47 protein-coding genes, 1 tRNA gene and 1 pseudogene (1 of these 49 only partly in view) are annotated in these 54,749 nt (G+C 57.2%); 28 read left to right on the top strand and 21 right to left on the bottom strand.

Going from position 1 to position 54,749, the window contains the following annotated elements:
* On the top strand, positions 1–678 hold a 678-nt coding region (locus RUA4292_RS01800; RefSeq protein WP_058276059.1), incomplete at its 5' end, for an IS3 family transposase.
* Between the two features lie 205 nt (positions 679–883).
* Here the strand turns inward: RUA4292_RS01800 and RUA4292_RS01795 are convergent.
* Positions 884–958 (bottom strand) — tRNA-Gln (locus tag RUA4292_RS01795).
* A gap of 305 nt (positions 959–1,263) precedes the next feature.
* Between RUA4292_RS01795 and RUA4292_RS01790 the strand changes: the two genes are divergently transcribed.
* Positions 1,264–2,172 carry a haloalkane dehalogenase gene (locus RUA4292_RS01790; RefSeq protein WP_058276058.1) on the top strand — a complete coding sequence of 303 codons (909 nt, stop codon included), beginning with the start codon at positions 1,264–1,266 and terminating at the stop codon, positions 2,170–2,172.
* A gap of 10 nt (positions 2,173–2,182) precedes the next feature.
* On the opposite strand, the gene RUA4292_RS01785 is transcribed toward RUA4292_RS01790, so the two are convergent.
* Positions 2,183–2,695, bottom strand: coding sequence for an SH3 domain-containing protein (locus RUA4292_RS01785; protein ID WP_370737403.1), 513 nt, complete (start codon positions 2,693–2,695; stop codon positions 2,183–2,185).
* 147 nt (positions 2,696–2,842) lie between these two features.
* Between RUA4292_RS01785 and RUA4292_RS01780 the strand changes: the two genes are divergently transcribed.
* From RUA4292_RS01780 to RUA4292_RS01760, 5 genes are all read left to right on the top strand, one after another.
* Complete coding sequence (locus tag RUA4292_RS01780) at positions 2,843–3,829, top strand: 2-hydroxyacid dehydrogenase (protein ID WP_058275717.1); 987 nt, start codon at positions 2,843–2,845, stop codon at positions 3,827–3,829.
* A 66-nt stretch (positions 3,830–3,895) separates the two neighbouring features.
* Positions 3,896–5,689: a gamma-glutamyltransferase gene (gene ggt, locus RUA4292_RS01775; RefSeq protein ID WP_058276042.1), complete on the top strand. Its 1,794-nt coding sequence runs from the start codon at positions 3,896–3,898 to the stop codon at positions 5,687–5,689.
* A 24-nt stretch (positions 5,690–5,713) separates the two neighbouring features.
* Entirely contained in the window at positions 5,714–7,120 is a 1,407-nt protein-coding gene (locus tag RUA4292_RS01770) for an FAD-binding oxidoreductase (protein ID WP_058276041.1), read from the top strand.
* 100 nt (positions 7,121–7,220) lie between these two features.
* Entirely contained in the window at positions 7,221–8,468 is a 1,248-nt protein-coding gene (locus RUA4292_RS01765) for a hypothetical protein (RefSeq protein ID WP_058276040.1), read from the top strand.
* A 137-nt stretch (positions 8,469–8,605) separates the two neighbouring features.
* A complete protein-coding gene (locus RUA4292_RS01760; protein WP_058276039.1) occupies positions 8,606–11,113 on the top strand; it encodes a GcvT family protein in 2,508 nt (835 codons plus the stop codon).
* A gap of 36 nt (positions 11,114–11,149) precedes the next feature.
* On the opposite strand, the gene RUA4292_RS01755 is transcribed toward RUA4292_RS01760, so the two are convergent.
* The 3 genes from RUA4292_RS01755 to RUA4292_RS01745 all read right to left on the bottom strand — a co-directional run bounded on the left by RUA4292_RS01755 (position 11,150) and on the right by RUA4292_RS01745 (position 13,271).
* Positions 11,150–11,485, bottom strand: a complete 336-nt coding sequence (locus tag RUA4292_RS01755) for a carboxymuconolactone decarboxylase family protein (protein ID WP_058276038.1) — start codon at positions 11,483–11,485, stop codon at positions 11,150–11,152.
* Positions 11,486–11,553: 68 nt separating this feature from the next.
* A complete protein-coding gene (locus RUA4292_RS01750; protein WP_058276037.1) occupies positions 11,554–12,207 on the bottom strand; it encodes a DUF938 domain-containing protein in 654 nt (217 codons plus the stop codon).
* Positions 12,204–13,271 (bottom strand): NAD(P)/FAD-dependent oxidoreductase, encoded by a 1,068-nt coding sequence (locus RUA4292_RS01745; protein ID WP_058276036.1) that lies wholly within the window; start codon positions 13,269–13,271, stop codon positions 12,204–12,206. Before RUA4292_RS01745 ends, RUA4292_RS01750 begins: the two co-directional genes overlap by 4 nt.
* Positions 13,272–13,669: 398 nt before the next feature.
* Between RUA4292_RS01745 and RUA4292_RS25585 the strand changes: the two genes are divergently transcribed.
* From RUA4292_RS25585 to RUA4292_RS01725, 4 genes are all read left to right on the top strand, one after another.
* A complete protein-coding gene (locus tag RUA4292_RS25585; RefSeq protein ID WP_370737402.1) occupies positions 13,670–13,855 on the top strand; it encodes a hypothetical protein in 186 nt (61 codons plus the stop codon).
* Positions 13,856–13,858: 3 nt separating this feature from the next.
* Entirely contained in the window at positions 13,859–15,112 is a 1,254-nt protein-coding gene (locus RUA4292_RS01735) for an HlyD family secretion protein (protein WP_058276035.1), read from the top strand.
* Positions 15,113–15,302: 190 nt separating this feature from the next.
* Positions 15,303–16,247, top strand: coding sequence for an NAD(P)/FAD-dependent oxidoreductase (locus tag RUA4292_RS01730; RefSeq protein ID WP_145974810.1), 945 nt, complete (start codon positions 15,303–15,305; stop codon positions 16,245–16,247).
* A 5-nt stretch (positions 16,248–16,252) separates the two neighbouring features.
* Positions 16,253–16,630: a hypothetical protein gene (locus RUA4292_RS01725; protein ID WP_058276033.1), complete on the top strand. Its 378-nt coding sequence runs from the start codon at positions 16,253–16,255 to the stop codon at positions 16,628–16,630.
* Between the two features lie 211 nt (positions 16,631–16,841).
* On the opposite strand, the gene RUA4292_RS01720 is transcribed toward RUA4292_RS01725, so the two are convergent.
* The 9 genes from RUA4292_RS01720 to RUA4292_RS24680 form a co-directional block, all read right to left on the bottom strand.
* Positions 16,842–17,810, bottom strand: coding sequence for a M15 family metallopeptidase (locus RUA4292_RS01720; RefSeq protein ID WP_058276032.1), 969 nt, complete (start codon positions 17,808–17,810; stop codon positions 16,842–16,844).
* A gap of 345 nt (positions 17,811–18,155) precedes the next feature.
* A complete protein-coding gene (locus tag RUA4292_RS01715; protein ID WP_058276031.1) occupies positions 18,156–19,229 on the bottom strand; it encodes a BMP family ABC transporter substrate-binding protein in 1,074 nt (357 codons plus the stop codon).
* Positions 19,230–19,264: 35 nt separating this feature from the next.
* On the bottom strand, positions 19,265–20,185 hold the full coding sequence (locus RUA4292_RS01710) for an ABC transporter permease (RefSeq protein ID WP_058276030.1): 921 nt from the start codon (positions 20,183–20,185) through the stop codon (positions 19,265–19,267).
* A 3-nt stretch (positions 20,186–20,188) separates the two neighbouring features.
* Positions 20,189–21,271 (bottom strand): ABC transporter permease, encoded by a 1,083-nt coding sequence (locus RUA4292_RS01705; RefSeq protein ID WP_058276029.1) that lies wholly within the window; start codon positions 21,269–21,271, stop codon positions 20,189–20,191.
* A gap of 63 nt (positions 21,272–21,334) precedes the next feature.
* Positions 21,335–22,852 (bottom strand): ABC transporter ATP-binding protein, encoded by a 1,518-nt coding sequence (locus RUA4292_RS01700; RefSeq protein ID WP_058275481.1) that lies wholly within the window; start codon positions 22,850–22,852, stop codon positions 21,335–21,337.
* Positions 22,849–23,784 (bottom strand): xanthine dehydrogenase accessory protein XdhC, encoded by a 936-nt coding sequence (xdhC, locus tag RUA4292_RS01695; protein ID WP_058276028.1) that lies wholly within the window; start codon positions 23,782–23,784, stop codon positions 22,849–22,851. Before xdhC ends, RUA4292_RS01700 begins: the two co-directional genes overlap by 4 nt.
* The gene (gene xdhB, locus RUA4292_RS01690) at positions 23,784–26,186 is read right to left on the bottom strand and encodes a xanthine dehydrogenase molybdopterin binding subunit (RefSeq protein WP_058276027.1); all 2,403 of its coding nucleotides are present in this window, start codon (positions 26,184–26,186) and stop codon (positions 23,784–23,786) included. The genes xdhC and xdhB overlap by 1 nt, the downstream gene beginning before the upstream one ends.
* On the bottom strand, positions 26,183–27,544 hold the full coding sequence (gene xdhA / locus RUA4292_RS01685; RefSeq protein WP_058276026.1) for a xanthine dehydrogenase small subunit: 1,362 nt from the start codon (positions 27,542–27,544) through the stop codon (positions 26,183–26,185). Before xdhA ends, xdhB begins: the two co-directional genes overlap by 4 nt.
* A 202-nt stretch (positions 27,545–27,746) precedes the next feature.
* Positions 27,747–27,890, bottom strand: a complete 144-nt coding sequence (locus tag RUA4292_RS24680) for a hypothetical protein (protein WP_158506890.1) — start codon at positions 27,888–27,890, stop codon at positions 27,747–27,749.
* Between RUA4292_RS24680 and dnaE the strand changes: the two genes are divergently transcribed.
* From dnaE to RUA4292_RS01670, 3 genes are all read left to right on the top strand, one after another.
* Entirely contained in the window at positions 27,889–31,389 is a 3,501-nt protein-coding gene (dnaE, locus tag RUA4292_RS01680) for a DNA polymerase III subunit alpha (protein WP_058276025.1), read from the top strand. The genes RUA4292_RS24680 and dnaE overlap by 2 nt on opposite strands.
* An 85-nt stretch (positions 31,390–31,474) precedes the next feature.
* Positions 31,475–31,693, top strand: coding sequence for a YMGG-like glycine zipper-containing protein (locus RUA4292_RS01675; RefSeq protein WP_058275719.1), 219 nt, complete (start codon positions 31,475–31,477; stop codon positions 31,691–31,693).
* Between the two features lie 26 nt (positions 31,694–31,719).
* Positions 31,720–32,067 carry a hypothetical protein gene (locus tag RUA4292_RS01670; RefSeq protein ID WP_233493298.1) on the top strand — a complete coding sequence of 116 codons (348 nt, stop codon included), beginning with the start codon at positions 31,720–31,722 and terminating at the stop codon, positions 32,065–32,067.
* A gap of 4 nt (positions 32,068–32,071) precedes the next feature.
* Here the strand turns inward: RUA4292_RS01670 and RUA4292_RS01665 are convergent, their stop codons facing one another.
* Entirely contained in the window at positions 32,072–32,266 is a 195-nt protein-coding gene (locus tag RUA4292_RS01665) for a SlyX family protein (RefSeq protein ID WP_058275721.1), read from the bottom strand.
* A gap of 131 nt (positions 32,267–32,397) precedes the next feature.
* Here RUA4292_RS01665 and hisS point away from each other — a divergent pair, with 131 nt between their 5' ends.
* From hisS to hisG, 3 genes are read left to right on the top strand one after another with little or no spacing between them, the layout of a single operon-like run.
* On the top strand, positions 32,398–33,885 hold the full coding sequence (gene hisS / locus RUA4292_RS01660) for a histidine--tRNA ligase (protein ID WP_058276024.1): 1,488 nt from the start codon (positions 32,398–32,400) through the stop codon (positions 33,883–33,885).
* Between the two features lie 3 nt (positions 33,886–33,888).
* Entirely contained in the window at positions 33,889–34,977 is a 1,089-nt protein-coding gene (locus tag RUA4292_RS01655; RefSeq protein WP_058276023.1) for an ATP phosphoribosyltransferase regulatory subunit, read from the top strand.
* Entirely contained in the window at positions 34,974–35,663 is a 690-nt protein-coding gene (gene hisG, locus RUA4292_RS01650; RefSeq protein WP_058276022.1) for an ATP phosphoribosyltransferase, read from the top strand. The genes RUA4292_RS01655 and hisG overlap by 4 nt, the downstream gene beginning before the upstream one ends.
* Here the strand turns inward: hisG and RUA4292_RS01645 are convergent, their stop codons facing one another.
* Positions 35,664–36,095 carry a DUF1489 family protein gene (locus tag RUA4292_RS01645; protein ID WP_058276021.1) on the bottom strand — a complete coding sequence of 144 codons (432 nt, stop codon included), beginning with the start codon at positions 36,093–36,095 and terminating at the stop codon, positions 35,664–35,666.
* Positions 36,096–36,223: 128 nt separating this feature from the next.
* Here RUA4292_RS01645 and RUA4292_RS01640 point away from each other — a divergent pair, with 128 nt between their 5' ends.
* Positions 36,224–38,506 carry an adenosylcobalamin-dependent ribonucleoside-diphosphate reductase gene (locus RUA4292_RS01640; protein ID WP_058276020.1) on the top strand — a complete coding sequence of 761 codons (2,283 nt, stop codon included), beginning with the start codon at positions 36,224–36,226 and terminating at the stop codon, positions 38,504–38,506.
* 357 nt (positions 38,507–38,863) lie between these two features.
* Positions 38,864–39,760, top strand: a pseudogene (locus RUA4292_RS25060) (AAA family ATPase); the annotation flags it as partial.
* Positions 39,761–39,850: 90 nt separating this feature from the next.
* Here the strand turns inward: RUA4292_RS25060 and RUA4292_RS25580 are convergent.
* Entirely contained in the window at positions 39,851–41,140 is a 1,290-nt protein-coding gene (locus RUA4292_RS25580; RefSeq protein WP_058276019.1) for a DEAD/DEAH box helicase, read from the bottom strand.
* Between the two features lie 419 nt (positions 41,141–41,559).
* Between RUA4292_RS25580 and RUA4292_RS01630 the strand changes: the two genes are divergently transcribed.
* Positions 41,560–42,060 carry a hypothetical protein gene (locus RUA4292_RS01630; protein WP_058276018.1) on the top strand — a complete coding sequence of 167 codons (501 nt, stop codon included), beginning with the start codon at positions 41,560–41,562 and terminating at the stop codon, positions 42,058–42,060.
* A 200-nt stretch (positions 42,061–42,260) separates the two neighbouring features.
* Positions 42,261–42,881 (top strand): 30S ribosomal protein S4, encoded by a 621-nt coding sequence (gene rpsD, locus RUA4292_RS01625; protein ID WP_058275494.1) that lies wholly within the window; start codon positions 42,261–42,263, stop codon positions 42,879–42,881.
* A 279-nt stretch (positions 42,882–43,160) separates the two neighbouring features.
* Here rpsD and RUA4292_RS01620 read toward each other — a convergent pair whose 3' ends face one another.
* Complete coding sequence (locus RUA4292_RS01620) at positions 43,161–43,622, bottom strand: Lrp/AsnC family transcriptional regulator (RefSeq protein ID WP_058275495.1); 462 nt, start codon at positions 43,620–43,622, stop codon at positions 43,161–43,163.
* A gap of 103 nt (positions 43,623–43,725) precedes the next feature.
* On the opposite strand from RUA4292_RS01620, the gene RUA4292_RS01615 reads away from it, so the two are divergent.
* The 4 genes from RUA4292_RS01615 to RUA4292_RS01600 all read left to right on the top strand — a co-directional run bounded on the left by RUA4292_RS01615 (position 43,726) and on the right by RUA4292_RS01600 (position 48,040).
* Positions 43,726–45,141, top strand: coding sequence for an aminotransferase class V-fold PLP-dependent enzyme (locus tag RUA4292_RS01615; RefSeq protein ID WP_058276056.1), 1,416 nt, complete (start codon positions 43,726–43,728; stop codon positions 45,139–45,141).
* A gap of 64 nt (positions 45,142–45,205) precedes the next feature.
* On the top strand, positions 45,206–46,291 hold the full coding sequence (gene hisC / locus RUA4292_RS01610) for a histidinol-phosphate transaminase (protein WP_058276017.1): 1,086 nt from the start codon (positions 45,206–45,208) through the stop codon (positions 46,289–46,291).
* The gene (locus RUA4292_RS01605; RefSeq protein WP_058276016.1) at positions 46,288–47,199 is read left to right on the top strand and encodes a prephenate/arogenate dehydrogenase family protein; all 912 of its coding nucleotides are present in this window, start codon (positions 46,288–46,290) and stop codon (positions 47,197–47,199) included. Before hisC ends, RUA4292_RS01605 begins: the two co-directional genes overlap by 4 nt.
* 55 nt (positions 47,200–47,254) lie before the next feature.
* Entirely contained in the window at positions 47,255–48,040 is a 786-nt protein-coding gene (locus tag RUA4292_RS01600; RefSeq protein ID WP_233493296.1) for an extensin-like domain-containing protein, read from the top strand.
* On the opposite strand, the gene RUA4292_RS01595 is transcribed toward RUA4292_RS01600, so the two are convergent.
* The gene (locus RUA4292_RS01595) at positions 48,037–49,038 is read right to left on the bottom strand and encodes a DUF2125 domain-containing protein (RefSeq protein WP_058276014.1); all 1,002 of its coding nucleotides are present in this window, start codon (positions 49,036–49,038) and stop codon (positions 48,037–48,039) included. The two genes, RUA4292_RS01600 and RUA4292_RS01595, sit on opposite strands and share 4 nt — an antisense overlap.
* Before the next feature lie 67 nt (positions 49,039–49,105).
* On the opposite strand from RUA4292_RS01595, the gene RUA4292_RS01590 reads away from it, so the two are divergent.
* From RUA4292_RS01590 to RUA4292_RS01580, 3 genes are all read left to right on the top strand, one after another.
* Positions 49,106–49,636, top strand: a complete 531-nt coding sequence (locus tag RUA4292_RS01590; RefSeq protein ID WP_058276055.1) for a gamma-glutamylcyclotransferase — start codon at positions 49,106–49,108, stop codon at positions 49,634–49,636.
* A gap of 69 nt (positions 49,637–49,705) precedes the next feature.
* A complete protein-coding gene (locus tag RUA4292_RS01585; protein WP_058276013.1) occupies positions 49,706–50,884 on the top strand; it encodes a hypothetical protein in 1,179 nt (392 codons plus the stop codon).
* A gap of 3 nt (positions 50,885–50,887) precedes the next feature.
* The gene (locus RUA4292_RS01580) at positions 50,888–52,588 is read left to right on the top strand and encodes a peptidoglycan -binding protein (RefSeq protein ID WP_058276012.1); all 1,701 of its coding nucleotides are present in this window, start codon (positions 50,888–50,890) and stop codon (positions 52,586–52,588) included.
* 25 nt (positions 52,589–52,613) lie between these two features.
* Here RUA4292_RS01580 and RUA4292_RS01575 read toward each other — a convergent pair whose 3' ends face one another.
* Positions 52,614–53,501, bottom strand: a complete 888-nt coding sequence (locus tag RUA4292_RS01575; RefSeq protein ID WP_058276011.1) for a YHYH protein — start codon at positions 53,499–53,501, stop codon at positions 52,614–52,616.
* A gap of 138 nt (positions 53,502–53,639) precedes the next feature.
* Positions 53,640–54,749: the final stretch of an ATP-dependent Clp protease ATP-binding subunit ClpA gene (gene clpA, locus RUA4292_RS01570; protein WP_058276010.1), read on the bottom strand. The gene runs 1,215 nt beyond the window's last position; the window shows 1,110 of its 2,325 coding nt (coding positions 1,216–2,325); its start codon lies beyond the right edge, outside the window — the gene reads right to left on this strand; the stop codon is at positions 53,640–53,642.

The following is a 54,749-nucleotide window of genomic DNA, read 5'->3' as shown; positions in this document are numbered from 1 at the left end:
TATGGTCGGTATGGGTATCGCCGGGTTGCGGTGTTGCTGAGAGAGGCTGGATGGTCTGTCAGTGATGGGCGCATTGAACGGCTTTGGCGACGAGAGGGGCTGAAGGTGCCTGCAAAACAGCCCAAGAAGGGACGGCTTTGGCTAAACGATGGTTCATGTGTTCGACTCAGGCCGGAACATAGCAATCATGTCTGGAGCTATGACTTCGTGCATTGTCGCACCGATGATGGGAAACCTTTCCGGACGTTGAACATCATCGACGAGTTCAGCCGGGAGTGCTTGGCAATCAGGGTAAAGCGAAAACTAAACTCGGCGGATGTGATCGATGCTCTGACGGATTTGTTCATTCTGCGCGGCACACCGTCCTACATCCGTTCAGATAACGGTCCTGAGTTCGTTGCTCTGGCGGTTCGCGACTGGATTGCAGCTGTCGGAGCCAAAACGGCATACATCGAACCAGGCTCGCCTTGGGAGAACGGATTTTGTGAAAGCTTCAACGGTCGCATGAGGGACGAGCTGTTGAACGGGGAAATCTTCTACTCGCTCAGAGAAGCGCAGATCATCATCGAAGAATGGAGGAAGCACTACAACACCAAACGACCACACAGTGCACTGGGTTATCGCCCTCCGGCACCAGAAACCATCATCCCGATGGAACACAGGCCGATCATGCACTAACAATCACGTTGGACCCGTCAGATAGGGCTGCTCAGTGGCAGGCGTTTTCGGAAATAGAAAATACGGTCGCGGCGCATTAGTTAGGGGCCTGCATAGTCACCGGGTTTGCGCTACAGACCGCCGTATCGATTTCTGGCAGTCTGTGTTACATCGGATTTTTCGGGGGCTCTGTCGCCCCTTATTTTCCTGACTTTTCTTGAAAAGGTGGCTGGGGTGGTAGGATTCGAACCTACGGTACACTGTACCAAAAACAGTTGCCTTACCACTTGGCTACACCCCAACGGTGAGGCGCTGTCTACGATTGTTGATCGGTGGGTTCAAGACCTTTCAGACAAAAAAATGAGTGCGGATTGAAAAAAATCTAAAGGCGCTAACCGAAGATCTGAGAGTGGCTTGTTTTCCTGAGAAAGGTGTTCAATCCTGCTGTGATCTGGTCGTTTGCCAGGGCCGCGGAGTTTATGCGGAATGGGTCGCCCATAAAGCCTGATCTTGCGGTGCGGTTTTTGAAATCTAATGTTTCGCGATGGGCTGGATGCGCGCATTGGTGGCAGGGCGTTCGGGTTGGAAGCTCTGAAAGGGAAGAGAATGAAGTTTCTACGTACGCCAGATACCCGGTTTGACGGGCTCTCAGATTATCCGTTTGCACCGAATTACGCGCAGGTGGACGACACCGAAGGCGGCCAGTTGCGGATGCATTATGTGGATGAAGGGCCAGCCGAGACCGATCCGGTACTGATGATGCATGGCGAGCCAAGCTGGTCCTACCTTTACCGTCATATGATTGTAGGATTCGTCGCGCAGGGACATCGCGCGGTTGCACCAGACCTGATTGGGTTCGGGCGATCCGACAAGCCAACCGAACGAAGCGACTACACTTATGAGCGGCACGTGGCTTGGATGGGTGAGTGGCTGCGCAAGGTGGACCTGCGCAACATCACTCTGGTTTGCCAGGACTGGGGCGGGCTAATCGGGCTGCGGTTATGGGCAGAGATGCCGGAGAGGTTCGCGCGCATAGTGATTGCCAACACGGCGCTGCCAACTGGCGATCAGCCATTGGGCGCGGCGTTTGAGAACTGGCGCAGGTTCAGCCAGGAGGTTCCGGTATTTCCGGCCGGTGGAATTCTGAAAGGCGGAACTGTATCGCCCCTGTCAGAAGATGTTATCGCAGCTTATGACGCGCCTTTTCCAGATGAAAGTTACAAGGCCGGGGCGCGGCAGTTTCCCATGCTAGTGCCAGCGACGCCTGATGATCCGTCCTCGGGTCCGAACCGGCAGGCTTGGGAGGCGATCCGAGGGCTACGGACGCCCGTCCTCACTGCTTTCGGGGCCGATGATCAGGTCATGGCGGGGATCGATGCGGTGTTCCAGAAACTGTGCCCGGGGGCCGTAGGGCAGCCTCATGTTATCTTGCCGAATGCGGGGCATTTCTTGCAAGAGGACGTTGGTCCGGAACTGGTCAAGCTGACCTGCGATTTCATCGCGCGCACATCCTGATCCGAAAAGGTTATTCTCGGATTTCGGCTGGGTCGACGCCCCAAAGGTTTGTTTTCTGCGCCCAGCCGCGATACCCGCCCGCAGAAATCTGACACCAGTCCAACGAACAGTTGCCAAGGCGCGCCACGACGCCGGTTTCAAATTGGGCGCTGACCGGGGCCTTTGGGTCCGGACTGGTGTAAACGGGCAGTAGTTCGGCATCGACTAAGACCGTTCGAACACCGGACAACAGGGCATAGTGCACCCATCCCCCGGCGCCGTCGCGGTCCTGAACCCGGCGCCAGTTTCCGTATTCTGCCGTTATCTGCAGTGGCATGCCGCGCCGTTTGAAAACCCAATCGATTCGGTGAGTCAGTGATGGGCCTCGGCGCACATTGCCCTCGGCGGCTTTCATCGAGACAAACCGTGGAAGGGGCAGGTTGGTAACTTGGCCACGCTTGTCCTGCGCGCTGGCGGGCAGGGTGCCAAACACGGTTAGGAAAACAGCGAATGCCGCCGAAACAAGGCGTTTTACGGGTAGAATACCACTCACTTACTGTCTGCTCTTGTGCCTGTTGATCTTGCTTCGAAAAAAGGTCGACTCAATGCCTATGGGGTTCTTGTGCCCCGCCTTATCCTGCGCCACGATGACATGGCGCGCGAAGGTTTGCAAAGCAGTGGGAGTGCAGAGGTGTCAAGAGAACGTCTGAGTGTTGTCGTTACGCGACGGTTGCCCGAGGCGGTTGAAACCCGGTTAAGCGAATTGTTCGATGTGCAGTTGCGCGACGATGACAGCCCGATGACCCGCGAAGAACTGGTGAAGGCCGTGAAAACCGCCGATGTTCTGGTGCCAACCGTGACCGATACGATCGACGGTGGCCTTTTGGGGCAAGCGGGTGAAAACCTGCGCTTGATCGCGAATTACGGGGCAGGGGTCGACAATATCGATGTCTCGACCGCGCGTCAGAGGGGCATTCTGGTGTCGAACACCCCGGGGGTTCTGACCGACGATACCGCTGATATGACCATGGCGCTGATTCTCGCTGTGACCCGCCGAATTCCCGAGGGTCTGTCTGTCATGCAAAAAGGCGATTGGACCGGGTGGGCGCCGAATGCCTTGTTGGGCGGGCGTATCGGCGGGCGGCGTTTGGGCGTTCTCGGCATGGGGCGTATCGGCCAGGCCGTGGCCCGGCGTGCCAGCGCATTTGGAATGCAAGTACATTACCACAACCGTCGCAGGCTTCGCCCCGAGATCGAACAAGAGATGGAAGCGACCTACTGGGAAAGCCTCGATCAGATGGTGGCGCGAATGGATGTGATTTCGGTCCATTGCCCGTCGACACCGTCTACCTTCCATTTGATGAATGCACGGCGGCTGAAATTGATGAAGCCGACAGCCGTTATTGTGAATACCTCAAGGGGTGAGGTGATCGACGAAAACGCTCTGACGCGCCGGATACGCTCAGGCGAAATCGCCGGCGCGGGCCTGGATGTCTATGAGCATGGGACGGATGTGAACCCAAGATTGCGACAGTTACCAAACGTTGTTCTGCTGCCCCACATGGGGTCGGCCACGTTAGAGGGCCGGATCGAAATGGGCGAGAAAGTTATTATAAATATTAAAACTTTTGAAGACGGTCACCGCCCACCGGATCAGGTGGTCCCCGCAATGCTTTGATCAGGTGTTTCCCGTGTTTGATGCGGGCGGTGCCAATTTACACACGCATATTTTCAGGAGGATACGATGAAACGAAGTCTGATTTCGGGAGTGTTGCTGTCGGCGGTGGTGCTGGCAGGACCATTGACTGCTCAGGAGACGGCGGATGCCGTTGCGCCCGAAGGCGCGTCCGAGGGGCAGGTGCAAGGCCTGACCGAAGAGGTGATCGCTGCGCTTGAGGCCAAGATGGCAGGGCAGCCAGTCACATCTAAAAACTGGATGGTCGCTGCTGCGAATCCATTGGCGGTTGAAGCAGGCGCAAAGGTTTTGCGCGCTGGCGGGTCGGCGGCTGATGCAATGGTCGCCGTTCAGGTTGTGCTGGGGTTGGTCGAACCGCAATCGTCGGGCCTTGGTGGCGGTGCATTTCTGGTTTGGTTTGACGCCGCATCGGGCAAGCTGACCACACTGGACGGGCGTGAAACGGCCCCGCTTGAGGCGAACCACAGGCTGTTCCATGACGAAAACGGCGAACCGCTGAAGTTCTTTGATGCGGTTGTCGGCGGATTGTCGGTGGGCACACCCGGGACACCGGCCTTGCTGGAAGAGGCGCACCGGCGCTGGGGCCGCAGTCCCTGGCCAAGCCTGTTTGCCGATGGCATCGCGTTGGCGAACGACGGCTTCCTGGTATCTCCGCGCCTTGCTGGCCTGGTCGAAAAGGATGCCGAACGCCTGTCGCGCTTTCCTGCAACCGCAGAATATTTCCTACCCTACGGTAAGCCGCTTGAGCAGGGGCAACGCCTGACCAACCCGGCCTATGCCGAAACTCTGCATATTTTGGCCGAGGAAGGCTCGGCCGGTTTCTACGGTGGTGAGATTGCCGCTGGCATCGTCAGCACCGTACGCAACGCCGAAGGCAACCCGGGCGTTCTGTCGGGAATTGATCTGGCGCTGTATCAGGTGATTGAGCGTGAACCAGTGTGCGCAACCTATCGCGCCTATGAGGTCTGCGGCATGGGCCCGCCATCGTCAGGCGCGCTGACCGTTGGTCAGATTCTGGGCATGCTGGACGGCTATGATCTGGCTGCGATGGGCCCCGAAGACACCAATGCATGGCGCCTGATCGGTGATGCCTCGCGTCTGGCTTTTGCCGACCGCGGTCGCTACATGGCCGATCATGATTTTGTTCCCATGCCAACGCAGGGCTTGGTTGATCCATCTTATCTGTCCGACCGTGGCGCTCTGCTAGGCGGAGAAGCCGCCCTGACAGAGATCGCACCGGGTAACCCCGAGTTTGATCATGCGTCGAATTGGGCCGACGATGTCTCGATCGAGTTACCCTCAACCTCGCATATCTCGATCGTTGATCAGTACGGAAACGTTCTGTCAATGACGACGACGATTGAGAACGGATTCGGTTCACGGCTGATGACAAACGGGTTTTTGCTAAACAACGAATTGACGGACTTCTCGTTCAAAACGCACAGTGACGGTGTTCCAATTGCCAACCGGTTGGAGCCGGGCAAACGCCCACGTTCGTCGATGAGCCCGACAATTGTGATGCAGGACGGCGCGCCTGTTTTGGCCATCGGATCGCCGGGCGGTAGCCGTATTATCGGCTACGTTGCCAAGTCGATCATCGCCTGGGCGGATTGGGACATGGATGTGCAGCAAGCTCTTTCACTGCCGCATCTCGTCAATCGTTTTGGCACTTATGATGTCGAAGTGGGAACCGCCGCCGAAGGGTTCTCGGACCCGCTGATCGAGCTGGGTTTTGAAGTGAACCCGCGCGACCTGACATCGGGCCTGCATGCGATTGAGATCGGGGATGTGCTGGTCGGCGGGGCCGATCCACGTCGTGAAGGTATTGCGCTGGGCGAATAGCCCGGCGTTTCAAAGGGGAAGACCATGGTGCAGGCAGTTGCTTTGCCGCGAAACGAAGTGGGGATCGAGGCAGCTGTCGGCATCCTGAAGCAGAAATTTGGTGACCGGTTGCAAACCGGTCAGGCAATCCGCGAACAACATGGTCACACGACCACTTGGATCGAAAACCAATCCCCGGATGCTGTGGTTTTTCCGCATTCCACGGAAGAGGTCTCCGAGATCGTCAAAACCTGCGCCACGCACAAGGTACCGGTGATTGCATTTGGTACGGGTACATCGTTGGAGGGTCACGTGAACGCCCCTGCTGGTGGTATCTCGGTTGACCTGACCCAGATGAATAAGGTGCTGGCTGTGAACCCGGGTGATCTGGATTGCGTCGTACAGCCGGGTGTGACGCGCGAAGACCTGAATACCCATTTGCGGGATCAGGGCCTGTTCTTTCCGATTGATCCTGGCGCCAATGCCTCATTGGGCGGAATGGCGGCGACGCGGGCGTCCGGGACCAACGCGGTGCGCTATGGCACGATGAAGGACAATGTCCTTAGTCTTGAGGCGGTCATGCCGGATGGGCAGATCATCCGAACCGGGCACCGGGCCAAGAAATCCTCGGCGGGTTATGACCTGACCCGACTGCTGATCGGGGCCGAAGGGACGTTGGGCATCATCACCGAACTTACCTTGCGCCTGCAGGGCATCCCCGAGGCGATCACCTCGGCCCGTTGTTCATTTCCGTCGGTGGATGCGGCCTGTCAGGCTGTCATGATGACGATCCAGTACGGTGTTCCAGTGGCGCGGATTGAGCTGCTGGATGAGATGTCGGTCAAGGCCGCCAACGCCTATTCCGGGCTGAGCCTGCCGGAAACGCCATTGCTCTTGCTCGAGTTCCACGGGTCGGAAAACGGTGCGGTCGAGCAGTCCGAAACCTTCAACCAGATCGCGGAAGAGTTCGGTGGCACCGATTTCGCGGCGACCTCAACGACTGAGGAACGCAATAAACTCTGGCAGGCCCGGCATGATATGTACTGGGCTTCCCTACAGCTACGTCCGGGCGCGCGGGGAATTTCCACTGATGTCTGCGTCCCGATCTCGCGTTTGGCAGAGTGCGTCAAAGCGACTCAGGACAAAGCGCGTGAGCTAGGACTTATGGCCCCCGTGGTTGGGCATGTCGGGGATGGCAACTTTCATTCCTTGCTGCTGATCGACATGGAAAACGCGGACGAAGTCAGCAAAGCTGACGAATTCGTCGGTTGGCTGAATGATCTGGCTATTTCGATGGAAGGCACGTGCACGGGCGAACATGGGATCGGACAGGGCAAACAGCCCTACCTGGTCAAAGAGCTTGGACCAGCCGTCACGTATATGACTGCCATCAAAAAGGCACTGGACCCCGATAACATCATGAACCCCGGAAAGATCCTGTCGAACACGTAGAAACGGCGCATCCTTGGGAATTCCCCCTCAGAGCCACAAGGGTGCCTAATTCTGCGGCTATCAATTGCGAAAATGAGCAGCAATTGATTTTGAGGTCATAATGGGCGCGCTAAGGTTTATTGGGTTTGCGTTGATAGTTGGTCTGGTCGTTGCGGGGCTAGATTACTTCCAGCAAGACAAAAAAACGGACGATACGCTTTCGTTGAGCGGTTATGTTGAAACCATCTCAGCCCGGTTCGATCAAAGCCAAAAAGAGCGGGAAGTGAAACAAACGGCGAGAGAACGTCAAAAGCTATGGGATGCCGGTGCAAAAGCCTTTATTCCGAGCCCCCCAGAAGGGTGGGCGCGATATGCCCTGACCGAGCCCGACGCCAAGGCAGTCTCCAGAGTTCTTTCAGAATTTGGGCCAGTACCCCTTATCAGTTCGATCAGCGGGCCCGCCGAATTGCTTCAGCTCAACGCTGCCGGTAAAGACGGTGCGCTTCGAAAGCTCGATGAGACAGGCACTGTTTACGCAAAAGAAGATGAACTGATCTGGCTTGATATCACCCTCAAACCCCAAGCGGCACGAAACACTTTGGCCGGATTGGCGCTGAGTGCGCAAGACGCGTTTCTGGATGGGATGAAGGCCGAACAAGGGTATGCGGTGATTGACGGCGTCGCTTTCATCGAAACAACCGGAAATCTGCTGGATGATACCAAAAAGACCAACCATCGCGCGTTCACAGGGCGTATCGGTTTTGATCAAGAGGTTGTAATCCGCCTTCACGCAGATGCCAGCGATGCGACGATCCGAGAGTTTCTTGGCCTCGTCGATTACGCAGGCCTGAACGCATTGCTGCCGCATCCGGCCCTAGTTGTCGGCAACGGAATCGAAGTTCCCCTGATCCGGCAGCCCGAAATAGCGGATGAAATGCACGATCTCTATGAAACGATGCAAATCGCGCAGCTAAGGTTGGGTCAGGAAAAGCTGGAAAATCTGGATGCGGCCGCTTTGGTAGCGAACACGCTAAGCAGTTCGGGCTTTAATTCCGAGGGCGTCATGGACATCACCAACGGCGAAGTCTTCGAAAATCAGGAACTGTCGCAGCTATCTTACATTCGCACACAGAACCTGCTGCTTGCCTCCGCGTTGAGCGAGGTGGAAACCGAAGTGGCCAGCACAGGTGGTATTGGCGGGTTCGTTAAGGGATTGATGGGCAAAGTGGCCCACGCCAACGCGAACGCGGATGAGCCCGAACCTCAGGTTGCCCCATCGGCTGAGGTCAAGGTCAGGAAGGGCGGTTTGGGTAAGTCATCCTGTGCCACGTTGGGCAGCAGCAAACGGTGCTCTGTCGGGGGCAACTGAAACCCTTCGCACGAAAAATCGACGCTCTGCGCCGTGCACGGGTCGTTTTCTTTATATCACTGGTCGGATGAATGTCGCGCCGGGGCATTCAAATGCGCCATATGGTGTCAACTGAATTCAAGGGGAGACGCCCGGTAATGAAAACCCAAGTCAAAGCACTGGTTGTTGGCGGCGGTGCCGTCGGCACTTCGATTGCATATCACCTGGCCAAGGCAGGCTGGGACGATGTGATGCTAGTCGAACGGGATGAGCTGACCTCAGGGTCCACATGGCACGCAGCGGGGCTGTTGCCGCTGTTCAACATGTCCTATGCGACGACACACATCCACAAGTACTCGGTCGACTTCTACAAGCAGCTTGAGGAAGAAACCGGTTTGAACGCGGGCTTTGCCGTAGTTGGCAATCTGCGCATGGCACAGACGCAAGAGCGCATGGATGAATACATGCTCTATGCGTCGACGGCTGAGACTTGTGATGTCGCATATGAATGGCTGAGCCCTGATCAAATCAAGGAACGCTGGCCACTAATCGAGACTTCAGATCTGAAGGGCGCGATCTATCACACCGAAGACGGTTATATTAACCCTGCTGACGTAACGCAGGCGATGGCCAAGGGCGCCCGTCAGCGCGGTGTCGACATCGTGCGCAAAATGCAGGCCGATGCCTTCCATTGGAACGGCACTCACTGGGAAGTCACCTGCACCAAAATGGTCGAGAAGGGCGGTAACCTCATCCCGTCTGACGAGCAAGTTGTGATTACCGCCGAGCATGTCGTGACCGCATCGGGCAACCACGCGCAGCGCACGGCCAAGATGCTGGGCATCAAGATGCCCGCGATCCCGGTCGAGCATACCTTTATCGTCATGGACAAAGACCCTGAGCTGGTCAAATGGCGTGAAGCGGGCAACCCCGAACACCCAGTTGTCCGTGATGCCGACAACGAATCTTATGCACGCGAGGAACGCGGCGGATGGATTCTTGGCATCTATGAACATGGCGCGCCGGCGCAGTTCGAACATGGTGTACCGGACAGCTTCCGTGCTGATCTGTTCCCGCTCGATCTCGACCGGATTGCAGACCAGTATATGGCAATGGCCGAGCGCGTGCCGTCCTGTGCCGAATCCGGCTTGAAAGACGATTTCAACGGCCCGATCTGCTACACGCCCGACGGCAACCCGCTGGTTGGTCCCGCGCCTGGCTTGCGCAACATGTGGCTGGCCGAGGGGTTCTCGTTCGGTATCACCGCCGCAGGCGGCACCGGCTATTATCTGGCGCAGATGATGGTCGACGGCGAAGCCGAGATCGACATGGCTTCGCTGGACCCCAAACGTTACTCGTCGAACTGGATGACCACCGAGTTTGCGGCACGCAAGAATGAAGAGTGCTATGAGCACGTCTATATCCTGCACCACCCCGATGAAGAACGCGCTGCCTGCCGCCCGCTGCGGACTGTTCCGGCCTATGACCGTCAGAAAGCGCGTGGCGCACAGTTTGGCTGGGTTAACGGCTGGGAGCGTCCGAACTATTTCGGTCCGCTGGATGCACCCGAAAACTTCGACCATGATGCCCGCTCGTTCCGCCGCGGTGGCTGGTGGCAGCATGCCGTTGACGAAGCAAAGGCGATCCGCGAAGGCGTTGGCCTGATCGACGCATCGGCCTTCACAAAGCATGTCGTCAAAGGCCCCGGTGCGACCCAATTCCTGGATTGGTTCACCTGCAACAAGCTGCCCAAGGTCGGTCGTATCAACCTGACCTACGCGCTGACCTCGCACGGTACCACCCGCACCGAATACACCATCGTCCGTAACGGCGAGAACAACTACTACATCGTCTCTGCCGGTGCCTGGACTGAGTACGACGCCGATTACCTGCGCAAGGCGGCTGAGGACAAGATGGAGGAGTTCGGTTACATCGAGATCCAGGATGTGACCACTCAGTGGGGCGTTTTTGCCATCGCCGGACCCAAATCGCGGGACGTTCTGAAAGAGGTCATCAAAGACGCCGATCCGGAAACCGCACTGTCCAACAAGCGCTTCCCATGGCTGTCGGCCCGTCAGATCGAACTGGGCATGTGCCCGGTCAACGCGATCCGCGTGGCCTATACCGGTGAGCTGGGTTGGGAACTTCACCACCCGATTGAGATGCAGAACTACCTGTTCGACCTGCTGGAAAAAGCCGGTGAGAAGCATGGCATGAAGCTGGTCGGGGCCCGCGCCCAGAACTGGCTGCGTCAGGAGAAATCCTATCGCGCCTTCGGCACTGAGCTGGGCCGCGACGCGACCCCGCTGGAAGCCGACCTGCCGCGCTTTTTCGATCTGTCCAAAGACTTCTATGGCAAGGCCAAGCTGGAAGAGACTGGCGTACGCGTGAAATGCTGCACCCTGCTGATCGACGGACCGGAGGATGCTGATCCGTGGGGCCGTGAAGTGCTGTATACGCCGGAAGGTGAACGCGTCGGTCGTCTGACCTCGGGCGGTTATTCGGTGGCCTTCGAGAAGTCCATCGGCATGGGCTATGTGAAGCCCGATCTGGTGGTCGAAGGCACCAAGCTGAAGGTCAAGCTTCAGGACAAACTGTGGGATGCGGTTGTCACCTGCGACAGCCCCTATGATCCGAAAAACGAAACCATCCGCAAGGACGGCTGACTAAGCAAAGGCCCCGGAGATCTCCGGGGCCTTTTTTCATACTGAAAGCTCGTCAAAGCATTCCAACGCCTTGGCGGCATACATCATCGACGGTCCTCCGCCCATTTGAATGGCCATGGCCAGAACGTCTGACACTTCTTCGCGGCTTGCTCCGGCATTGAGCAAGGCTTCGGTGTGTAGAGTTATGCAAGGTTCGCAGCGGGCAGCGATGGACATACCCAAAGCGATCAGCTCTTTGGTTTTGTAATCCAGCGAACCGCCTTCTTTGACGGTTTTTCCCAGCGCACCGAAGGCACGGGCGGTATCAGGGATTGCAGCGTTGAGGTTGCGCAGATTGTTGCGCGTATCCGAGAGCTTGTCTTGCCAATTCATTTGTGGGCTTCCTTTAAACATATCACCTTGTGAATATGTTCGTGAAAGCTGCCTGACTTTGATCTTGATCAGACTGCGGGTCTTTCAGCGACAAATGCCAGGTTGTTTGCCGGCATTTCAACAGCACCGATTAAACTCAGTTGAACTCGACGCAGCAGGCCCAGAATGTCGGCGTCATCCTTGTATCCGATGTCCGGGTCTTGTTGGCTCAACGCAGCATGAAAGTTCTGGTCTCCGGTACTGGTCAACTGGCCGGAGCGCATGAATGGCCCGTAGAGGATTAGCCGACCGCCCGGGTTCAGAGCCAGCGCGGCCTCGGTCACCAAGGCTTCCACCTCCGACCAACTGATCAGATGCAGCAAGTTGATCAAGAGGATCAGGTCATTTGCCCCGTGAACGGTATGCCAACCGGGTTGGACCGCATCAAGTTCTATCGCAGGGGCTATGTTTTCTAAGCCTTCGGCATATGCGTCGATTGAAGCGCGTCGTTCAGGTTCAACCTCACTGGGTTGCCAATCCAGACCGGGCAGTCGATTTGCAAAAGCCACGACGTGCTGCCCTGTACCACTGGCCAGTTCCAGCGCGCGACCGGACGCAGGGGCGAACTGAGCCAGCAAATCACACAGCGCGTCGGCATTCCTGCTGGCCGCCGGAGCGACCAATTTTTGCCCATCGGATACCGTCGCCACGCTGGCATTTGCGGGAAGTTTGCGTTTCGTCATCCACGTAACCTTTCTGGCCTTAGGGTGGAAACGCTCGCCGCCTCCAATTCTGAACGAGCACCAGTCGTCAAATCTGCCACCAGCTGTGAGGCCGCCGGTGCCGTTTGAAAGCCATAACCGCCTTGCGCAGCCGACCAGATAAACGTGGGTTCGGCGGGGTCGGGGCCTAAGACCAGCGTACCATCCGGCGCAAAGCTGCGAAGCCCAGCCCAGTTCGCCTCGACCCTTGTGACCGGCTCGGTCACCATCGCTTCGTACCGCGCCAGACCCTCGGCCAACACCATGTCGTCCGCATAGGCATCATGGGGAAAGGTCGGATCAGCCTCGCAAGGGGAAACGATCAGCTTTCCGGCATCCGGTTTCGCATACCAGCCTTCGCCAGCGCCCAACATCAAAGGCCAACCGGTCACGTCATGACCGGCAGGGGCGGGAACACGGGCCACTGATCGTCGGCGCGGTTCAATGCCGATCGGTGTAACGCCGGCCATCATGGCGATCTCATCCACCCACGCGCCTGCGGCATTCACAAGGGCCTTAGCCTCGAAAGGTTCTGCCGCCTCAACAAACCAGTGCCCAACTTTGGTGATGCTTTTGACCTTCTGACGGGTCAGAACCAAGCCGTCGTTGGCCCGGATTACACGTGCGAAATCTTGCATCATCCGGTCGGTATCAATGTCAAAAGCAACGCTGCTGGCGGCAGCAAACCCAACAGTCTGTGGGTTCAGTATCGGAACCCGCAAAATGGCCTCCTCAACCGAGATTTCTGACAGACGAAGGTCAGCCTGATCCTGCAGAAACGCGTCTCGTTGATCATGCCCGGCGATCAGCATCAACCCGCGTGGCGACAGATAGCCGTTCGATCTCAGATAAGCTTCGCTCGCTGCATTCAGGGTCTTCACGGAAGGCGGTCCATACCCCTTTTCGAACAACGCCGCCGACCGGCCAGAGGTGTGATATCCCAGCGCGTCTTCGCCTTCGAGTACGACGACATGTCCATGTTCGGACAGACGCGCGCCTGCGCTTAACCCGGCGATGCCCCCGCCAATGATCAGGAAAGCGATCATGTCAGTAGCTCCGCCCGGAGATCACCCCAAAACGGGTGGATTTGAGATCTGCTTTTATTCATGGGCAGAGCTTCGCACGCGTAACGCTATTGGAAAAGAGGTGTAATTTCCGCAATGTAAACTTGAACCAAAGAGGCTGGCCTGTTTTTAGTGCAGCCATCATCGGAATCGGAGAAAGACGTGACACCGGCAGAATTACATCCAATGGCCACGGGGCATATCCCCTCATACGTCACGCAGGCAGATGGCAGCGACTTTTTGCTGACCTTCATGTTTGTTTTTACCATTTTGGTGATCGTCCTGATCGGGGTTGGCTATTTCACACTGCACTCCATCCCGGAAAAATCGCGCATGAATCCAACCACCCTCAGTTTCAGCTTGTGGGGATATTGGCGCTGTTGGCTCTGTTTACCCACAATGGTCTGTTCTGGGTGGCGGCCATTCTTGTAGCCGGGTTCCAGTTCCCGGATGTCGCCGCCCCCTTGCGCGCCATTGCCGACGCAATCCGATCCTTAGGCAATCAAGGCAACGATGTTCCTGCCCCCTCGGCCCCAGCGCAAGCTACCGCGCAGCAGGAGCAGTAAGAGATGCTTGAAACACTGATGTGCGCGTTGGTCACCGTGTTGCCGGATTACCTGTTCCGTCGTTACGTACAGGGCAAACGCATAGGCCATGAAATCACATTGTTCACCATGTGGTATGAACTGCGCTGGGGCCTGACCACCTGCGCCATTCTTGCGCTGACCGTGATCACCACGCTGTTTTACTTCCACCCTGCCAGTAAAACGGCGGCGTCCTACTTCCGCACGGTGACAATTCTGCCTCAACTCGGCGGTCGCGTGTCCGAAATTTACGTCACCAACAATCAGCAGGTCACTGCCGGCCAGCCGATTTTCCGGATCGAGGATTTCACCCAAACCGCACAGGTCGAGGCCGCGCATGCGCAGATCGCGCAGGTTCAGGCATCGCTGAAAGTGGCGGAAACCGATCTGGCCGAGGCCGACGCAGGCATCGCAGGCGCGCGCGCTGCATTGGATCAATCGCTTGAGGATTTGGAGCGTAACACCACCCTGCGGGACGAAGGCTCCAGCGCCGTGCGATTGGCCGAAATCGACCGGTTGGAAAACCTTGTTGCCGAGCGTGAAGCGCAGCTGACCGCATCGCGATCCCGCCGTGCCGCCGTGGTGCAGCAGATCGAAGAACTGATCCCGGCCCAACTGGCCAGCGCCAACGCCCAGTTGGACGCCGCGCTGACCGAGCTGGACAAAACACTCGTAAGCGCAGGTGTGACCGGTCGGGTTGAACAATTTGGCCTTCAGGTGGGCGACTATGTCAGTCCTTTGCTGCGGCCTGCGGGCATTCTGGTTCCGTCAAGCTCGGGCCATAACCGGTTTCAGGCTGCATTCAACCAGATGGCCGCTCAGGTCATCAAGCCGGGCATGATCGGAGAGTTGGGTTGCATGACCAAGCCCTTCACCGTGATCCCGATGGTTGTGGTTGAGGTGCAGGATGTCATCCCGTCAGGTCAGATACGTCCCACAGATGAGCTGCGCGATGTTCAGACCAACAAGGTGCCCGGCTCGATTTTGGTCTATATGGAGCCGCTGTACAAAAACATGGCCGATGACATACCGCCCGGCAGCAATTGTCTGGCGAATGTCTACACCGACAACCACGAACGGCTGGAACATGAAAACCTGGGATTCTGGCACGCCGCCGCCTTGCATGTGATTGACACGATCGGTGTTGTCCACGCGGCGGGCTTGCGCCTGCGTCTGATACTGATGCCGGTGAATACGCTGGTGCTGACCGGGCCAACAGGTTCATCTCATCACGTTTGACGAGATGAACCTGCGATCCAAAGGGCCGGCCTGATCGTGGTAGGCGATGGAAAAGTCCTTGCCTGCCGTTCTTGTCTGACGAGGTGCGTGAATGGACTTAGTTGCGGACAATTCGGACACCCAACATTTGAGAGAAAATGTCGGCTTCTGAAAAAAATCAAGAAAATGCTAGTCTTCATTTCTAACGGAAATGTGGGACACAGTTATGACAAGCCGACAACAGCAACGAGTAATTTTAATTGGGGCAGGCATGGCCGGTTTGATGGCAGCAGCAGTGCTCGCAGACCAATTTGCTGATGTCATAATCATCGAAAAGGATGATCTGCCGCGCACGCCTCAAGTTCGAAAAGGTGGCCCGCAAGGTGCACACGTACATACGTTCCTTGGATATGCAGTTGAAGCCATGGAGGATTTTCTGCCAGGCATCATGGCCGAACTCTATGCGGCGGGTGCCGTTCAAATTCGCAGAAACAAGGATATCTGGTTCGACGATGCGGCTGGCCCGACTCCAATTCGAGATGCAGGTATCCTTACACCGTCGGTGACTCGGCCTTTGTTGGAACACGTGACGCGCCAGCGTGTGCTCGCGTTGCTAAATGTATCAATCAAGGAAGCCACTAGATTTACGCAGTTTTGCACTGATGGCAACAACGACGTATCTGGCGTGAAAGTTCAAACAGGCGACAACGGTATGGAAATCGACTCCGACCTGGTCGTTGATTGTTCCGGTCGCGCGACAACTTTGCCGCGTTGGCTCGTCGATCACAGTTATGGTGACGCCGAACGTCCGGAACTGGGCATCGGCATGTCATACACGTCCGGGCTATTCCGCCCACCTCCTGATTTGGCAGGTGATACTTGGGCCTGCCTTATGCTTGCAATTCCGCCCAACACTCGCGCGGCCTATCTAACACCCGTCTACGGCGAGCTTTGGCTTGCGACCATGTACGGAAGGGGTGGCGACATGGCTCCACGCGAGGCAGAAGGATTCGTTGAATGGACGAAGGGCCTTGCCCACCCCATCATCCACGAAAAGTTGAACCGTGCAGAACCGGTTTCCGACTTTCGCTCCTACAAAATTCCAAAGGGTTTTTGGCTTCGCTATGACCAAATGGACCGGTTTCCACGGGGGTAATTCCCATGGGTGAAGCGGTGACAAGCTTTAACCCGATGTATGGACAAGGCATAAGCCTGTCCGCAGGCCAAGCGCGGGCGTTGCGTTCCGGGATGCCCGATGGCTTGGATCGTCTGGCACCGCGATACTTCAAAGCATCTGAGCCGCTCAATCAAGTTGGTTTGTCTGTCATGGAAACCCGTGATCTGGAACACCCAAGTACGGTCGGCGAGCGCCCCGCAGATATCGAAAACCGTTGGAAGATTGGAGCGGCAATCCGAAAACTGGCTGAGACAGATGCCGATATTCACCGCTTAAGTGTAAATGTTACCCACCTGTTGGAACCTCCGAGTGTTCTTTCACGAGAAGACATCGTTGAACGTGCCCAAAAGCTCGTCAACTAGGAAGGTTCCTTTGGAGAGCGGTCGTTTGTAGGGCATGCAGCATTGAACAATTTGGGCGCACAGCGGTCGTTCGCTGCACTCGACGTGAACGACTGCAATGCGGACAAAGCTTCAATTTACCGTAGGTGGGCCAATGGCTGCTTCCGGTTAGCCAAACAGAAACGGCCGTATTCTCCTGTGACATAAACACTTGTGTTTTGGCACAATGATTTTACAGGACGCCATCGCTTATCCATCTTTGAAGCAATTGTTCGCTAACTTCGAAGTGCATCGAATCTTCACGGGCGAACCCTCCTCCCCAAACCCATCCATTCTTTATGAAAATAAGAGCGACGCGATACAACTGGACATCCACCTTTTCATCGCCGAAGCGATCTAGTTCACCATCCAAGTTTAAGTCGATTGCTGTGCCCCAACTGTGAGAGCCTGCGAACGAAGAGGAGCCACGGACCCTGCGAACGCATAGCGTTCCAGCGCTCCCGATTTTGAACAAAATGTGTGGGTGTTTTTCCTCAATCTCGGAAAAAACCTTCTCAAGCGATTGAATTGCGGGAGCCAGTAGATGTACCCGCAAACCACCTACTTCTCCGACTTGCAGTTTTGCCTTCCAAGCCTCGTTGGTAACCGGTTCGCAACTGTCACTTAACTCCTCACGCGGCTTTCCCAAATTTTCTTTTAGAAACACTCTGCTCGGAGCTGTCAAACTCCCGTTTATTTCTGACCGATTAATTCCTAGCTCGTCAAAACTCACTGTCCCAGACGAAGCCCCGGGGCCTTCACCGGGCGTGGTATTCTGGTAATACTCTTGGATACTGGCAACTGTCTCGGAATCTTGAACGAGTTCAGTGTCAATAAAAAACTCAAGATTGCGTTGAACTTGTTCGGGTTCACCGATCTTGATCATTTCCAGAATGCGTTCTCGCTCAGCGTCATTCTCAGCCAGTTTGATTTCTCGTTGGTGCTCAGTAGCCGCTGCGGTGCGCTCAAGATACGAACTGTAGTAGATAATAAACGCATTACCCATTGCCCCGATTGCTGCCGCGAGAATTGCGACAACTAGCGGCGACTTCCACGAGTTGTTCTTAGCTTGTGCAATATTGTACTCTAACTCACGCTCCTTGACGCGCGCTTCGCGATCAAGGATTTCAAGTTTCTTGAACTCTATGTCAGACAACAACATCACCCCACGATACTTCTAAGGATGTTAGCCGAGTTGGACCTACTCGTTCAACAAACCCTGAAGTTGTATTCTGGACAAAAAAACTGCATCCAAAACCTTCCCGCCCCAAAAGATCGTTTTGTCTCTTTGGAGCGCTCAACCGAAATCGTCAGAAATTCCTATGCCACAAGCCGTTGACAGAACCGCCTTAAATATTGCTAGGTCTATGACTACGCTCGAGGACCGGACCTTCGTATATCGTGCGGCATACGACACTAAGGGCTCGGAACGGTCATTCAAAAAAGGCCCGCATGTATATGCGGGCCTCGTCGATTTTTCTAAAGCTTAGTCTCAGAAGATCACAGTTTACTGCGGAATTTCGCCTTCCAGACCTTCGACGTAGAAGTTCATACCTGCCAGTGTACCGTCATCGGCGGTTTCGCCTTCAGCCAGCCAGTCGCTGCCGTCCTGCTTTTTGATCGGGCCTGTGAAGGGATGGTACTCACCCGCTGCCATGGCCGCTGTCATCGCCAGTGCTTCTTCTTTGATGTCGGCCGGAACGGCGTCCGAGATCTCACCGATCTCAACCATGCCTTCCTTGATGCCGTCCCAAGTGTTCACGGTTTCCCACGACCCATCCATGACAGCTTGGGTACGTGCGATGTAGTAAGGCGCCCAGTTGTCGATGATCGAAGAGACGCGCGGCTTGGGAGCATATTCGCTCATGTCCGAGGCCTGACCGAAAGTGATCACGTTGCCTGCCTCTTGCGCAGCCGCCTGCGGCGCGGTCGAGTCGGTGTGCTGCAGGATCACGTCCGCACCTTGTTCGATCAGAACGGTTGCGGCATCAGCCTCTTTCGCCGGGTCGAACCAAGTGTAGGCCCAGATGATCTTGAACTCGACATCCGGGTTTACCTTTTTGGCATGGATGTAGGCCGAGTTGATGCCGCGGATCACTTCGGGGATTGGGTAGGAGCCAATGTATCCGATGATGTTCGACTCGGTCATTTTACCCGCGATGTGGCCCTGAACGGCACGACCTTCGTAGAAACGGGCCGAATAGACGGACACGTTCGGGGCGGTCTTATAGCCGGTCGCGTGCTCGAACTTCACGTTCGGGAATTTCTTGGCCACGTTGATCGTTGGGTCCATGTACCCGAACGAGGTGGTAAAGATCAGGTCAGCGCCTTCAAGCGCCATCTGCGTCATCACACGTTCCGCGTCCGGGCCTTCGGGAACGGATTCAACAAACACAGTCTCGACTTTGTCGCCGAATTCTTTCTCGACCGCCAGACGGCCTTTGTCATGTTCATAGGTCCAGCCGCCGTCGCCCACCGGGCCGACATAGACAAAGCCTACTTTTGTTTTGTCCTGTGCGACCGCGCCGGTCGCCAGACCCAGCACCATCGCAGCACCGGCAAGAAGTGAAGTGAATTTCATGTGGTTACTCCCCAAGTTGGTTCAATTGGCCCCGTCTAGTGCGAGGCGTGGAAGGTCCGGCCCAGTGAGGCAGGTGCGCTGCTCTTGTCGGCCGAAAGGATCACAAGCACAAGGATCGTGATGATGTAGGGCGACATTGCCAGATACTCGACTGGGATGGCAACGCCTGCTGCCTGCAGATTAAGCTGCAACACCGTGATTCCGCCAAACAAATAAGCACCCAGCAATGCACGCCATGGTTTCCAGCTGGCAAAGACCACCAGCGCAAGAGCGATCCAGCCAACACCGGCGGTCATGCCCTCGGTCCACTGCGGGACGCGGATCAGGCTGATATAGGCTCCACCGAGGCCCGCGCAGGCGCCACCAAACAGGATCGCCAGGATGCGGATTTTGATGACCTTGTAGCCCAGGGCGTGTGCGGCGTCGTGGTTTTCACCCACTGCGCGCAGGATCAGACCGACGCGGGTGTATCTCAGCGTGGCCCAGACGGCTGCAACCAGCGCGATGCCCAGATACAGGATCGGATCATGCTGGAACAGGATGGGGCCGATCACCGGAATATCGCTGAGCAACGGGATATGGATATCTCCCATGCTGGGCGGTTTGACACCTACATAGCTTTGACCCATCAGTGCGCTGAAGCCTAGGCCGAACAGGGTAAGTGCAAGACCACTGGCCACCTGGTTCGCCAGCGCAAACTGCGTCAGCAGGACGAACAGCAGGGACAGAACCGCGCCACCAATGGCTGCTGCAATGAACCCCAGCCAGGGTGATCCTGTTTCGACAGATATCGCAAATCCGCTGATTGCGCCGACGATCATCATGCCCTCTACGCCAAGGTTCAGAACACCTGCTTTTTCGACGACAAGCTCTCCGATCGCCGCCAGCAGCAGGGGGGTTGCGGCCACCATAAGCGAGGCGACCAGAAGTACGGGATTGATTTCACCTAGGTCCATGGGTCACGCCACCTCATTACGGGCCGCACGGATGCGGTAGTTGGTCAAAAGATCGAAAGCCAGCAGGAAGAACAGGAGCATGCCCTGAAAGACCTGAATGGCAGCCGCAGGCAGGCCCAACTGGGATTGCGCGATTTCGCCGCCAATATAGGTCAACGCCATCAAGCCACCTGCCAGCAGGATACCCACCGGATGCAGACGGCCCAGAAAGGCCACGATGATCGCGGTAAAGCCGTAGCCCACGTTAAAGTCGATGCTGACCTGACCTGATGGGCCTGCGACCTCGAACATCCCCGCCAACCCGGCCAGGGCACCGGACATGCCCAGACAGAACAGGATCAGACGTGCCGGGTTTACACCCGCGAACTTCGCCGCCCGAGGCGCTTCGCCCGTCAGGCGAATGTGGAAGCCCAGCATGTGACGGTTCAGCAGGACATAGGCAAAGATCACAGCGATCAGCGCGGTCACCACACCCCAGTGCATACCCGATCCGGCGATCAACTCAGCGTTATGCGCGCTTTCATAGGATTGCAGGTTGCGCGATCCGGGAAAGCCGAACCCTTCGGGGTTTTTAAGCAGGCCAAGCGAAACCGAAGCCAGCATCTGCTCGGCCACGTAGACCAGCATCAGTGATACGAGAATTTCGTTGGTGCCAAAACGCACCTTCAGGAAGGCCGGTATCGCCGCCCAAAGCCAACCGCCAAATGCGCCGGCGATCACCATGATCGGGAAAACGTAGAACGCATCCAGCGGGTAAAAGGCCAGACCTGCACCTGCGCCAAAGATAGCGCCCATGATGTATTGCCCCTCGGCCCCGATATTCCAGATACCGGCTCGGAAACCCAAGGACAGGCCAATGGCGATCAGAACCAGCGGCGCGCCTTTGACCAGCAATTGTGGACGATAGTAGAAAGCGAACTCGCCAAACAGCGGCTCCCAGAAAATGGTGCCAATGGCTTGGATCGGGTTCTTGCCCAGAATGGCGAACAGGATGCCGCCGAAAACCATGGTTGCCAGCACGGCCACCAAAGGGGTCGCGTAAGACCACGCTTTGGACGGCTGCGGCCGTTTCTCCAACACAATCATCTGCTCATTCCCCCAGTTTCTTCATCTTTTTGTAAATTTTCCCGCCGAAGGCGGTCCGACGGATTAAACATGGGCCACCTCCATGCCATGCGCGCCGCCCATCATCAGGCCGATTTCGTCGACCGTCAGACCCGTGGTCGTACGCGGAGCGCTGAGCCGCCCTTCATTGAGCGCTGCAAAGCTGTCCGATATCTCCATCAGCTCATCCAGATCTTGCGATATGCAGATGACTGCGGTGCCTTTGGCGGCCAAATCCAGAATGGCCTGACGGATCGAGGCCGCGGCGGCCGCATCAACGCCCCATGTCGGTTGGTTCACAACCAGAACGTCCGGGTTTTGCAGGACTTCGCGCCCAATGACGAATTTCTGTAGGTTGCCCCCTGACAGAGATCGTGCTGCGTTTTCTGGCCCCGGTGTGCGGACGTCAAAGGCACTGATGATCTTTTCGGCAAAACTCTTGGTTTCTGCCCATTTGAGGAAGCCGTTGTTCTCAAGTCCTTCCCGGACCGATCCAGTCAGCAAAGCGTTTTCGGTCAGGCTCATGTCAGGGGCGGCCGCATGTCCCAACCGCTCTTCCGGAGCGGTCAGAACGCCCAGCTTGCGGCGCGCGGTAGGCCCCAGTTTTCCGATCGGCTGGCCGTTGAACTTAATCGCGTCGGGTGCTGTGGTGATCTCGCCCGACAGAACGCCCAACAATTCGTCCTGGCCGTTGCCCGCGACACCGCCAACGCCCAAAACTTCGCCCTTACGGACGGTCATGTGGACATTCTTCAATGCGGTACCGAACTCGGATGGTGATGGAACTGACAAACCGCTGACATCCAGGGCGACCTCACCGAACTCACGCCCCGAACGCTCGGGTGTTTGCAGGGTCGAACCCACCATCATCTCGGCCATATCCCGCGCTGAGGTCTCAGCTGGAACGCATTCGCCGACATTCTTACCCAAACGCAGGATTGTGGCGTGGTCGCACAGTGTGCGGATTTCTTCCAGCTTGTGCGAGATATACAGGATCGAAGTACCCTCGGACCGCAATTTGTTCAGCGTTTCGAACAAGATGTCGACTTCCTGAGGTGTCAGAACCGATGTCGGCTCGTCCATGATCAGAAGCTTGGGATCCTGCAGCAGACAGCGGATGATTTCGACCCGCTGACGCTCACCCGCAGACAGATCACCGACAGTGCGATAGGGATCCAGCGGCAGACCATAGGTTTCCGATACTTCGCGAATACGCGCCGCCAGATCGCCCATGGCTGGTGGGTTTTCCATCCCCAAGGCGATGTTTTCGGCCACGTTCAATGCGTCGAACAACGAGAAGTGCTGGAACACCATCGCGATCCCGTCAGCCCGTGCGGCGCGGGGTTCGGGTGGCGCGAAGGCTTGTCCGCGCAGCAGCATGGTGCCGCTGTCGGGCTTCACCAGCCCATAGATCATTTTGACCAACGTGGATTTGCCGGCGCCGTTTTCGCCGAGCAGAGCGTGAACTTCGCCCTCACCGATGTCAAAGGACACCTGATCATTGGCCACGACGCCGGGATAGGCTTTGGTTAGCCCTTGTAAGCTTAGAAGTGGAGTGGTCACGCGCTCAGGTCCTTCTTTATTTCGTTTTGCCGGGCAGGGCGCAGGATCTGCGCCGCGACACCAACTGCGATCATCTGCGGGTGTTTGCCCAGGGCTGGATCTCCGATTGGGCAGGTGATCCGGCCAATCCGCTCGGGCGCATGTCCCAAAGCGGCCAGCCGGGACCGGAACCGCGCCCATTTCGTAGCCGAGCCAATCAGGCCCGCAAAGTGGAAATCGTGCAAAAGCAACCTGTTGCACAGTTCCAGGTCCAGATTGTGTGAATAAGTCAGCACAAGATGCTCAGCATCGCGCGGCGCATGGCGTACCAGTTCAGCCGGTTTCGCTGCCGGAACGACGGTTACGCCTGCGGGCACCGCTTCGGGAAAACGCTCAGGCCCGGTATCGACCCAGGTGATCGACAGATCGGGCAGCGGTGACAGGACATCGACCAGAGCCCGGCCAACGTGACCGGCACCCCATATCCACAGATTGCGCGCGGGTTCGTGAACGGGCTCGACCATCCAGCCGTCAATCAACTGCGGTTCGGGCGCGACGCCCTGCCCACGGGCCTGCGACAACAGTCGCTTGACCGAAAGCGGCATCTCACCACCCGAAGCCGAGCGCGCAATGACTGCATCATCCAGCCGGTCGACGGCCTCAAGGTCATAGATTTCACTCAGCAGAGTTACTGCACCGCCACAACACTGGCCCATATCCGGGCCAAGCGCGTGGTGCGTTTGGCGCATGGGCGCTAATTGGGATCGGGCTGCTTCAGCCGCCTGATACTCTAACGTGCCACCGCCGATGGTGCCCGACTGCCCGTTCTCCCAAACAAGCATTGCAGCGCCAACTTCGCGGGGGGATGAACCCTTGATCCCGGCGATAACCACCCGGGTCACCTTGCCGTGGGTTTTGACCGCCTCCCTCAAAGCCTCTCGATCAAATCCCATCAGGTCTCTCCCTTTACCTGCTGGACACCATTCCAGACTTCTTCAGCCGTGGCGGGTGCATCAAGTGCAGGATAGCTGCCCCCGCAGGCCGCCACCGCATTCGACAGGGCAAGCCACGCGGAAATACCCAGCATGAACGGCGGCTCTCCGACCGCTTTTGAGCGATAGATCGTGTCCTCGCGGTTTTCACCGCTCCAGAGCGCGACATTGAAAACATCAGGCCGGTCCGAGCAGGCGGGGATCTTGTAGGTCGACGGCGCATGCGTGCGCAGGTTCCCTTTGCCATCCCAAACCAGCTCTTCGGTTGTTAGCCAACCGGCACCCTGTACGTATGCGCCTTCGACCTGCCCAATATCCAGCGCCGGGTTAAGCGATGCGCCTGCATCATGCAGGATATCCGTCCGCAAAATGCGGTTCTCGCCAGTCAGTGTATCGATTGCGACTTCGGTGATCGACGCGCCGTACGCGAAATAAAAGAACGGACGCCCCCGGCCTTTGATCCGGTCCCACTCGATCTTGGGTGTCTTATAGAACCCGGTCGCAGACAGGCTGACCCGGCCCTGATAAACCAGCGCAGCTGCTTCTGAGAATGTATAGCGCTCTTCGCCGACCGAGACGTGGCCATCAGCGAACGTCACCGTTGAGGGATCGGCCTGATGTCGATGCGCCAGATAGTCGGCCATCCGGTCGCGGATCGTGTCGCAGGCTGCTTTTACCGCCATGCCGTTTAGATCACTGCCCGAAGAGGCGGCCGTAGCCGAAGTATTCGGCACCTTGGCGGTGTCGGTCGCGGTAATTTTCACCATCTCCAACGGAATTCCAAAGCGGGACGCGGCCACTTGCGCTACCTTTTGGAAAAGACCTTGCCCCATCTCGGTGCCGCCGTGGTTCAGGTGGACCGAGCCGTCCTGATACACATGCACCAACGCGCCCGCCTGGTTCAGGTGGGTCAACGTAAACGAAATGCCGAACTTAACCGGAGAAAAGCCAATGCCTTTCTTGATCACGCTGTTCTCGGCGTTCCACACTTGGATGGCTGCCTTGCGTGCGGTGTAGTCGCTGGATTGCAGCAACTTTGCAGTCATGCCGTGCAGTTCGAAGTCACTGACCTCCATCCCGTACGGCGTGGTATTGCCGCCTGCGGGCAACGGACGCACTGGCGCGTCGCCCATTTCCACTGCACCTCGGCTGGTCAGGTCTTCGTGCGGGTCAGGATGGCCCAGTGGCTTTTCAGCGATCACGGGATCCGCAACAACATGCGCCGGCTCGTAATAGTTCCGGCGACGCAACTCGACCGAGTCCATGCCCAGTTCATACGCGGCGTGATCCATCACGCGTTCGATCCCGACCATACCCTGAGGTCCGCCGAACCCGCGATAGGCGGTTGCGGATTGAGTGTTAGTCTTCAGCCGGTGGCTTTCGATCCGGGCATTCGGCAGCAGATAGGCATTGTCCGAATGTAACATCGCACGGTCCGCGACCGGCAGGGACAGATCCTGTGCCCAACCACAAATCGCATGATGCAGGAAGGAAACGCCTTGGATGTGGCCGTTCTCATCAAAACCGGCTTTATATGCAATCCGGAACGCGTGGCGCTTGCCGGTTATGATCATGTCATCATCGCGGTCATAGCGCATCTTGCAGGCTTTGCCTGTCGCACGCGCTGCGATAGCGCAGGAAACAGCCAAAGCGTTGCCCTGACTTTCCTTGCCGCCAAAGCCGCCGCCCATACGGCGCGTTTCAACGCGAACCGCGTGCATCGGAACACCCAGAGCGTCCGCTACTTTGTGCTGAATCTCGGTCGGGTGTTGGGTCGAAGAATGCACCAACATATCCGCGCCCTCATTGGGCACGGCCAGTGCAGCCTGACCTTCCAGATAGAAATGCTCCTGACCGCCAAGTTCAAACCCACCTTCGATCACATGCGCCGAACCCGCAATGGCCGCATCCGCATCGCCCTTGGCGTAGATGCGCGGACCGTCCTCGAACCGACTGTCTGCGGCAAGCGCCTCTTCAATCGTCAGGATCGGGGCCTCTTCGGCATAATCGATCTGGCCCAAACGCGCCGCTTTCCGTGCGGCAATGTGGCTGGTCGCGATAACGAGGAAAACGGGTTGCCCGATATAGTGAACCGTACCATCAGACAGCAGAGGTTCATCATGGATCGACGGTGAGACGTCATTGGCAAACGGCAGATCGTCGGCTGTCATTACCATGACGACACCTTCGGCTGCCTTCACCGCCGACAGGTCCATCGTGGTGATCTTACCCTTGGCAATCGGGCTGATGCCAAAAGCCAGATGCAACGACCCTTTGGGCGTAGGAATGTCATCCACATACCGTGCGGTTCCCGCGACATGCAGTGGCGCCGCGTCATGGGGGAGGGGTTTGGTCACGCTCATGCGGACACCTCCAATACATTTGTCACTTCGCCTTGATCCTCAAGGAAATATCGTTCGAGCAGCGCTTTGGCCGTCTGCAGCCGATAGTTGGCCGATGCGCGCATGTCCGTCATTGGCGTGAAATCACTGTCGAAGGCCGGAATAGCGGACCGAACAGTCTCATGCGTCCATGGCTTGCCAACCAGCGCGGCTTCGACATTTGAAGCCCGTTTGGGAGTTCCGGCCATACCACCAAAGGCAATACGGGCATCAGCAACCATACCGTCCGAAACAGAGATGTTGAAACACCCACACACGGCCGAGATATCCTGATCGAACCGTTTGCTGAGTTTGTAGGCCTTCAAACGATCCGCCTGACGCGGAAAACTCACGGATTCGACAAACTCGCCAGGTGTCCGGTCTTGTTTGCCGTAGTCGATAAAGAAGTCCTCCAATGCGACCGAGCGACGTTCGTCGCCCTTGCGCAGATGTAGCGTCGCGCCCAGGGCGATCAGTGCAGGAGGATTGTCTCCGATGGGCGAGCCGTTTGCGATATTTCCGCCCACGGTGGCCGCGTGCCGCACCTGAACGCTGGCGTAGCGCCGGATCATTTCGGCGTAAGACGGGTGCAGATCCGCCAGTGCTTCGCCCATCCGGTTCATATCGACCATCGCGCCGAACAGAACCTCGTCATCCGTGATGGTGATCTCTTTCAGATCATCACAGCGGTTCAGAAAAATCACTGGGTCGAGGTCACGCAGTTGCTTGGTCACCCAAAGCCCAACGTCCGTTGCGCCGGCGACCAGAGTGGCGTCCGGGTGTTCCGCATAGATTTTGGCCAATTCATCCGAAGACTCCGGCAACATCTGCGATGTGACCCGCGTGGCGACTGGCTTGTCTTTCACCCAAACTGGCACGGGAACTTCTTCGGCAACTTTGGCGGCGCGAATGATCGGCGCGTAGCCGGTGCAGCGGCACAGGTTGCCAGCAAGCTGGGTGTCGTGATCCGTCGCGCCATTTGCATGACTTGCCACCATCGACATAACGAAACCGGGGGTGCAGAAGCCACATTGCGAGCCGTGCAGATCCACCATCGCCTGCTGGGCTGGGTGCGCCTCGCCGTTGGGGCCACTGGCGCCTTCGACCGTGCGAACCGCCTTACCATGCAGTTGCGGCAGAAACAGGATGCAGGAATTCAGCGCCTTGTGGCCACCTTCATCCGTCACCATGACAGTGCATGCCCCGCAATCGCCTTCGTTGCAGCCTTCTTTGGTGCCGGTCAGGCCGCGATCCTCACGCAGCCAATCCAGCAGGGTCGCTGTCGGATCGACATCCGCCAGTTCCACTGTCTCTCCGTTCAGAAGAAACGTGATATTCATTCGAGAAACCCGTCGCCTTACCCGGTTGCGCCCTTGCGTGCCCCCCTTCGATGCGACGTAGAAAGAGTAGCGGGCGGATAGCTTGCCAACTGATGTTAGAAACAGCGCAGGTTGTCTGGCAAGAAAAACTACCTATGTGATACACCATTGAGCACTGACGCTGCGTGATTGTTATCTTCGTTTAGAGATCACCTGATTGAAACTAAAGCGTTTTTTGTCTTTGACTACTTTCGGGCTCCGAAGCACCTTCTGGAAAAGCCGAATAATCAAAGCCCATCTTTTTGGCAATCCAAAGCCAAGGTTCCTGCTTTTGCCGGGCGCGCGGCTGGGATAGCGTGGCAGTCATGAGCAGTACTCCTCGATTCATTCACCTCCGTGTTCACACCGAATATTCCCTGCTGGAAGGCGCCGTGCGGCTAAAAAAGCTGCCCGGTCTGTGTGGCAAGATGGATATGCCCGCCGTCGCTGTGACGGATACTAACAGCATGTTCTCGGCTTTGGAGTTTTCGGTCACCGCCAGCGGGGCCGGAGTGCAGCCGATCATGGGTTGTCAGGTTGACCTGACCTATGTGCAGGCGCAACCGGGCGAAAAGCCCAAAACACCCGCGCCGGTGGTTTTGCTTGCCCAGTCCGAGGTCGGGTATGAGAACCTGATGAAGCTCAGCTCGTGCCTTTATGTGGACAAGGGCGGGCAGTTGCCGCAGGTGACTTTGGAAGAGCTCGCGGAACGATCTGACGGGTTGATCTGCCTGTCCGGTGGACCGGATGGACCGGTTGGGATGTTGTTGCAGCAGGGTCAACGCCCCGCAGCTGAGACCTTGGTAGACCGGTTGTCAGTGATGTTCCCCGATCGCCTCTATATCGAACTCCAACGCCATCCGGGTGAGGGTGGTCAACCCGAGGCCGAACGTCTGACCGAGCGTGGCCATGTGGAAATGGCCTATGCCAAAAACCTTCCTCTGGTCGCCACCAATGACGTCTATTTCCCGACCACAGATATGTACGAAGCGCACGATGCGCTGATTTGTATCTCGGAGGGGGCCTATGTCGATCAGCAGGAAGGCCGCCGCCGTCTGACCGCGCAGCACTATTTTAAGTCGCAGCAGGAGATGGCGACGTTGTTCGCCGACTTGCCTGAGGCAATTGAGAACACCGTTGAGATTGCCAAGCGCTGCGCGTTCATGGCCTATCGCCGCGATCCTATCCTGCCGAAATTCGCTGATGACGAGGTTGCCGAACTGCGCCGTATTGCAAATGATGGTTTGCAGAAACGTCTGGCTGTTATCCCGCACGCAGTGACGCCCGAAGAATATCAAGAGCGTCTGGATTTCGAGCTCGACATCATCGAAGGCATGGGGTTCCCCGGCTACTTCCTGATTGTTGCCGATTTTATTCAGTGGTCCAAGGATCACGATATCCCGGTCGGGCCGGGTCGGGGCTCGGGTGCGGGATCTTTGGTGGCCTATGCGCTAACGATTACTGACCTTGATCCGCTGCGCTATTCGCTGCTTTTCGAACGGTTCCTGAACCCGGAACGGGTTTCGATGCCGGACTTCGATATCGACTTCTGCATGGATCGCCGCGAAGAGGTGATCCGTTACGTGCAGCAGAAATATGGCCGCGACAAGGTGGGGCAGATCATCACCTTTGGTGCGTTGCTGTCGAAAGCTGCCGTGCGGGATATCGGGCGCGTTCTGCAGATGCCATACGGGCAGGTGGATCGCCTGTCCAAGATGATCCCGGTGGAAGGCGTCAAGCCGGTTTCCATCGAAAAGGCACTGAAAGACGAACCCCGGCTAAGGGAAGAGGCGCGCAACGAAGAGGTTGTGGACCGCCTTCTGACTTATGGCCAGCAGGTCGAGGGGTTGCTGCGAAACGCGTCGACCCACGCGGCGGGAGTGGTTATCGGAGACCGCCCGCTGGATGCGCTGGTGCCGCTGTATCAGGACCCGCGATCCGACATGCCTGCCACTCAGTTCAACATGAAATGGGTGGAACAGGCCGGGCTGGTTAAGTTCGACTTTCTTGGTCTGAAGACGCTGACTGTGATCCAGAATGCGATGGATCTGATCTTCAAATCTGATCGCCCGTTGCATGTCGCTGCTGATGGTACGGAGCTTTACGAACCCGCTGAAGGGGCGGAAAACCAGATCAACGCCATCCCGCTGGATGATGAGGCAACGTACAAACTTTATTCGGCGGCCAAGACAGTGGCGGTGTTCCAGGTGGAATCCTCGGGCATGATGGATGCGCTCAAGCGGATGAAGCCTGACTGTATCGAAGATATCATTGCCCTCGTCGCGCTCTACCGTCCTGGCCCCATGGAGAACATCCCCAAGTTCTGCGAGGTCAAAAACAAGCTGAGCGAGCGGGACACTCTGCACCCGTCCATCGACCATATCCTGGACGAGACGCAAGGCATCATCGTCTATCAGGAACAGGTGATGCAGATCGCCCAGGAAATGGCGGGCTACAGCCTTGGCGGTGCGGATTTGCTGCGCCGCGCGATGGGTAAGAAAATCCAGGAGGCGATGGACGCAGAGCGGCCCAAGTTCCTCAAGGGTGCTGCTGAGAACGATGTGGATGAGGCCAAGGCGACCGAGGTTTGGAACCTGCTGGATAAATTCGCCAACTACGGGTTCAACAAATCCCACGCTGCCGCCTATGCGGTTGTCAGCTATCAGACAGGCTGGCTGAAGGCGAACCACCCGGTCGAGTTCATGGCGGGTGTCATGAACTGCGATATCCACCTGACCGACAAGCTGGCCGTATATTTCGAAGAGGTCCGTAAGGGGCTGGAACTACCTTATGTACCGCCTTGCGTGAACCGGTCGCTGTCGACATTCGACGTGGTGGACGGGCATCTGGTCTATGCGCTGGGCGCGCTAAAGAATGTGGGTGTCGAAGCGATGAACCTTGTGGTCGCTGGTCGCGAAGGCAAGCCGTTTGTGAACCTGTTCGACTTTGCCCGCAAGGTTGATCTGAAGAGGGTGGGCAAGCGCCCGCTAGAGATGATGGCGCGGGCAGGGGCCTTCGATCAGCTCGACAAGAACCGCCGTCGCGTTTTCGAAAGCCTCGATCCGCTGGTGCAGTATTCGGCCGCCATCCATGACCAGAAGAACTCGAACCAGGTGTCGCTGTTTGGCGAGGCGGGCGATGACCTGCCCGAACCGCGCTTGTCGCCTTCGCCTGATTGGCTACCGGCGGAACGTCTGAGCGAAGAATTCAAAGCCATCGGTTTTTACCTGTCGGGCCATCCGTTGGACGACTATATGCCCGCGCTGAAGCGAAAGCAGGTTCTCACGCTGGATGAGGTGACCGAAAAAGCACGCTCTGGCCCCTTTATCGCCAAAATGGCTGGTGTTGTTGCCGGACGGCAAGAGCGTAAATCCGCGCGTGGAAACCGGTTCGCCTTTGCGCAATTGTCTGATCCGACGGGCGCGTACGAGGTCACTCTGTTTTCAGAAACGCTCGAAAAGTCACGCGAGTATCTGGAAACCGGAGCGCAGGTGGTGCTGACCGCCGAAGCGACTATGGAAGCTGACCAGCTCAAGCTGTTGGGGCGCTCGGTCGGCCCTGCCGATTCCGTGGTGGCAGAAGCCGGGGCGACGGGGCTGCGTATTTTTGTTGACGAAGCGCAAGCGGTGCCAACCGTAGCAAAAGTTCTTGGGGATGCCGCAACTGCCACCAAAGGCGCAGCGCGCGGTCCGATCCAATTGTTGTTGCTCGACCCAAGTCTGCCGGGTGATGTCGAAATGGATCTGGGTGTTGAGTTTCCGATCAACCCGCAGATCAAAGGCGCGATAAAATCGCTGGAAGGTATTTTGTCCGTCGAAGAGATCTGACCTCTCTTTGTTGCCAGACAGTTAGCACCCCGCTAGGCTAACCTGACAGAGATGTCTTTGGGTCATGCCGCAGGAGGGTGTTGATATGACAATTGCAGGTCTCAATTTCAGAAGAGTTTTGTTCGGGGCGGCGGCATCGCTGGCTTTGGTTGCAGCCTCGGTCGCGTCGGCGGACGACAAGAAGAAAAAGAAGACCCTTGAGGGCGCGCTGATCGGCGCAGGTGTTGGAGCGATTGTCGGTGACGGAAAAGGCGCAGCGATTGGTGGCGTGGCCGGAGCTATTATTGGACATAACTGGAAGTGATTGTGATGCGTTTTTTCAAACTCAAAATGTCCGCTTGCGCCGCAATCCTGGCGGCTCCGTGTGTGGCTGCGGCCGATGAGGCGGCTGAGCAGATGGTACAGGATGCATTGCCCGTCATGCACTATACGTGCGCCTCGATTGCAGAAGAAGCGGATGGCGACGAAGCCTTTGTTGTGACTGTTGTTGGAAAGATGACTGCCTTATCTCTCCACAATCGCCAGATCAATATCGAAGATCATGCCGCCACGGATGAGGAGAAAGCCCAGCTGCGTGAGGCGTTCATAGCCGCGCTGTCGGAAGGATGTGCGGCAGATAAGGATGCCCTATTGGGTGGCGTGGTCGACAACGCGGTTAAAACGTCGCTGGGGCTCTAAGTCATCAATAGTGCGGCGGGCGTTCGTCGCCCAAAACGATCCCGCCCGAGCCTTCCTGTGCCCGTTCGCCTTCGCGGCGCATCAGCATTTCGACACGGCGTGTCAAACGATCAATCTCGTCCTGTTGGCGGGTGACGACCGAATTGAGGTCTTCGACCGTACGGGCAAGATGGGCGATCTGCTCTTCCAGATGCTGCATTGGGGACTCCTGTGTCTTCGGCCGGTCATAGCGACCCGGACAGCGCATGGCCAGCGAAAGCGCGCCTTGCCCCGATGCAGGCCATGGGATAGACCGCGCGCGGAACAAGGCAACTCCCAAGGACGTCCCACATGGCCAAGCCCAAGAAACAGCCCCGCCCCAAGGCCGTAACGCCAAAAGGGTTCCGTGACTATTTCGGCCAGGAAGTCACGCAGCGCACCGAGATGCTGCGGGCTATTGCGGACGTCTATCATCAGTACGGGTTTGACGCCTTGGAAAGCAGCGCGGTTGAAACCGTCGAGGCGCTGGGCAAATTCCTGCCCGACGTAGATCGCCCGAACGAGGGTGTGTTCGCGTGGCAGGAAGTCGACGAGAATGACAAGGGCGACTGGATGGCCCTGCGCTATGACCTAACCGCGCCTTTGGCCCGGGTTTACGCGCAGCACCGCAACGATCTGCCGACGCCTTATCGTCGTTATGCGATGGGACCAGTCTGGCGGAACGAAAAGCCGGGGCCGGGGCGCTATCGCCAGTTTTATCAATGCGATGCGGATACGGTGGGCACGGCCTCGATGGCCGCTGACGCCGAGATTTGCGCGATGCTGTCGGACACGCTTGAGACCGTCGGCATTCCGCGCGGCGACTATTTGGTGCGGGTCAACAACCGCAAAGTTCTGAACGGCGTGCTTGAGGCGATGGGGCTTGGCGAAGACGTCGCTGCCCGCGACAACGTTCTGCGCACCATCGACAAGTTCGACAAAGTTGGCGAGCAGGGCGTGCGAGAGCTGCTGACCAAAGGCCGTCTGGACGCCTCTGGCGCGTTTATCGACGGTGTTGGTCTTAGCGAGGATCAGGCTGAGCCGGTGATCGCGTTTCTGACCTCCAAGGCCGCGGAAACCGCCGGCACATTGGCCAACTTGCGCGCCGCCGTAGGCGACAGCAAGATCGGCGCGGACGGGATCGCCGAGTTGGAACAAATCGGCACCTTGTTGGATGCGGGCAGATACGGCGCGGACCGGATCGAGATTGACCCTTCGGTCGTGCGCGGTCTGGGTTACTATACCGGGCCGGTTTATGAGGCCGAACTGACCTTTGAGATTTTCGATGAGAAAGGCCGCAAGCGGCAATTCGGATCGGTTTCGGGAGGTGGTCGCTATGACGATCTGGTCAAACGCTTCACCGGGCAGGAAGTTCCGGCGACCGGCGTCTCAATCGGTGTCGACCGTCTGCTCGCTGCCCTGCGCGAAAAAGGCAGGATAGCCGCGCAGGCTACGGGTCCTGTAGTCGTGACCGTTATGGATCGCGACCGGATGGCCGATTATCAGGCGATGGTGGCAGAACTGCGCAACGCAGGTATCCGGGCAGAGGTTTATCTGGGTAATCCCAAGAATTTCGGCAATCAGCTGAAATATGCGGATAAACGGAACTCTCCGATTGCAGTGATCGAGGGCGGTGACGAGAAAGCCAATGGGATCGTGCAGATCAAGGACCTGATCCTTGGCGCGAAGATCGCCGAAAGCGCCACGCTCGAGGAATGGAAAGAACGCCCCAGCCAGTTCGAAGTGTCACGTGGTGATCTGGTCGCCAAAGTGCGCGAAATTCTGGACAGGCAGGACTGACCGATGCCCAATCGTTCCCAGATACAGGCCCGCGCCGCGATGATGCGTGTCCGGTTTGAAGCCGCCGGGGCACAGGTTGTGGATACGCCCCTGCTGCAACCGGCTGAAACGTTGCTGGACCTTTATGGCGAAGACATCCGCGCGCGTGCTTACGTGACTTCGGATGCGTTGCGAGGTGAGCAGATGCTGCGCCCCGATTTCACCCTTCCGGTCGTGCAGATGCACATGACCGAAGGGGCTGAACCCGCACGCTATACCTATTCTGGTGAAGTTTTTCGTCGGCAAGAGCATGACCCGGATCGGTCCAACGAGTACATTCAGGTCGGTTATGAAGTTTTTGACCGCAATGATCCCGCCGGGGCCGATGCCGAGGTGTTTTCTCTGTTTGCCCTGCAATTGCGGGGGCTGCCCCTGCGCGCGGCAACCGGTGACATCGGCATCCTTACGGCGGCTGTTCAGGGGCTGCGCACCACGGATCGGCGCAAGGCCGCGCTGATGCGCCACCTGTGGCGTCCACGTCGGTTCCGCGTCCTGCTCGATCGGTTCGCCGGGCGAAAGCCCGAGCCGGAACACCGCACAATGCTTTTGGAGGCCGCAGACCCGATGGGGTTTGACGTTCCTATGATCGGCAAACGCCGCGCTGCCGAGATCGAGGCGCGCATCGACGCGTTGCGCGATGATCGCGACACGCCACCGATTTCTGACAACGAGCTTGCAGGCCTGGAATCTCTGCTGACCGTTCGGGAAACCATGCCCTTTGCTTTGGAGCAGTTGCGGGATGTGGCCGTTGACCTGCCTCAGATCACCCCGGCGCTGGACAGGCTTGAGGCAAGAATTGCCGCCCTGCAGGCGCGAGGTGTTGACGTGAGTAGGTTGGATTTCGAGGCTGCCCATGGGCGTACGTCGATGGAGTATTACGACGGGTTTGTCTTTGGGTTTTATGCCGAAGGTCGCCCCGATTTGCCTCCGATTGCCACCGGCGGGCGTTACGATGCGCTGACGCGACAACTGGGCAACGGGGCAGAAATTCCAGCTGTTGGCGGCGTGTTGCGTCCCGACCTGATGCTCGAAGTCGAGGAGGCCGCGCAATGACCCTGAAACTGGGCGTGCCCTCGAAGGGCCGATTGATGGAGAAGACCTTTTCGTGGTTCGAAAAGCGCGGCATCACATTGTCGCGCAGCGGATCAGACCGGGAATATGCCGGTAAGGTTGAAGGGATCGACGGAGTCTCGCTGATCCTGCTGTCTGCCGGGGAAATCCCCCGCGAACTAGCAGCTGGCCGCATTCATATGGGTGTCACGGGAACCGATCTGGTGCACGAAAAATTGCCACGGTGGGAACAGCAGATTGAAGAAGTCTCCGAGTTGGGCTTTGGCAAAGCCGACTTGATTATCGCGACACCAGCCTGCTGGGTCGATGTCGAAACTCTGGACGATCTCGATGCTGCCGCGGCAGCGTTTCGCAAAACCCACGGGCACCGGTTGCGGATTGCGACCAAATACCACCGATTGGTGCGCGAGTTTCTGACGGACGCTGGGGTTGCAGATTACACTCTGGTGGACAGCCAGGGCGCAACCGAAGGCACTGTGATGAACGAAACCGCCGAGGCGATTGCCGATATCACCTCGACAGGTGAGACATTGCGCGCAAACCACCTAAAAATCCTGTCGGACGGCCTGATCCTGCAATCACAGGCCACGCTGTGGCGTAGTCGGGTTGCCAGCTATGGTGTGGGTGAAAAAGAGGTTCTTTCCGAATTGCTTGACCGGCTGAGCTGATTACAGCACGCCGATGTCCGCCAACGCGCGATTCAGATCGTCGGGCAGGGAATCATCCTCGGCCCGTCCTTTGGGAAGATCGGCAGGCGTATCTTCGGATTTAAGGTATCGCCACCCTTGGAACGGGCGTTTCAAGGCATTCTGTGTGCGGTGCACCTCAGGGTCCAGCACGATGGCGCAGCGGCGTATACCGTCCTCTCCGCGCACTTCGTCCAGCCGCAGGATCTTCTGGCGGCACTGTACGACACCCTTGATCACCCAATAGATTGATCCGCCGTTCAGAATCTCGGCCTCGCGCTTGGGCCACATGCGGGTGACGTGGCGCGGCAAGCCGTCTTCATAAAGCGGTTTGCGGCTATTCTGCCATTCCATCAGCGTGTCGACGCTTTCCGATCCGACGGAGAGTTTTATGAGGTTTATGTACTTATCCACAGCTTTCCCACAGAGTCGTCCCAAGACCGTCTATACATTGTAGCTCAAGAAAGCCTGTCATCAAGGTGTTGTGGTTAAGGTGTGATCTGGGATAATCTGGATACCTCTTTCAGAACAGGGAATCACCAATGAGCCGCTTTGCCGCCCCCATCGCCGAGCAGATCTGGGACATGAAATATCGTTTCAAACAGGCCGATGGCACTCCCATTGACCAAACGGTTGAGGACAGCTGGCGGCGTATCGCTCGCGATCTTGCGCAGGTCGAAAAAGACCCGGCGCATTGGGAGCAGAAGTTCTTCGAAGCGCTGGAAGATTTCAAATACCTGCCTGCTGGCCGTATCACCGCTGGCGCAGGCACTGCGCGACGTGTGACGCTGTTTAACTGCTTTGTCATGGGCACGGTGCCGGACAGCATGGGCGGTATCTTCGATATGCTGAAAGAGGCCGCGCTGACCATGCAGCAGGGTGGGGGGATCGGCTATGATTTCTCGACCATCCGCCCACGTGGCGCTGATGTACATGGTGTAGCAGCGGACGCATCGGGGCCACTGAGCTTCATGGATGTATGGGATGCGATGTGCCGCACCATCATGTCCGCAGGTTCGCGCCGGGGCGCGATGATGGCGACCATGCGCTGTGACCACCCGGATATCGAACAGTTCATCACGGCCAAGTCCGACCCTGCACGCCTGCGCATGTTCAACATGTCTGTGCTGGTAACCGATCCCTTTATGGAAGCTGTCAAAGCCGATAGCCCGTGGGAGCTGGTGTTCGACGACAAGGTCTATCACACAGTTCAAGCGCGTGATCTGTGGAACAAGATAATGCAGGCCACCTATGACTATGCCGAACCGGGTGTGATTTTCATCGACCGGATCAACAAAGCCAACAACCTCAGCTATGCCGAAACCATCGCGGCGACAAACCCGTGTGGCGAGCAGCCTTTGCCGCCTTATGGCGCGTGCCTGCTGGGTTCGATCAACCTTGCCCGTCTTGTGGCAGAGCCGTTCGAAGATGCGGCCCATCTGAATGAGGCTGCCCTGCAAGAGCTGGTCGCGACAGCCGTTCGTATGATGGACAACGTTGTCGACGCGTCGAAGTTCCCGCTGCCGGAACAGGCCGCCGAGGCGCAGGCCAAGCGCCGTATCGGGCTGGGCGTGACCGGACTGGCGGATGCTCTGCTGATGCTGGGTCTGCGCTATGGATCGGACGAGGGCGCGCGTCAGACCGAGCTCTGGTTGAAAGCGATTGCGCGCGCCGCGTATCTGGCGTCGGTCGACTTGGCGAAGGAAAAAGGGGCGTTCCCCCTATTCGACGCCGAGAAATACTTGGAAAGCGGCACGATGCAGCAGATGGATGATGGCGTGCGCGATGCAATTCGCGAACACGGTATTCGCAACGCTTTGCTGACTTCGATCGCGCCGACGGGGACAATTTCTCTCTACGCGGGGAATGTGTCGTCAGGGATAGAGCCGGTCTTTGCCTATGCCTATACGCGGAAGGTCCTGCAAAAGGATGGCTCGCGCACTGAAGAAGAGGTCGTGGACTACGCGGTGCAGATGTGGCGCGACAAATTCGGCGACAAAGAGCTGCCAGACTATTTCGTCAACGCACAGACGCTGTCCCCGTCCGATCACGTCAAGATGCAGGCCGCGGCGCAGAAATGGATCGACAGCTCGATCTCGAAGACGATCAACTGCCCCGAGGACATCAGCTTTGACGCTTTCAAAGATGTCTACATGCAGGCCTGGGATCAGGGGTGCAAAGGGTGCACGACTTATCGTCCGAACGATGTGACGGGGTCCGTCCTGACCGTGTCAGAAAGCGAAGACAAAGCGCCGGGTGAAAGTGCAAGCGCACCGCATGAAATTGACGGTGGCGACGTGATCTACATGTCGGAGCCGCTGGATCGCCCACAATCTCTGGAAGGTTCGACCTACAAGTTGAAGTGGCCCGACAGCGAACACGCGATCTACTTGACGATCAATGACATTGTCATTGGTGGCCGTCGCCGTCCGTTCGAAGTGTTCATCAACTCGAAGAACATGGAACATTACGCCTGGACGCTGGCGCTGACCCGCATGATCTCGGCCGTATTCCGCCGGGGTGGGGATGTGTCTTTTGTGGTGGAAGAACTGAAGGCTGTGTTTGACCCGCGCGGTGGCGCATGGGTTCAGGGCAAGTATATCCCGTCGATCCTGGCCGCAATTGGTGGTGTGATCGAACAGCACATGATCAATATTGGCTTTCTGGAGGGCGAGGGCATGGCGCTCAAATCCGACCCCCAGGCTCAGGTCGTCAACATGGACGCGCCACGCGGCAAAGCCTGCCCATCCTGCGGCCAGTACGACATGGTGATGATCGAGGGCTGCATGACCTGCCGCAGCTGCGGTCATTCAAAATGTGGCTGATGTCGTGAAATCCAGCGTCGGTGATGCACCAAGCAATTGAGACCCAAATCAGCGATTTTTTCGCCCAAAGACAAGGTCTTTTTCGCCCAAGTATCAAAACCCCCTTGTTTTCATAGGGGCGGGAAAGCGTCTGATTTTCTTAGCGGGCGCTTTCTCGGTCAGCATCAATAACTCGAAGGTATTGACGTGCACCCAGTAATAGGGCTGTCTCATTGCATGGCGACATCTCAGCATTTCTTTCTCATACGGTTTTTCTGATCTGCCCCTGTTAGGGCCCACCGTTAGCTGCTGAAAATTTGTCTCCTATTGCGCTCGTTTTCGGTCGGTTTGTCTCACTGGATAGATGAGGGAACTGCTATGAAGACCATCGAACTCCTACTCGCCACGGATCCCAACATTGAAAAAGGTGTCCTTACGCATCGATTTAATGAATACCTGAAGAATTTGCGTAAAACGCGGCTGGCCGAAGAACTCATCGGAGATGATGAACACTCGGCCGATCTCGGTAAAGATGACTTTGAAAAAGTTGCTTGCGAATTGTCAGATGGTGTCTTGCTGACTTGGGATGACAAACGGCGCATCAAAAATCGAGTTCAGCGCATTCTACAACACCGGACAGAAGCCTCAGGTCTTGGGCATCTCTCGGAAAAAGAAATCCAGCGACTGCGGCCACTAATGAATGGGGTTCGTTTGGTGGAGCCGAGAGATGAGCATTGGGTGGACGAGGCAGTAGCTGCATTACATACAGAAATGCCGTGGATGTCCGCCGCCACCAATGAGGTTTGGCACGCGTTGCGACGTATCGCCAGTGGTAAAGGTACAATCCGGTTGCCGAACCTATTGCTGAATGGACCGCGTGGAATTGGTAAATCGGTGTGGGCCAGAAGGCTATCTGAACTACTTGAACTTCCCAGATGCGAGATTGATGCGAGCCTAGGTGGTGTGGGCTTCAGTGTTTCGGGAACGGAAAGAGGGTGGTCGTCTGCACAACCAGGAAGGCCACTTGAAACGGTCATGCAGCACCGCGTTGGGAATCCTCTCGTTGTCGTTGATGAAATCTGCAAGGCGCAATCAGGCACTTCAGACAGTGGTGCCCATCATGCATTCTCGGATTCGTTGCTGAGCTTTCTGGAACCTGCGACAGCTGTTGCTTGGGAATGCCCGTATTTTCGAACCAAGTTTGATATGTCGCACATTTCGTGGGTATTGACCGCCAACAATGTTTCTCGGGTGCCAAAGCCTTTGGTTAACCGATGCACGGTGATCGAGTTGCAAGCACTCTCAAGTTTTCAACTGAAGGGGTTTGCGCGCCATCAAGCTGCCCGAATGGGCTTGTCGAAAGATTCATCGGACGCAATTGAGGGGGTAATCGAAAGCTCCATGGATGAGCGAGGGCACTTGATCAGCCCCACTTGTGTGGTCCAAGTTGATTGTGAGTGCATGACCGGCTCGACCTGCACGCCCAAGTGCGTTGAATATCTCGTGCTCCTCCATATCTTTCCGTTTTTCGGTCTCCGGGTCCAATCTGTACGTACCTGCAAGGATCACTACGTCGCAGGGGAGGTTAAGCCCTTGTGCAAGTGTGGAGGTCGCAACAAGAACGTTTAGGCCGCTTTCTTTGGACCTGAACGACCCCTCAACCAAACGACGTTCATATGGAAGAAGCTCGCCGTGATGAACAGCAGCGATCTCACTTCCTGCGTCATAAATTGCTTCCTCCCTTCCAACTTCATCGATTGCCGTCTCACGCAGAACAGATTGATCGGCGGCCAGCTTTGCCTCGAAGCTTTCAAAGTGTCTGTTGACAGCTTTAGCCGTTGAACGGACCATCACAATAGTTTTGCAGAAGACCAAGACCTTCAAACCATGTCGGGCGAGCTTCACAGCGACCTTATTACGATTCGATGTCAACCAGCGACGCGTCGTCTTCTTGGATTTCCCAATCCCCAGTGGGATCGACTTGTCGGACAGCACCTTGAGTGCGCTGGAACTACTCGGTTCTGCTAGCCAATTCGAATCTAGAGCAAACAATCCATCGGGAGTGGCAAGCGGGGCCTGCGTATCATCATTGTTCACCTGTGCAGTGAGCGAGTCATACGCGCTACTGGAGTAAACTACGCATTCTCGCAGCTGCCGAGTTGGTTTCCATTCATAGTCAAAAGCCACTACGGGACCGTGAGTGTGTGCGTCTAGCCATTCCTTTAGCCGCGTTCCGTTGGAGATCATCGCAGAAAGAAGTAGATAGTCGGCTTTCTCGTTGATCTGACCGAATTGCAGGAAGCAAAGCATGGCGTCGATGCTCCTTCGGTCGGCCCGAATACCGTTTGGGGACGTGGGATCGATGGCCGCGCTCATCAGGTGGAATTCATCGAACACCAGCAGACCAACGTTCTGAAACAGGTGTGGTGCGAAAGCCAGAAGAGCAAAGCACTTTTCCGGCGTCATGACCGCAATATCGGGAAGCCTTTCCACCGTTTCGTCCAAGGTAAGCTCGTCAAGGCTTTGGGCTACTGCTAGTTCTGAAAGGCGCTCGTTAAGGTCAAACTCAACCTGGGAAACGAGCGCGTGAGTCGGTGCCAGATAGAGTAGAAACGAGCTTACTTGGACAAGCTGAAGCGGTCGAATGGCATCCATTGATGAATTGAAGCAAGGGTTGGCCCAGATTGGTGCCACTGCCCAATTTAGTTGCTGTAATGCAACGATTAGACGGCTCAAATCGGATGCCCAGATAGGATTGGATGAACCAGAGTATCATGGTTTCCGAAATACCGCTGGGAATTGGTGGTGCATGAATAGCGAATAGCCTAGGTATAATTTGCAATTTAAAAACAAATATTTGAGTAGAGAATCGCTTTGAGCATTCTTGAGGTTGCTCCATCGCTTTTTTTCAAAAACAATCTAAGGTTGAATTTACTTCACTTTTAGTATCAGTTTGACTTGACACACCGGAAACATTTACGTGATTGCTGCACTACGGTCTCTTTTCCGCCAGATTCTGTCCTGATAAGAAGGTGCGGTAAGCAGTGGTTTGTTGAAAGGTACAGGCGGATACAATGACAGCCGGGGACAGCGGTCGCATATCCATTTCGTGGACGCAGACAGAGTTAAACGGACTTGAGGCGGCGCCTCAGTCTTTTTTGAAAATCGGAGCCGCATGGTCGTGGCGTGGGCAGGCTCTTTCATTGGCCAGTCCGGCCGAGCAGGGCCTAGTGTTGTCAGGCCAGGCCGAAGCTTATTCCTCAAAAGTGCTAAACAGCATAGCGCCGTCGCCGAATCTGGCAGACGGAGCACTGGGTCGTATCGTTCTGACCAATGGCGCGCACAAGTACACGGCGCTCTTGTTTTCGGTCGCCGGAGAAGCAAACCCAACGCTGGTTTTTGAAAACGGGTATCCTGCGCGCGATCAGGAATTCTGGGTCAGTGCGTATACCGAGTTTGAAAGCGCAACCAATTCCAGCCTCCCGGACCAAAACGTTGTCGCTTTCCCGACGCGGTCGCCGATGGATAAGAGTTGGGAAAACACAGTTGCGGGCGTCCGAAGCGTAGCAGACTAAAACGCCAAGCAGGCCGACGACACTCGCACATAGCAAAAAATCCACAGCCGTGTTGACTCCGCCAGTTCTGCGGATATAAGCGCGGCTTCATTGGTGTTGGTGGACCCCGTAAGGGGATTCCTGTCATGGGGGAAACCTCAAGAGGACAACGCCCTTCATAGTGGCCTGTATGGGCCTCGACCTAAAGAAGGAGATCAGCCGTGACCAAACGCACGTCTGCCAAGTACAAAATTGACCGCCGGATGGGTGAAAACATCTGGGGTCGCCCGAAATCCCCGGTCAACCGTCGCGAGTACGGCCCCGGCCAGCACGGCCAGCGCCGCAAGGGCAAACTGTCGGACTTCGGTCTGCAGCTGCGCGCCAAGCAGAAGCTGAAAGGCTACTATGGCGACCTGACCGAGAAGCAGTTCCGCCGCATCTACGCCGAAGCTGTACGTGTGAACGGCGATACCGGTGAAAACCTGATCGGTCTTCTGGAGCGTCGTCTGGACGCGGTTGTCTACCGTGCCAAGTTCGTTGCAACCGTCTTTGCTGCACGTCAGTTCGTGAACCACGGCCACGTCAAAGTGAACGGCAAGCGGGTCAACATCCCCAGCTACCGTGTCAAAGAAGGCGACGTGATCGAAGTACGCGACAAGTCCAAGCAACTGGCTGTAGTTCTGGAAGCCGCTGCTCTGGCCGAGCGTGACGTGCCTGACTACATCGACGCCGACCACTCGAAAATGACCGCGACCTTCGTTCGCGCACCTGGCCTGGGCGATGTGCCTTACCCGGTCGTCATGGAACCAAACCTGGTCGTCGAATTCTACGCGAAGAACTAATCTTCGCCGACACCCAGAATTCCAGGGCCGCGTAGTTTGCGCGGCCCTTTTTTTGTTTGGTCATGTGACGACGCGTATTGGGTTTGAAGGCTGATTCAGCATGTTGCATCTCGGCTATTAGAAAATATCCACCGAAGTGACCCAATGGAACGCCTGCAGTGGGTGGGAATGCTGAAGTACACGCTTGGGTGGCGCAGGCTGTGTTTTGAATTGAACGCGTAACAACCTACGAGCAGTATTCCAGCCTGACAATTGAAGAAGTCCGCCGAAGGCGCTGAGTCAAATTGGCAGCGGCCTGCTTTCGGCGATGGCCTCCATCGCAAAGTACGAGGTCACACTGTCTAGTTCGACCTTGTCGATCAATCGCTGATACACCTTGTCATATGACGTCATATCTTGCGTGACGACTTTCAACTGATAGTCATAGTCGCCACCAATGCGGTGAAAATCCACCACCTCGGGGATGGTCAGGACGTGGCTTCGAAAGGCTTGCAGCCATTCCGCCGAATGGTGCCGGGTGCGCAGCATAACAAAGACCACAAGGCTCAGCCCCAGTTTTTCGCGGGCGATCCGCGCGGTCGAACCGGTAATGACGCCATTTTCGTTCAACGCCTTCAGCCGCCGCCAACAGGCATTTTGCGACAACCCGACTCGGTCCGCCAACTCACGCTGGGACAGTGTTGCGTCTGTTTGAAGTTCGCGAAGGATGCGCTTGTCAATATGATCTAATTTTTCTGCCATAAAGAAGCATATGACACAAAATTTTAGATATCTACCAAAAGAAAGGTGAATTTTCTGCATCCCTATTCAATCATATTTGGTGATGCAATACGGAGAATTAGTCATGACCTTGTTCAAATTTCGCGCAGACCTCCAATCCACCACTCGCAATTCAACCCTGCGCGACGGGCTGATCGGAGAGAATGTTCTGATCCCCGGTCTGAATGGGGACGTGCCGCTGGTTTATGCGGACTACGTCGCTTCGGGTCGTGCGCTGCAGCAGGTAGAGGATTTTGTCGCCCATGAGGTGCTGCCTTTTTATGCCAACAGCCATACCGAGGCCTCCTATTGCGGGTCTTACATGACCCGTCTGCGCCGCGAAGCGCGCGCGGAAATAGCCCGCATTGTTGGAGCAAGGGAAGAGGACGCGGTGATCTTCACCGGGTCTGGCGCCACTGCGGGTCTTAACCGGCTGGTCAGCTTGATGGGAGTTGAAGGGGCTGACCGGCCGGTTGTTTTGATCGGGCCGTATGAGCATCATTCCAACATTCTGCCCTGGCGCGAAAGCAAGGCGCAGGTCATAGAAATCCCCGAGGCGTCCGAAGGCGGCGTTGATCTTACTGCACTTGAACAGGCGTTGGCGGATAATGCCGAGTCCGATCTGATTATCGGTTCCTTCTCGGCGGCATCCAACGTGACCGGCATCATCACCGATCCAGATCCGATCACCCGGCTGCTTAAGGCGCATGGGGCTGTGTCGATCTGGGACTATGCCGGTGGCGGACCCTACCTGCCGATGGACATGGGGCCAGAGGATGCACGCAAGGACGCCATAGTCGTCTCGCCTCATAAATTCCCGGGCGGCCCGGGCGCGTCAGGCGTGCTGATCGTCAACCAGAACGCAGTTCGCCGCACTTGCCCAAGTTGGCCTGGTGGCGGCACTGTCAGTTTTGTATCGCCCTGGCGCCATGACTACAGCGAGGATTTGGCCACGCGGGAAGAAGCCGGAACACCCAATGTGATTGGGGATATCCGCGCCGCGCTGGCCTTCATCGTTAAGGATGTCGTCGGCACGGATGAAATTGCTGAACGCGAAGCCCGATACAATGAAATGGCATTGAAAGGGTGGGGCGACAATCCAAACCTGACTTTGCTAGGCACTGATAATCCGCATCGCCTGCCGATCTACTCTTTCCTTGTGCGGGACAACTCCGGCCAGCCGGTGCACCAGCAGCTATTTACACGAATGCTCAGCGACATTTACGGCATTCAGGCGCGCGGTGGTTGCGCCTGTGCCGGCCCTTATGCGCATCGTCTGTTGGATATCGACCGCGAAACGTCCGCTGAATTGCATGCGGCCCTGTCTGCGGGTGAAGAGATGAAGAAACCGGGTTGGGTGCGGCTGAATTTCTCGTACCTAATGAGCGAAGAGACGGTTCAGTTCATCATCGACAGCGTTAACGATCTGTCCCACAGGACAGAGGAATTCGCCCCTTATTACAACGCCGACCCGGCGACCGCCCGCTTCAAAGCGGCGTGACGGAATTGCCGCTTTTCTCAACGCGTTGAGACGGGTATGAGAGGCTCCAACAACGGAGCCTCTTATGAACAAGATCACCCCGCAGCCCGGCATTATGGACATCGCGCTCTATCAGGGCGGCCAGTCACATGTGGCCGGGGTGGAACATGTGATCAAGCTCAGCTCCAACGAAAACCCGTTCGGTCCCAGCCCCAAGGCGATCGAGGCCGTGCGCGCTAGTGCGGCGACGCTGCATCGGTATCCCAGTACCGATCATGCAAGCCTGCGCTCAGCGATAGGTGAGCGGCACGGGTTGGACACTGCGCGGCTTATCTGCGGCGTTGGCAGTGACGAAGTGCTGCAATTCATTGCCCAGGCCTATGCCGGACCGGGTGATGAGGTCATCTATACCGAGCACGGGTTTTCAATGTACCCGATCATCGCCCGCATGGCCGGCGCGACACCGGTGATGGTGGCCGAGCGCAATCGCCACGTGGATGTCGAAAACATTCTGGCCGCCGTGAGCGACCAGACCCGGATCGTGTTCGTGACCAACCCAGGCAACCCGACCTCGACCATGATCCCCGAGGCTGAATTGCTGCGTTTGGCCGAGACATTACCCAAGACCTGCCTGATGGTGATCGACGGGGCCTATGCCGAGTTTGTCGATGGGTTCGACGGTGGTGCATCGCTGGTGGATCGGTTTGACAACGTGATCATGACGCGGACCTTTTCCAAGGTGTACGGTCTGGGTGGAATGCGTGTCGGATGGGGCTATGCCGCGCAGTCGATTATCGACGTACTGAACCGGGTGCGTCAGCCGTTCAACCTGTCCTTGACCGCGTTGGCTGCTGCAGAGGCTGCGGTGAATGACGTGGAATTCCTGTCCTTCTGCCAGGCCGAAAATGCGCGCCTGCGGGTGTGGTTGTCGGATGAACTGGCCAAGATCGGCGTTCCATCGGATGCGTCCTGCACCAATTTCATCCTCGCCCGCTTTGCCGACCAGGCCGAGACCGAGGCGTGTGACGGCTATCTCAAGACCCAAGGTTTGATTGTGCGCCGTGTGTCGGGCTACAACCTGCCAAACGCTTTGCGGATCACCGTGGGCGACGAAGAAGCCTGCCGCCGCGTTGTTGCGGCCATCACCGCGTTCAAAGGGGGCGTCGCATGAACCAAGTTTACGACCGTGTGGCCTTGATCGGGCTTGGCCTGATCGCCTCGTCGATGTTCTGGGCGATCAAACGCGCCGGGCTTGCTGGCGAAGTGACTGGCTATGCCCGGTCCGAGACCACCCGCGACACGGCCCGCCGCATCGGCTTGTGTGATCGCGTCTGCGATACCGCGCAAGAGGCGGTCGAGGGCGCGGATCTGGTCGTTCTCTGTGTTCCTGTCGGCGCGATGGGCGCTGTTGCAAAAGATATTGCACCTGTCGTGAAACCCGGCGCGACGGTGACAGATGTCGGCTCGGTCAAGCGTCACGTTATTCAGGCCGTTGGGCCGGAAATCCCGGATGGTGTGCATTTCATCCCCGCGCACCCGCTGGCAGGGACGGAGCATTCCGGCCCGGAATCGGGTTTTGCAGAACTCTTTGACAACCGCTGGTGCCTTTTGGTTCCGGTTGAAGGCTCGGACCCGGATGCGATTGCCCGTTTGCGGGCACTTTGGGAAGGCATGGGGTCAAACGTTGATGAGATGGACGCGGATCACCATGATCTGGTTCTGGCCGTCACATCGCACGCGCCGCACCTGATCGCCTATACGATGGTGGGCGTTGCGGATGATCTGCGCCGGGTCACCGATACCGAAGTTATCAAGTATTCCGCCGCTGGATTCCGAGACTTCACCCGCATCGCGGCCTCTGACCCGACCATGTGGCGGGACGTGTTCCTGACCAACAAGGATGCGACGCTGGAGATCCTTGGCCGGTTCACCGAAGAACTGTTTGCACTGCAGCGCGCGATCAGAACAGGTGACGGCGAGCAGCTTTTCGATTATTTCACTCGTACGCGCGCCATCCGCCGCGGCATCATTGATGCAGGTCAGGATACGGATGCGCCTGATTTCGGACGGGGAAAATAAACCTATGACGCAGGGCTGGAGAACCATTCTGACCGGATTTGCAGCGCTTTGCGCAATGTCAACTCAGGCTGGTTCGCTGGAACGTTCGTTAATACCGATATCGCGACCTCAGGCTACACTTGCGGTCCTTAGCAGCGCAGTGCCTCAGCTGCCTCCGGCCACCATACGACCAGAATTGCGGCCGGATTCACCGCAGGTTTTAGCAGCCGCGGCACGGCCTGCAGAGCTGCCTCTGCTTGGCCCGGACACGTCGCTGATGCCTTACCTGCGGCCCAAAGCCTTGGAGCAGGAGGCGCTGTTCAAAAAGCGCAAACTGCGTAAAGGATCGGTGTGTGGCGACATCGATATTCAGGGTAAGCCTGTCGGGACGGTACCGGGCAGGATCAAGGCTTGCGGGATCAAGGACGCTGTTCAGATCACCTCGGTCTCAGGTGTGACGCTTAGCCGTCCCTCCACGATGGATTGTGGAACGGCAATTGCGCTGAACAAATGGGTTGAGAAAGCGGTCAAGCCGACGTTCAAGCGACGCGGGCCTGTGGTTCAATTGCAGGTTGCCGCACACTACGCGTGTCGGACGCGCAACAACCGTAAGGGCGCCCGTATTTCCGAGCATGGAAAAGGCCGCGCGATTGATATCTCGGCCTTCAAGATGGCCGATGGAGAGGTTGTGACGGTCCTGAATGGATGGCGCAAGAACCCATCGCAAAAACAACTGGCCAAGATCTGGCGCGATGCATGCGGGCCGTTTGGCACCGTATTGGGGCCAAACGCCGACCGGTATCACCGGGATCATTTCCATCTGGATACAGCCCGCCACCGTCGCGGGCCATACTGCCGTTAACGCAGAATCAGGCGGGGGGCAGGCCCCAGCGGCAAAGGCCCCAGCGCCACGAATCCGTCGCGGAAGTTAAGCTGCAGGTCTAGCGCATTTGGATTACCGCCCAGCCCGGCCATGAAATTCAGCGCGCGCGTCACAGGATCAACGGCCTGATCGGGCAGGGCACCCGCTGCATTAGCCATTGCAATCATGTCGCGCCAGTTTTCAGCTTTGACCGCAATCTCGCCCGTTGGGATTCCCTGGTGGTCGATGTCGAGCTCACCCGCTGCAAACAAACGCAAAGCACCCCATTTCATCTCGGCCAGGTTCAGGTCAATCTTCACCGGCTGCGGTCTGCCTTGTTCCAGAGCCGTACGATCCCACGGTTTGTTGAACGTGGCCGTCATATCCAGTTCGAGCGTCTCAAACGCCTGCGGCAACGTGGTCGCAGACCGCATCAAATCGCGCAGACCATCTCCCGGGGTGAACCCGTCTATTCGAGCGCCGATGGCATAGGTTACCGGAATAGAGGTCTGTTCCATAACCACTGTCAGCGTATCGCCGCCAGCCAGCGCTTCGGCATCATCAGTGATCAACCATGAACCCGCGGTCAAAGCCATTTTTTCCAGCACCAGCGCCACACCGGGCTGTAGCTGCAGCTCAGCCTGCAGATCGCTGGCTTTGATTGTTGCCGTCTGATCAAAATAGGACAGGCGCTGGGGGGTGTCAGCAAAGCGCAGCACCTGACGTCCCGGCCAGATTGCAGGGCTTTGGAATTCGATCCAATCGGCGCTCCATGCGGTGCCGTTGACTGGATCAGCCAGCGCCGGACTGTTCAGGCGCGTAACGTGGCGCAACGGATACCCCGCCGTTAAAACATCCGAAAAATCCGCCTGCCAACCCTGTTCCTGCTGTTTGTCGAACCAAGCGGTGATTGCGTTGCGCAATCCGAATCCGGCGACGAACCAATAGGCGCTCCAGATAACCGTTAAGAAAATGACTACTCGTACTAGACCGCGCATGGCAGTTGGCCCTTTTTCCCGCGTTGAATTTGATGTTTATAGGCCGAAACGGGCAAGGACCAGAGCAATGACGATGTGGGTTTTCGGATATGGATCGCTGCTATGGAATCCGGGCTTTCCGGTGGCCCGAAGCGTACACGCCACATTGCATGGGTATGCGCGATCCTTTTGCATGAGTTCGATCCACCACCGCGGGACCGAGGAACATCCGGGTCTGGTGCTAGCGTTGGACGAACAGACCGACGCCAATTGCACAGGCTTGGCGCTTGCGGTCGAAGCTGGTCATGAAGAACGCACCCTTCAAGAGCTGCGCGAACGCGAGCTGATCTCATCGGCCTATGTCGAGAAAAACCTTGATGTGCATCTGAACACTGGCGAGGTTATCACTGCCGTGACCTATGTGATCGACGCAGAACATGTCCAATACTGTGGTGGCATGCCGTTAGAGGAGCAGGCGCAGATCATTGCACATGCGATTGGCGGGCGCGGACCGAATACGGAATATCTGTATAATACTGCGGAACATCTGGCCGAGATTGACCTGCGCGATCCCGATCTTGAGTGGTTAGCGCAACGGGTGCGCAGCATCACAGCATAAACCCTTGGCGTCACCGGCGGATTTTGGCTAGATTCAAGCCAGAGCAGGCAAAAACCGGGAAACACGCGCATGGCGCAGGCACATCAGGGCGCGAGACCCCATTTCTCGCATCCCATCCGTCAGATTGTGATGATGTTGGTCGCAATTGGCCTGGCGGGGTTGGGCGTCTTCATGGCGCTGCCTTATGTGCTGCCGGTGTTTCAGGCCAACCCGTACCTGAACGGCTTTATCATCCTGGTTTTCATAATCGGCGTTTTTGCCTGTTTCTTTCAGGTGACACAGCTGATTGGCTCGGTTCGCTGGATTGAGGCTTTTGTTGGCGGCGTTGTCCGCGAAGACGCACGCACGCCGCAATTGTTGGCACCTTTGGCCTCATTGCTGCGCGAACGCGGAGCACGGTCACAGATCAGTTCCAGTTCGACCCGGTCGATTCTGGATTCGGTCGCGGAACGCGTCGAGGAAGAGCGTGAGATCACGCGCTATATTACCAATGTTCTGATTTATCTGGGCCTTTTGGGCACGTTCTTTGGCCTGGCGACCACCGTCCCAGCCATTGTCGACACGATCCGCAGTCTGAACCCGCAAGAGGGCGAAGAAGGGCTGGCCGTGTTCAACCGCCTGATGGTGGGGCTTGAGGCCCAGCTACAAGGAATGGGCGTGGCATTTGGGTCGTCCCTTTTGGGCCTTGCCGGGTCTCTGATCGTCGGTCTTCTGGAACTGTTCGCAGGTCACGGCCAGAACCGGTTCTACCGCGAGCTTGAGGAATGGTTGTCCTCAATTACCCGCGTTGGTTTTGCTGCCTCAGAAGAAGGCGGGGCCGAGATTGCGGTTCTGACCCCAGTTCTGGACGCGATGTCCGAACAGATGGATGCGCTGCAGGACCTGTTTTCGGGGCAAGAGGCTGATCGTGCCGCCGTGTCGGTCAAACTGGGCCAACTAATCGACGCGATTGGTGAGATGAATGTGCGACAGTCTGAATCCGAAGGGGTGACAGCCGCATTGGAACGGGTGGCCCTTGGGCAGGACGCCCTTCTGGATCACATGCGTGATCAGGGCACGGGTGAAGGAATTGACGCCGAAAGCCGGATGCGCCTGCGGTCGATGGACGTTCAACTTTTGCGTATCCTCGAAGAAATTTCGGCCGGTCGTCAGGAAAGCATGAGCGAACTGCGCAAGGATATCGAATTGCTGGTCAAAGCTCTGACATTGCCCCGAGGCGCCGTGCGCACCGCTCCGGAAGGAGAGTAATCCATGGCTCTGTCCCGTCGCACAGGTCAGCGTTTTCAGGGCTCGGTTTGGCCGGGTTTTGTTGACGCGATCACCGGTTTGTTGATGGTGCTGACCTTCGTTCTGACCATCTTTATGGTGGTGCAGTTCGTTTTGCGCGAAACCATTTCCGGGCAAGAGGACGAATTGACCGCCCTGTCGGATGAAGTCGCAGCGCTGGCCGGGGCATTGGGATTGGAGGAGCGTGAGAATACCCGTCTGGAGGCCCGTCTTGGCGCGTTGAACACGACCCTGTCGCAAACCGAAGATACGCTGGCGAGGGCCGAAGTGGACCTGGCCTTGTCGCAGGCGCGTATCACGGATTTCGAGGCGCAGGTCGCCGCACTTCTGACGGATCAGGAGCGGGCGCGCGGCGCCATTGCAACACTGGAATCCCAGCGCGCCAAGTTGCTGGAGGACCAAGAGGCGCTGAACCTCGCGCTGGCGCAAAGCCGATCTGAAATCGACGAACAGGCCGAAGCCGCCCGGCTGGCAGCCGCCCAACGCGAGGCGCTGGAGGCGTTGGTTGCGGATCTTGAACAAAGCGACGCGGCGCAATCCACCCGGATCAGTGAACTGGAAGAACAGATCAGCGCGGAAGAGGCCGCCAAGCTGGCCGAAGCTGCCGCTGCCGAGAACCTGCGTAACCGACTGCAGGATGCAGATGCCGAGTTGACGGCGATGACACTGGCCTTGGAAGCACAGCGCAAAGAAGCTGAGGATACACTGACTCTGCTTGCCGCAGCACAAGCCGCCAGGGCCGAGCTTGAGCGCCAGTTTGGTGCGCTGGATGCAGACGAGTTGCAGGCGCAATTACAAGCTGCTTTGGCTGCGCAGACCGAGGCGCAGGCCGAGGCACAATCGCAACGATCATTAGCCGAAGAGCGTGCAAACCTATTGGCTGTGGCCCGTGAAGCGATCTCGGCGGAGAAAATGATTTCCGCAAAAGCGCAGCGAGAAACGGCGTTGTTGAACCAACAGATGGCGGCGCTGCGCCAACAACTTGGCGGGTTGCAGGCGTTGTTGGACGACTATGAAGAACGCAACGCCGCTTCGGACATTCGAATTCAGACTCTGGGTCAGGACCTGAACGCAGCTTTGGCCCGCGCGGCCTCGGAAGAACGCCGCCGGCGTCTGCTGGAAGAGGCTGAGCGTGTCCGGCTTGAAGCCGAGGCAGAAGCTCTGTCTGGACAAAATCAGGAACTGGCCGCGCAGGCCGAAGACCTGCAACGCTATCGGTCAGAGTTCTTTGGAAGACTGCGCGACGTGCTTGGGGATGAGGAGGGCGTTCGGATCGAAGGCGACCGTTTTGTATTCTCGTCCGAGGTCCTGTTTGACACGGGTTCGGCCGTTTTGTCACCGGCCGGGCAGCAGGACATCGCCAAAGTGGCCAATATCCTGCGCAGCGTGGCGGCTGAAATTCCCGAAGGCCTGAACTGGGTGATCCGCGTCGATGGTCACACCGATAACGTGCCACTTGCCGGGTCCGGGCGCTATCGCGACAATTGGGAGCTTAGTCAGGGCCGCGCCTTGTCCGTGGTGCGCTACATGGTCGATGCGCTGGGCATCCCGCCGAGCCGGTTGGCCGCAAACGGATTTGGTGAGTTCCAGCCCGTAAATCCGGCAGACAGCCCGGAGGCCCGGGCACAAAACCGCCGGATCGAGCTGAAACTCACCGAAAGGTAACCGAGACACTCGTTAAGGGTACGGGTCAGCGACGACCAAACCGAAAGCTGTTATCTGGCTTACCCGCAAAGCAGCGCGGGACGACCGGGTAACTTTCAGTCAGGAAATAGGCATACGTTCCAGATGGATATTCAGGCGAAATCGTAAAGGCTCCGTTGCATTCATCCAGATTTCCGGCGCCTGCTACATAAGCGTAGTCCTCATTAAACGTGCTATCATGCTTTCCGTCGGGTGCGCTTCCTCCAGGGCGGTTGCCGCTTTTCAATCTGTACGACGACTTCATTTGCGTCACTTTCCCATCCAAAACGCCGGTCATTGCGTAAATCGGGAAGCCGTCTGCCGCGTATCCGATCAGCGGTGAATGTCGGTTGGGTGTATAGTTCAGCAACTCAATAAAGCCCGTGGGGATGCCGTGATAATGGTATTTTCCATTGGGTTGCACATGGGCATAGTTTTCGTCGAACCCCAAAGTGACCGCGCCCCCAAGCGCATTGTAGGACCAGCCTGAGCGGGGATTGCCCTGCCAGAACTCAGCGGCCAACGGGTCGAACACGACGCCGTTCAGAGACACTCCAAAGTTCCATCCCATTTCAAGCGGGGTGGTGGATCGATTGGATTTCGGGTTCGTCGGTACTTTCAAGTTGACGCGCTGCTCGGAAATGCTGTGCGGGTTGCCTTGGTTCGGAAAGCGCCCGACAAGGTGATCGGGGATCCCGTTGGCCGAGACGTGTATATTTTTGCGGGTCTCAGAGGTTTCAGAGTGGCTGTGCCCCGGATCAATCGTTGCGGGCTGCAGGCGCAGTGGCTGCGTTTCTGTCTCGTCGTGATATCGAAATCTGTGCTGGGCAGTTGCTATGGCGGCAACGGCAGAAAGGGCGAATGCTACGCTCCAAACGGCGACGGTTTTGGTCATCAAATTCCCCTTTGCAATTTATCAGTGATAATGAAACGCGCGGGTTTGGCTGTTCCGTCGAAAAAGTTTGTGGCCGAAACGAAATCGCCCGGCTGCTGAACAACCGGGCGATTAGACTTGTTAGGCGAATGCGGCGTCTTAATCCGCGGTCAAAAGCGGAGGTTTGTCGCCCGGAATTCTTGGCTGATCGGGGCCAAGAATTTCCAGGTTCAAATCGCCCTTTTTGACGGACACGCGGACCACACCACCCTTGGCCAGCTTGCCGAACAGCAACTCTTCAGCCAGTGGTTTCTTGATGTGTTCTTGAATAACACGACCCAGTGGGCGAGCACCCATCTTGTCATCATACCCTTTGTCCGCCAGCCACGCGGCAGCTTTGGGGGTCAGATCGATGGTCACATTGCGATCCAGCAATTGCGCTTCAAGCTGCAGAACGAACTTCTCGACCACCTGCAGGATGACCTCTTTCGGCAGTGGCGCGAAGGAGATCACAGCGTCCAGGCGGTTGCGGAATTCCGGCGTGAACATACGTTCGATTGCGGCCGTATCCTCGCCCTCGCGACGGTCACGGGCAAAGCCGATGGCAGCCTTGGCCTGTTCCTGTGCACCCGCGTTAGAGGTCATGATCAGCACCACGTTGCGGAAGTTCACCGTACGTCCGTTGTGATCGGTCAACTCACCGTGGTCCATCACCTGCAACAGGATGTTGAACACGTCCGGATGGGCCTTTTCAATCTCATCCAGCAGCAGCACGCAATGCGGATGCTGGTCGACGCCGTCGGTCAGCAGACCACCCTGATCAAAGCCTACATAGCCCGGAGGCGCGCCGATCAGACGGCTGACGGCGTGCTTCTCCATGTACTCTGACATGTCAAAGCGCAGCAGTTCTACACCCAGCGTATCCGCCAGCTGTTTCGCAACTTCGGTCTTACCCACACCGGTCGGGCCGGCGAACAGATAGTTGCCGATGGGCTTTTCAGGTTCACGCAGACCGGCACGCGCCAGTTTGATTGCGCTCGACAGCGCCTCGATTGCGAGATCCTGGCCGAATACGACACGTTTCAACGAGGCCTCGAGGTCTTTCAGCACCTCAGCATCGTCTTTGGTGACGTTCTTGGGTGGAATGCGGGCGATCTTGGCGACGACCGCCTCGATTTCCTTGACCCCGATGGTCTTGCGCCGTTTGCTCTCAGCCACCAGATGCTGCGCCGCACCGGCCTCATCGATTACATCGATGGCTTTATCGGG

It is taken from the genome of Ruegeria atlantica (genome assembly GCF_001458195.1).
Classification (GTDB): domain Bacteria; phylum Pseudomonadota; class Alphaproteobacteria; order Rhodobacterales; family Rhodobacteraceae; genus Ruegeria; species Ruegeria atlantica.
Note: the sequence above shows the minus strand (reverse complement) of the source record. Positions and strands in the feature narration are given on the sequence as shown.

What these genes read in the sequence shown, in the direction of transcription:
- RUA4292_RS01790 (WP_058276058.1), top strand. Translation starts at nt 1,264, where the DNA reads ATGAAGTTTCTACGTACGCCAGATACCCGGTTTGACGGGCTCTCAGAT.
- ggt (WP_058276042.1), top strand. Translation starts at nt 3,896, where the DNA reads ATGAAACGAAGTCTGATTTCGGGAGTGTTGCTGTCGGCGGTGGTGCTG.
- RUA4292_RS01770 (WP_058276041.1), top strand. Translation starts at nt 5,714, where the DNA reads ATGGTGCAGGCAGTTGCTTTGCCGCGAAACGAAGTGGGGATCGAGGCA.
- RUA4292_RS01765 (WP_058276040.1), top strand. Translation starts at nt 7,221, where the DNA reads ATGGGCGCGCTAAGGTTTATTGGGTTTGCGTTGATAGTTGGTCTGGTC.
- RUA4292_RS01760 (WP_058276039.1), top strand. Translation starts at nt 8,606, where the DNA reads ATGAAAACCCAAGTCAAAGCACTGGTTGTTGGCGGCGGTGCCGTCGGC.
- RUA4292_RS01755 (WP_058276038.1), bottom strand. Translation starts at nt 11,485, where the DNA reads ATGAATTGGCAAGACAAGCTCTCGGATACGCGCAACAATCTGCGCAAC.
- RUA4292_RS01750 (WP_058276037.1), bottom strand. Translation starts at nt 12,207, where the DNA reads ATGACGAAACGCAAACTTCCCGCAAATGCCAGCGTGGCGACGGTATCC.
- RUA4292_RS01745 (WP_058276036.1), bottom strand. Translation starts at nt 13,271, where the DNA reads ATGATCGCTTTCCTGATCATTGGCGGGGGCATCGCCGGGTTAAGCGCA.
- RUA4292_RS01735 (WP_058276035.1), top strand. Translation starts at nt 13,859, where the DNA reads ATGCTTGAAACACTGATGTGCGCGTTGGTCACCGTGTTGCCGGATTAC.
- RUA4292_RS01730 (WP_145974810.1), top strand. Translation starts at nt 15,303, where the DNA reads ATGTGGGACACAGTTATGACAAGCCGACAACAGCAACGAGTAATTTTA.
- RUA4292_RS01725 (WP_058276033.1), top strand. Translation starts at nt 16,253, where the DNA reads ATGGGTGAAGCGGTGACAAGCTTTAACCCGATGTATGGACAAGGCATA.
- RUA4292_RS01720 (WP_058276032.1), bottom strand. Translation starts at nt 17,810, where the DNA reads ATGTTGTTGTCTGACATAGAGTTCAAGAAACTTGAAATCCTTGATCGC.
- RUA4292_RS01715 (WP_058276031.1), bottom strand. Translation starts at nt 19,229, where the DNA reads ATGAAATTCACTTCACTTCTTGCCGGTGCTGCGATGGTGCTGGGTCTG.
- RUA4292_RS01710 (WP_058276030.1), bottom strand. Translation starts at nt 20,185, where the DNA reads ATGGACCTAGGTGAAATCAATCCCGTACTTCTGGTCGCCTCGCTTATG.
- RUA4292_RS01705 (WP_058276029.1), bottom strand. Translation starts at nt 21,271, where the DNA reads ATGATTGTGTTGGAGAAACGGCCGCAGCCGTCCAAAGCGTGGTCTTAC.
- xdhC (WP_058276028.1), bottom strand. Translation starts at nt 23,784, where the DNA reads ATGGGATTTGATCGAGAGGCTTTGAGGGAGGCGGTCAAAACCCACGGC.
- xdhB (WP_058276027.1), bottom strand. Translation starts at nt 26,186, where the DNA reads ATGAGCGTGACCAAACCCCTCCCCCATGACGCGGCGCCACTGCATGTC.
- xdhA (WP_058276026.1), bottom strand. Translation starts at nt 27,544, where the DNA reads ATGAATATCACGTTTCTTCTGAACGGAGAGACAGTGGAACTGGCGGAT.
- dnaE (WP_058276025.1), top strand. Translation starts at nt 27,889, where the DNA reads ATGAGCAGTACTCCTCGATTCATTCACCTCCGTGTTCACACCGAATAT.
- RUA4292_RS24680 (WP_158506890.1), bottom strand. Translation starts at nt 27,890, where the DNA reads ATGACTGCCACGCTATCCCAGCCGCGCGCCCGGCAAAAGCAGGAACCT.
- RUA4292_RS01675 (WP_058275719.1), top strand. Translation starts at nt 31,475, where the DNA reads ATGACAATTGCAGGTCTCAATTTCAGAAGAGTTTTGTTCGGGGCGGCG.
- RUA4292_RS01670 (WP_233493298.1), top strand. Translation starts at nt 31,720, where the DNA reads ATGTCCGCTTGCGCCGCAATCCTGGCGGCTCCGTGTGTGGCTGCGGCC.
- RUA4292_RS01665 (WP_058275721.1), bottom strand. Translation starts at nt 32,266, where the DNA reads ATGCAGCATCTGGAAGAGCAGATCGCCCATCTTGCCCGTACGGTCGAA.
- hisS (WP_058276024.1), top strand. Translation starts at nt 32,398, where the DNA reads ATGGCCAAGCCCAAGAAACAGCCCCGCCCCAAGGCCGTAACGCCAAAA.
- RUA4292_RS01655 (WP_058276023.1), top strand. Translation starts at nt 33,889, where the DNA reads ATGCCCAATCGTTCCCAGATACAGGCCCGCGCCGCGATGATGCGTGTC.
- hisG (WP_058276022.1), top strand. Translation starts at nt 34,974, where the DNA reads ATGACCCTGAAACTGGGCGTGCCCTCGAAGGGCCGATTGATGGAGAAG.
- RUA4292_RS01640 (WP_058276020.1), top strand. Translation starts at nt 36,224, where the DNA reads ATGAGCCGCTTTGCCGCCCCCATCGCCGAGCAGATCTGGGACATGAAA.
- RUA4292_RS25580 (WP_058276019.1), bottom strand. Translation starts at nt 41,140, where the DNA reads ATGGATGCCATTCGACCGCTTCAGCTTGTCCAAGTAAGCTCGTTTCTA.
- RUA4292_RS01630 (WP_058276018.1), top strand. Translation starts at nt 41,560, where the DNA reads ATGACAGCCGGGGACAGCGGTCGCATATCCATTTCGTGGACGCAGACA.
- RUA4292_RS01620 (WP_058275495.1), bottom strand. Translation starts at nt 43,622, where the DNA reads ATGGCAGAAAAATTAGATCATATTGACAAGCGCATCCTTCGCGAACTT.
- RUA4292_RS01615 (WP_058276056.1), top strand. Translation starts at nt 43,726, where the DNA reads ATGACCTTGTTCAAATTTCGCGCAGACCTCCAATCCACCACTCGCAAT.
- hisC (WP_058276017.1), top strand. Translation starts at nt 45,206, where the DNA reads ATGAACAAGATCACCCCGCAGCCCGGCATTATGGACATCGCGCTCTAT.
- RUA4292_RS01605 (WP_058276016.1), top strand. Translation starts at nt 46,288, where the DNA reads ATGAACCAAGTTTACGACCGTGTGGCCTTGATCGGGCTTGGCCTGATC.
- RUA4292_RS01600 (WP_233493296.1), top strand. Translation starts at nt 47,255, where the DNA reads ATGTCAACTCAGGCTGGTTCGCTGGAACGTTCGTTAATACCGATATCG.
- RUA4292_RS01595 (WP_058276014.1), bottom strand. Translation starts at nt 49,038, where the DNA reads ATGCGCGGTCTAGTACGAGTAGTCATTTTCTTAACGGTTATCTGGAGC.
- RUA4292_RS01590 (WP_058276055.1), top strand. Translation starts at nt 49,106, where the DNA reads ATGACGATGTGGGTTTTCGGATATGGATCGCTGCTATGGAATCCGGGC.
- RUA4292_RS01585 (WP_058276013.1), top strand. Translation starts at nt 49,706, where the DNA reads ATGGCGCAGGCACATCAGGGCGCGAGACCCCATTTCTCGCATCCCATC.
- RUA4292_RS01580 (WP_058276012.1), top strand. Translation starts at nt 50,888, where the DNA reads ATGGCTCTGTCCCGTCGCACAGGTCAGCGTTTTCAGGGCTCGGTTTGG.
- RUA4292_RS01575 (WP_058276011.1), bottom strand. Translation starts at nt 53,501, where the DNA reads ATGACCAAAACCGTCGCCGTTTGGAGCGTAGCATTCGCCCTTTCTGCC.